General features: G+C 59.5%; 56 protein-coding genes and 1 pseudogene. 25 read left to right on the top strand and 32 right to left on the bottom strand.

What is annotated here, in order from left to right; genetic code table 11:
* Positions 1 to 15: 15 nt before the first annotated feature.
* Complete coding sequence (locus ACM110_RS24180; protein WP_338582446.1) at positions 16 to 405, bottom strand: transcriptional regulator; 390 nt, start codon at positions 403 to 405, stop codon at positions 16 to 18.
* Positions 406 to 578: 173 nt separating this feature from the next.
* On the opposite strand from ACM110_RS24180, the gene ACM110_RS24175 reads away from it, so the two are divergent.
* Together ACM110_RS24175 and ACM110_RS24170 are read left to right on the top strand one after the other, a co-directional pair.
* Positions 579 to 1,313, top strand: coding sequence for a DUF899 domain-containing protein (locus ACM110_RS24175; RefSeq protein WP_416129751.1), 735 nt, complete (start codon positions 579 to 581; stop codon positions 1,311 to 1,313).
* 189 nt (positions 1,314 to 1,502) lie between these two features.
* Positions 1,503 to 1,778 (top strand): hypothetical protein, encoded by a 276-nt coding sequence (locus ACM110_RS24170; RefSeq protein WP_416129750.1) that lies wholly within the window; start codon positions 1,503 to 1,505, stop codon positions 1,776 to 1,778.
* Positions 1,779 to 1,841: 63 nt separating this feature from the next.
* On the opposite strand, the gene ACM110_RS24165 is transcribed toward ACM110_RS24170, so the two are convergent.
* A complete protein-coding gene (locus tag ACM110_RS24165; RefSeq protein WP_416129749.1) occupies positions 1,842 to 3,182 on the bottom strand; it encodes a DEAD/DEAH box helicase in 1,341 nt (446 codons plus the stop codon).
* A 192-nt stretch (positions 3,183 to 3,374) separates the two neighbouring features.
* On the opposite strand from ACM110_RS24165, the gene ACM110_RS24160 reads away from it, so the two are divergent.
* Positions 3,375 to 4,673, top strand: a complete 1,299-nt coding sequence (locus tag ACM110_RS24160; protein WP_416129748.1) for a mechanosensitive ion channel family protein — start codon at positions 3,375 to 3,377, stop codon at positions 4,671 to 4,673.
* 82 nt (positions 4,674 to 4,755) lie between these two features.
* Here ACM110_RS24160 and ACM110_RS24155 read toward each other — a convergent pair whose 3' ends face one another.
* From ACM110_RS24155 to ACM110_RS24145, 3 genes are all read right to left on the bottom strand, one after another.
* Positions 4,756 to 5,622, bottom strand: coding sequence for a carboxylate/amino acid/amine transporter (locus tag ACM110_RS24155; protein ID WP_416129747.1), 867 nt, complete (start codon positions 5,620 to 5,622; stop codon positions 4,756 to 4,758).
* A gap of 342 nt (positions 5,623 to 5,964) precedes the next feature.
* Positions 5,965 to 6,564, bottom strand: a complete 600-nt coding sequence (locus tag ACM110_RS24150) for an FMN-dependent NADH-azoreductase (protein ID WP_416129746.1) — start codon at positions 6,562 to 6,564, stop codon at positions 5,965 to 5,967.
* Positions 6,565 to 6,714: 150 nt separating this feature from the next.
* On the bottom strand, positions 6,715 to 7,044 hold the full coding sequence (locus ACM110_RS24145) for a 3-phosphoglycerate kinase (RefSeq protein ID WP_416129745.1): 330 nt from the start codon (positions 7,042 to 7,044) through the stop codon (positions 6,715 to 6,717).
* A 50-nt stretch (positions 7,045 to 7,094) separates the two neighbouring features.
* Between ACM110_RS24145 and ACM110_RS24140 the strand changes: the two genes are divergently transcribed.
* From ACM110_RS24140 to ACM110_RS24125, 4 genes and pseudogenes are all read left to right on the top strand, one after another.
* Positions 7,095 to 8,018, top strand: a complete 924-nt coding sequence (locus ACM110_RS24140; RefSeq protein ID WP_416129744.1) for a LysR family transcriptional regulator — start codon at positions 7,095 to 7,097, stop codon at positions 8,016 to 8,018.
* A gap of 14 nt (positions 8,019 to 8,032) precedes the next feature.
* Positions 8,033 to 8,838: pseudogene (locus ACM110_RS24135) on the top strand (alpha/beta fold hydrolase).
* Positions 8,839 to 8,841: 3 nt separating this feature from the next.
* On the top strand, positions 8,842 to 9,399 hold the full coding sequence (locus ACM110_RS24130) for a peptidylprolyl isomerase (RefSeq protein WP_046816816.1): 558 nt from the start codon (positions 8,842 to 8,844) through the stop codon (positions 9,397 to 9,399).
* A gap of 93 nt (positions 9,400 to 9,492) precedes the next feature.
* Positions 9,493 to 11,325 (top strand): ABC transporter ATP-binding protein, encoded by a 1,833-nt coding sequence (locus tag ACM110_RS24125; protein ID WP_416129743.1) that lies wholly within the window; start codon positions 9,493 to 9,495, stop codon positions 11,323 to 11,325.
* A gap of 84 nt (positions 11,326 to 11,409) precedes the next feature.
* On the opposite strand, the gene ACM110_RS24120 is transcribed toward ACM110_RS24125, so the two are convergent.
* On the bottom strand, positions 11,410 to 12,534 hold the full coding sequence (locus ACM110_RS24120) for a GNAT family N-acetyltransferase (protein WP_416129742.1): 1,125 nt from the start codon (positions 12,532 to 12,534) through the stop codon (positions 11,410 to 11,412).
* A gap of 282 nt (positions 12,535 to 12,816) precedes the next feature.
* Between ACM110_RS24120 and ACM110_RS24115 the strand changes: the two genes are divergently transcribed.
* Positions 12,817 to 14,133: a putative porin gene (locus ACM110_RS24115; RefSeq protein ID WP_338582459.1), complete on the top strand. Its 1,317-nt coding sequence runs from the start codon at positions 12,817 to 12,819 to the stop codon at positions 14,131 to 14,133.
* Between the two features lie 138 nt (positions 14,134 to 14,271).
* Here the strand turns inward: ACM110_RS24115 and ACM110_RS24110 are convergent, their stop codons facing one another.
* From ACM110_RS24110 to ACM110_RS24065, 10 genes are all read right to left on the bottom strand, one after another.
* Positions 14,272 to 15,324, bottom strand: coding sequence for an AI-2E family transporter (locus ACM110_RS24110; protein ID WP_416129741.1), 1,053 nt, complete (start codon positions 15,322 to 15,324; stop codon positions 14,272 to 14,274).
* A 69-nt stretch (positions 15,325 to 15,393) separates the two neighbouring features.
* Positions 15,394 to 16,200, bottom strand: a complete 807-nt coding sequence (locus ACM110_RS24105) for a DUF4892 domain-containing protein (protein ID WP_416129740.1) — start codon at positions 16,198 to 16,200, stop codon at positions 15,394 to 15,396.
* A gap of 8 nt (positions 16,201 to 16,208) precedes the next feature.
* Complete coding sequence (locus tag ACM110_RS24100) at positions 16,209 to 16,868, bottom strand: glutathione S-transferase family protein (protein ID WP_416129739.1); 660 nt, start codon at positions 16,866 to 16,868, stop codon at positions 16,209 to 16,211.
* Between the two features lie 50 nt (positions 16,869 to 16,918).
* On the bottom strand, positions 16,919 to 17,773 hold the full coding sequence (locus ACM110_RS24095; protein WP_416129738.1) for an alpha/beta hydrolase: 855 nt from the start codon (positions 17,771 to 17,773) through the stop codon (positions 16,919 to 16,921).
* A complete protein-coding gene (locus tag ACM110_RS24090; RefSeq protein ID WP_416129737.1) occupies positions 17,770 to 18,573 on the bottom strand; it encodes an alpha/beta fold hydrolase in 804 nt (267 codons plus the stop codon). The genes ACM110_RS24095 and ACM110_RS24090 overlap by 4 nt, the downstream gene beginning before the upstream one ends.
* Before the next feature lie 113 nt (positions 18,574 to 18,686).
* Positions 18,687 to 19,130 carry a hotdog fold thioesterase gene (locus ACM110_RS24085; protein ID WP_103397693.1) on the bottom strand — a complete coding sequence of 148 codons (444 nt, stop codon included), beginning with the start codon at positions 19,128 to 19,130 and terminating at the stop codon, positions 18,687 to 18,689.
* A 32-nt stretch (positions 19,131 to 19,162) separates the two neighbouring features.
* The gene (locus ACM110_RS24080) at positions 19,163 to 20,818 is read right to left on the bottom strand and encodes an AMP-binding protein (protein WP_416129736.1); all 1,656 of its coding nucleotides are present in this window, start codon (positions 20,816 to 20,818) and stop codon (positions 19,163 to 19,165) included.
* Between the two features lie 168 nt (positions 20,819 to 20,986).
* On the bottom strand, positions 20,987 to 21,442 hold the full coding sequence (gene sixA, locus ACM110_RS24075) for a phosphohistidine phosphatase SixA (RefSeq protein WP_416129735.1): 456 nt from the start codon (positions 21,440 to 21,442) through the stop codon (positions 20,987 to 20,989).
* Positions 21,439 to 21,786, bottom strand: a complete 348-nt coding sequence (locus ACM110_RS24070; protein ID WP_150704360.1) for a DUF4389 domain-containing protein — start codon at positions 21,784 to 21,786, stop codon at positions 21,439 to 21,441. Before ACM110_RS24070 ends, sixA begins: the two co-directional genes overlap by 4 nt.
* A 30-nt stretch (positions 21,787 to 21,816) precedes the next feature.
* A complete protein-coding gene (locus ACM110_RS24065) occupies positions 21,817 to 22,842 on the bottom strand; it encodes an NAD(P)H-dependent glycerol-3-phosphate dehydrogenase (RefSeq protein WP_416129734.1) in 1,026 nt (341 codons plus the stop codon).
* A gap of 195 nt (positions 22,843 to 23,037) precedes the next feature.
* On the opposite strand from ACM110_RS24065, the gene ACM110_RS24060 reads away from it, so the two are divergent.
* The 7 genes from ACM110_RS24060 to ACM110_RS24030 all read left to right on the top strand — a co-directional run bounded on the left by ACM110_RS24060 (position 23,038) and on the right by ACM110_RS24030 (position 30,553).
* A complete protein-coding gene (locus ACM110_RS24060; protein ID WP_416129733.1) occupies positions 23,038 to 25,161 on the top strand; it encodes a TonB-dependent receptor plug domain-containing protein in 2,124 nt (707 codons plus the stop codon).
* Position 25,162: 1 nt separating this feature from the next.
* A complete protein-coding gene (locus ACM110_RS24055; RefSeq protein WP_416129732.1) occupies positions 25,163 to 26,095 on the top strand; it encodes an ABC transporter substrate-binding protein in 933 nt (310 codons plus the stop codon).
* A complete protein-coding gene (locus ACM110_RS24050; protein ID WP_416129731.1) occupies positions 26,092 to 27,993 on the top strand; it encodes an ATP-binding protein in 1,902 nt (633 codons plus the stop codon). The genes ACM110_RS24055 and ACM110_RS24050 overlap by 4 nt, the downstream gene beginning before the upstream one ends.
* A gap of 247 nt (positions 27,994 to 28,240) precedes the next feature.
* Positions 28,241 to 28,756, top strand: coding sequence for a 3-hydroxyacyl-[acyl-carrier-protein] dehydratase FabA (gene fabA, locus ACM110_RS24045; RefSeq protein ID WP_003227150.1), 516 nt, complete (start codon positions 28,241 to 28,243; stop codon positions 28,754 to 28,756).
* An 11-nt stretch (positions 28,757 to 28,767) separates the two neighbouring features.
* The gene (gene fabB / locus ACM110_RS24040; RefSeq protein WP_338582471.1) at positions 28,768 to 29,988 is read left to right on the top strand and encodes a beta-ketoacyl-ACP synthase I; all 1,221 of its coding nucleotides are present in this window, start codon (positions 28,768 to 28,770) and stop codon (positions 29,986 to 29,988) included.
* A gap of 21 nt (positions 29,989 to 30,009) precedes the next feature.
* Positions 30,010 to 30,294 (top strand): hypothetical protein, encoded by a 285-nt coding sequence (locus ACM110_RS24035; RefSeq protein ID WP_416129730.1) that lies wholly within the window; start codon positions 30,010 to 30,012, stop codon positions 30,292 to 30,294.
* Between the two features lie 70 nt (positions 30,295 to 30,364).
* The gene (locus tag ACM110_RS24030; protein ID WP_150704355.1) at positions 30,365 to 30,553 is read left to right on the top strand and encodes a hypothetical protein; all 189 of its coding nucleotides are present in this window, start codon (positions 30,365 to 30,367) and stop codon (positions 30,551 to 30,553) included.
* A gap of 53 nt (positions 30,554 to 30,606) precedes the next feature.
* Here the strand turns inward: ACM110_RS24030 and ACM110_RS24025 are convergent, their stop codons facing one another.
* The 9 genes from ACM110_RS24025 to ACM110_RS23985 all read right to left on the bottom strand — a co-directional run bounded on the left by ACM110_RS24025 (position 30,607) and on the right by ACM110_RS23985 (position 41,010).
* The gene (locus ACM110_RS24025) at positions 30,607 to 31,554 is read right to left on the bottom strand and encodes a hypothetical protein (RefSeq protein WP_416129729.1); all 948 of its coding nucleotides are present in this window, start codon (positions 31,552 to 31,554) and stop codon (positions 30,607 to 30,609) included.
* Between the two features lie 181 nt (positions 31,555 to 31,735).
* On the bottom strand, positions 31,736 to 32,278 hold the full coding sequence (locus ACM110_RS24020) for a DUF2058 domain-containing protein (protein ID WP_416129728.1): 543 nt from the start codon (positions 32,276 to 32,278) through the stop codon (positions 31,736 to 31,738).
* Positions 32,279 to 32,306: 28 nt separating this feature from the next.
* Positions 32,307 to 33,140 (bottom strand): nucleoside triphosphate pyrophosphohydrolase, encoded by an 834-nt coding sequence (gene mazG / locus ACM110_RS24015; RefSeq protein WP_416129810.1) that lies wholly within the window; start codon positions 33,138 to 33,140, stop codon positions 32,307 to 32,309.
* A gap of 130 nt (positions 33,141 to 33,270) precedes the next feature.
* The gene (gene relA / locus ACM110_RS24010) at positions 33,271 to 35,514 is read right to left on the bottom strand and encodes a GTP diphosphokinase (RefSeq protein ID WP_338582476.1); all 2,244 of its coding nucleotides are present in this window, start codon (positions 35,512 to 35,514) and stop codon (positions 33,271 to 33,273) included.
* A 121-nt stretch (positions 35,515 to 35,635) separates the two neighbouring features.
* The gene (gene rlmD, locus ACM110_RS24005; RefSeq protein ID WP_416129727.1) at positions 35,636 to 36,988 is read right to left on the bottom strand and encodes a 23S rRNA (uracil(1939)-C(5))-methyltransferase RlmD; all 1,353 of its coding nucleotides are present in this window, start codon (positions 36,986 to 36,988) and stop codon (positions 35,636 to 35,638) included.
* Entirely contained in the window at positions 36,988 to 37,890 is a 903-nt protein-coding gene (gene cysM / locus ACM110_RS24000; protein WP_416129726.1) for a cysteine synthase CysM, read from the bottom strand. Before cysM ends, rlmD begins: the two co-directional genes overlap by 1 nt.
* 108 nt (positions 37,891 to 37,998) lie before the next feature.
* The gene (locus ACM110_RS23995) at positions 37,999 to 38,697 is read right to left on the bottom strand and encodes a DUF1016 N-terminal domain-containing protein (protein ID WP_416129725.1); all 699 of its coding nucleotides are present in this window, start codon (positions 38,695 to 38,697) and stop codon (positions 37,999 to 38,001) included.
* Between the two features lie 182 nt (positions 38,698 to 38,879).
* On the bottom strand, positions 38,880 to 40,301 hold the full coding sequence (locus ACM110_RS23990; protein WP_416129724.1) for a histidine kinase sensor domain-containing protein: 1,422 nt from the start codon (positions 40,299 to 40,301) through the stop codon (positions 38,880 to 38,882).
* On the bottom strand, positions 40,291 to 41,010 hold the full coding sequence (locus tag ACM110_RS23985; protein WP_416129723.1) for a response regulator transcription factor: 720 nt from the start codon (positions 41,008 to 41,010) through the stop codon (positions 40,291 to 40,293). The genes ACM110_RS23990 and ACM110_RS23985 overlap by 11 nt, the downstream gene beginning before the upstream one ends.
* Positions 41,011 to 41,225: 215 nt before the next feature.
* On the opposite strand from ACM110_RS23985, the gene ACM110_RS23980 reads away from it, so the two are divergent.
* Complete coding sequence (locus ACM110_RS23980; RefSeq protein ID WP_416129722.1) at positions 41,226 to 43,979, top strand: response regulator; 2,754 nt, start codon at positions 41,226 to 41,228, stop codon at positions 43,977 to 43,979.
* A gap of 178 nt (positions 43,980 to 44,157) precedes the next feature.
* Positions 44,158 to 45,147 (top strand): 2-hydroxyacid dehydrogenase, encoded by a 990-nt coding sequence (locus tag ACM110_RS23975; protein ID WP_416129721.1) that lies wholly within the window; start codon positions 44,158 to 44,160, stop codon positions 45,145 to 45,147.
* A gap of 5 nt (positions 45,148 to 45,152) precedes the next feature.
* On the opposite strand, the gene ACM110_RS23970 is transcribed toward ACM110_RS23975, so the two are convergent.
* Positions 45,153 to 45,557, bottom strand: a complete 405-nt coding sequence (locus ACM110_RS23970) for a hypothetical protein (protein ID WP_416129720.1) — start codon at positions 45,555 to 45,557, stop codon at positions 45,153 to 45,155.
* A gap of 134 nt (positions 45,558 to 45,691) precedes the next feature.
* Between ACM110_RS23970 and ACM110_RS23965 the strand changes: the two genes are divergently transcribed.
* Both ACM110_RS23965 and ACM110_RS23960 read left to right on the top strand, forming a co-directional pair.
* Positions 45,692 to 46,126 carry a hypothetical protein gene (locus tag ACM110_RS23965; RefSeq protein WP_007988765.1) on the top strand — a complete coding sequence of 145 codons (435 nt, stop codon included), beginning with the start codon at positions 45,692 to 45,694 and terminating at the stop codon, positions 46,124 to 46,126.
* On the top strand, positions 46,126 to 46,530 hold the full coding sequence (locus ACM110_RS23960) for an META domain-containing protein (protein WP_338582487.1): 405 nt from the start codon (positions 46,126 to 46,128) through the stop codon (positions 46,528 to 46,530). Before ACM110_RS23965 ends, ACM110_RS23960 begins: the two co-directional genes overlap by 1 nt.
* 85 nt (positions 46,531 to 46,615) lie before the next feature.
* On the opposite strand, the gene ACM110_RS23955 is transcribed toward ACM110_RS23960, so the two are convergent.
* Positions 46,616 to 47,083, bottom strand: coding sequence for a TlpA disulfide reductase family protein (locus tag ACM110_RS23955; RefSeq protein ID WP_338582488.1), 468 nt, complete (start codon positions 47,081 to 47,083; stop codon positions 46,616 to 46,618).
* 114 nt (positions 47,084 to 47,197) lie between these two features.
* On the opposite strand from ACM110_RS23955, the gene arsC reads away from it, so the two are divergent.
* Genes arsC through ACM110_RS23940 form a run of 3 tightly spaced genes read left to right on the top strand, consistent with a single transcriptional unit; the run spans position 47,198 to position 48,572 of the window.
* Complete coding sequence (gene arsC, locus ACM110_RS23950; protein ID WP_416129719.1) at positions 47,198 to 47,551, top strand: arsenate reductase (glutaredoxin); 354 nt, start codon at positions 47,198 to 47,200, stop codon at positions 47,549 to 47,551.
* On the top strand, positions 47,548 to 48,144 hold the full coding sequence (gene wrbA / locus ACM110_RS23945) for an NAD(P)H:quinone oxidoreductase (RefSeq protein ID WP_338582490.1): 597 nt from the start codon (positions 47,548 to 47,550) through the stop codon (positions 48,142 to 48,144). The genes arsC and wrbA overlap by 4 nt, the downstream gene beginning before the upstream one ends.
* A 2-nt stretch (positions 48,145 to 48,146) precedes the next feature.
* Positions 48,147 to 48,572: a DUF2069 domain-containing protein gene (locus ACM110_RS23940; protein WP_416129718.1), complete on the top strand. Its 426-nt coding sequence runs from the start codon at positions 48,147 to 48,149 to the stop codon at positions 48,570 to 48,572.
* A 96-nt stretch (positions 48,573 to 48,668) separates the two neighbouring features.
* On the opposite strand, the gene ACM110_RS23935 is transcribed toward ACM110_RS23940, so the two are convergent.
* Together ACM110_RS23935 and ttcA are read right to left on the bottom strand one after the other, a co-directional pair.
* A complete protein-coding gene (locus tag ACM110_RS23935; RefSeq protein WP_416129717.1) occupies positions 48,669 to 49,343 on the bottom strand; it encodes a DNA-3-methyladenine glycosylase I in 675 nt (224 codons plus the stop codon).
* Between the two features lie 129 nt (positions 49,344 to 49,472).
* The gene (ttcA, locus tag ACM110_RS23930) at positions 49,473 to 50,297 is read right to left on the bottom strand and encodes a tRNA 2-thiocytidine(32) synthetase TtcA (RefSeq protein WP_217873618.1); all 825 of its coding nucleotides are present in this window, start codon (positions 50,295 to 50,297) and stop codon (positions 49,473 to 49,475) included.
* Between the two features lie 356 nt (positions 50,298 to 50,653).
* Between ttcA and ACM110_RS23925 the strand changes: the two genes are divergently transcribed.
* Both ACM110_RS23925 and ACM110_RS23920 read left to right on the top strand, forming a co-directional pair.
* A complete protein-coding gene (locus ACM110_RS23925) occupies positions 50,654 to 51,256 on the top strand; it encodes a Yip1 family protein (protein WP_338582493.1) in 603 nt (200 codons plus the stop codon).
* Between the two features lie 154 nt (positions 51,257 to 51,410).
* The gene (locus tag ACM110_RS23920) at positions 51,411 to 51,905 is read left to right on the top strand and encodes a SprT family zinc-dependent metalloprotease (RefSeq protein WP_338582494.1); all 495 of its coding nucleotides are present in this window, start codon (positions 51,411 to 51,413) and stop codon (positions 51,903 to 51,905) included.
* Positions 51,906 to 52,040: 135 nt separating this feature from the next.
* On the opposite strand, the gene ACM110_RS23915 is transcribed toward ACM110_RS23920, so the two are convergent.
* The 3 genes from ACM110_RS23915 to ACM110_RS23905 all read right to left on the bottom strand — a co-directional run bounded on the left by ACM110_RS23915 (position 52,041) and on the right by ACM110_RS23905 (position 54,989).
* A complete protein-coding gene (locus tag ACM110_RS23915; RefSeq protein WP_416129716.1) occupies positions 52,041 to 53,222 on the bottom strand; it encodes a CaiB/BaiF CoA transferase family protein in 1,182 nt (393 codons plus the stop codon).
* 145 nt (positions 53,223 to 53,367) lie between these two features.
* Positions 53,368 to 54,702, bottom strand: a complete 1,335-nt coding sequence (locus ACM110_RS23910) for a dicarboxylate/amino acid:cation symporter (protein ID WP_416129715.1) — start codon at positions 54,700 to 54,702, stop codon at positions 53,368 to 53,370.
* 116 nt (positions 54,703 to 54,818) lie between these two features.
* Positions 54,819 to 54,989 (bottom strand): hypothetical protein, encoded by a 171-nt coding sequence (locus ACM110_RS23905; RefSeq protein WP_416129714.1) that lies wholly within the window; start codon positions 54,987 to 54,989, stop codon positions 54,819 to 54,821.
* Positions 54,990 to 55,040: 51 nt separating this feature from the next.
* Between ACM110_RS23905 and ACM110_RS23900 the strand changes: the two genes are divergently transcribed.
* On the top strand, positions 55,041 to 56,039 hold the full coding sequence (locus tag ACM110_RS23900) for an AraC family transcriptional regulator (protein ID WP_416129713.1): 999 nt from the start codon (positions 55,041 to 55,043) through the stop codon (positions 56,037 to 56,039).
* Positions 56,040 to 56,087 lie beyond the last annotated feature (48 nt).

Raw genomic sequence — 56,087 nt, 5'->3', positions numbered from 1 at the left:
GAATCAACTGACCTGTCAGGCAATCTGCGCCTTCGACGCCACCTCTTCGAACGTCACTTCATCCAGCGCATCTTCCTGCTCATCAAGCACTTGCCGCGGATGATCATTACCCGGAATGCTGCTGTCGATCAGGCTCAATAAACTGGAACCCCGAGGCGTCAAAATGTAATTGGACCCGGTGCCTCCCTGCTCCTCCGGCCGAGGCTCGATGTAACCCCGCTCCAGCAGTAATTTCTCGTACTCACCCGCCACCGCTTTCAGATGGTCAAGGTTCTCAGTCTGCTCACCTTCCGACGCTTTTTCCGCCGCGTACTGTTCGGCATAAGGTCGTGGCGTGAAGCTGGCTTCGCCGTGCTGCACTTCATGCAGCAGGCGCTCGATCAAATCCCAGTTATAAGTCGTCATCCTGCAACCTCCGGTGCCCGTGAGTGAGGGGCTACATAGGTTGTGACCGGCGTGGACTACAGCCGTTCAGCCCGGTTTTTTGCCACTACCGACCGGCGGTATGTCGAATTCCCGGCGAGCCAAACGACTAGGCTGTGTAAGTCACCTCCCAGCCCCACGCAGGAGAAATCACCATGAACATTCAGAATCATCCCGTCGTGTCCCGGGAAGAATGGCTCGCCGCCCGTAAACAGCACCTGGCGCACGAAAAAGCCTTCACCAAGGAACGAGACAAACTCAGCGCAGAACGCCGTGCCTTGCCCTGGGTGAAAATCGACAAGGACTACCACTTCCAGGGCCCCAACGGCGAACTGAAACTCGCCGACCTGTTTGGCGGCCGCAGCCAACTGGTCATCTACCACTTTATGTTTGCCGACGGCTGGGACGAAGGCTGCCCCGGTTGCTCGTTCCTCTCCGACCACATCGACGGCGCCAATCAGCACCTGGCACACCATGACGTGGCCGTGGTGGCGGTGTCCCACGCACCGTTCGCCGAGTTCCAGGCGTTCAAGCGGCGTATGGGCTGGAAGTTTGACTGGGTATCGTCAGAAGGCTGCGATTTCAACTACGACTTTGGCGTCTCGGCCCGAGCCGAAGATGTCGCCGCCGGCAAGGCAACCTACAACTACGAAAAAACCGACGGCTCCGAGGAGGAACTTCCCGGCCTGAGCGTATTTTATCGCAACGAGGGTGGCGAAATTTTTCACACCTATTCGACTTATGCCCGGGGCCTGGACATGTTGGTCGGCGCCTACAACTACCTCGATTTGACGCCCAAAGGCAGAAATGAAGAGGAAATCATGGAGTGGGTGAAACACCACGACAAGTACGATGACAAGACCTCGGCAAGTTGCTGTCACGGTGGGTAAGCCCCGCAAAATGCTTTTGTAGGAGTGAGCCTGCTCGCGATAACGAAATACCTTCAACATTGATGTCGGCTGACACGCCCTCATCGCGAGCAGGCTCACTCCTACATGGGCTGGCGGTGATTCTGAACTTTTCACGCCCTTCAGGCCTCAACCGGTTAACCCGCCTTAACCGGAACTGAGGCCTGACTCATGAAAACCCTGCTCAAGCTTACCCTCGCCGCCACGCTCGCCTGCGCCCTGCCCGCCTGGGCCTGCACCCCCGAGGAAGCCACCCAAAAACGCGAACAACTGGCCAAGGAAGTTACCAAACTCACCGAACAGAACCCGGCCAAGGCCAAAGAGATCAACGATGAGTTGCAGAAGATGGACCTGGGTACTGCCGCGAAAGATCTGCCAGACAAGTGCCAGTTGATCGATCAGCGTTTAAAAGAGTTGGGAACAGCAGAGAAGAAAACCGAGAGTTGAAAAACGCCGCCCATAAAAAAACCGGACATCTGTCCGGTTTTTTATGTCCACTGCCTAAAGCATTTACTCAGCAGCCGGTGCTTCCGGCTTGCGGCGCTTGAGCGGGGCCATGCCGTCCTTGCTCACCAGCGAATCGCTTTTCGGGCGATTGACGCTCTTGCGCTTGGTCGGGGTCTTGGCGGCGGTCTTTTTCTTGTCGCCCTTGGCGTCGGTCTTTTTCTTCTTCACACCGACAGCCTTGCCCGAGGCCTTGACCTTTTTCGGTCCGCCGTAGACGCCTTTGACTTCCTTGATGGTGCGGCGCTCGAAGCTCTGCTTGAGGTAGCGCTCGATGCTCGACATCAGGTTCCAGTCGCCGTGGCAGATCAGCGAGATGGCCAGGCCATCATTGCCGGCGCGGCCGGTACGACCGATGCGGTGCACGTACTCGTCGCCGCTGCGCGGCATGTCGAAGTTGATCACCAGGTCCAGGCCGTCCACGTCCAGGCCGCGAGCGGCGACGTCGGTCGCGACGAGGATTTTCACCCCACCCTGCTTCAGACGGTCGATCGCCAGTTTGCGATCCTTCTGGTCCTTGTCGCCGTGCAGCACGAACGCCTTGTATTCCTGCGCCACCAGACGACCGTAAATGCGATCAGCCATGGCCCGGGTGTTGGTGAACACGATGGCCTTCTGGTAAGTCTCGTTGGCCAGCAGCCAGTTCACAATCTGTTCTTTGTGCTGGTTGTGGTCAGCGGTGATGATTTGCTGACGGGTGGTTTCGTTCAGCTGGCTGACCGCGTTGAGTTGCAGGTGCTCAGGGTTGTTCAACACCTTGGCGACCATCTCGCGCAGGCCCGAACCACCGGTGGTGGCGGAGAACAGCATGGTCTGCTGACGGTTGGTGCACTCGTCCACCAGGCGCTGGACGTCTTCGGCAAAACCCATGTCGAGCATGCGGTCGGCTTCGTCGAGTACCAGCACTTCGACTTCTTTCAGGTCGAGGTTGCCGGCGTTCAGTTGCTCGATCATCCGGCCCGGCGTACCGATCAGGATGTCTGGCACCTTGCGCAGCATGGCGGCCTGGACCTTGAAGTCTTCGCCGCCAGTGATCAGGCCGGACTTGATGAAGGTGAACTGCGAAAAGCGTTCAACTTCTTTCAGCGTCTGCTGAGCCAACTCGCGGGTCGGCAGCAGGATCAGGGTCTTGATGCTGACGCGGATCTTGGCCGGGCCGATCAGGCGATTGAGGATCGGCAAAACGAATGCAGCGGTCTTGCCGCTACCGGTTTGCGCTGTCACCCGCAGATCACGCCCTTGGAGCGCCAGCGGAATGGCCGCTGCTTGCACAGGCGTTGGCTCGACAAATTTCAGCTCGGCCACGGCTTTGAGCAGGCGTTCGTTCAGGGCGAATTGGGAAAACACGGGTGCTACCTCGAAGAAATGCAAAAAAACAGCTGCATAGGGTACCGGTTTCGAGCGCCGAGGCCGAGTTTCTTTATGCAAACGACAGTAAACAGTGGCTTTTTTGTTGCCTGATTTGTCCCCGAACGTAATACAAAGCATCTTAAATGCTCTAATCGCCTCTCGCGTCTTACAGAAGAATCGTTTTTGACCATGGATATCAAACAGCTCTGGATCAACATCCTGGACCTTTGGGGTGCCCTCGATCAGCATCCGCTCGTGCACTCCAGCCTGTCGCTGTTGCTGCTGCTGGCGATTGCGCTGGTCCTCGGACGGGTGGCGCGCTATCTCATACTGCATGCGGCCAAGATGCTCGGCCGCCAGCCGGCGTTGCACTGGATCAACGACTTTCTGCAGAACAAGGTGTTTCATCGCCTGGCGCAGATAACCCCCTCGCTGGTGATCCAGTTCGGCCTCAACCTGGTGCCGGACCTGAGCAAAACCAGCCTGAATTTTCTCGGCAATGTCGCGCTGGCCTTCACCTTCCTGTTTCTGCTGCTGGCGGTCAGCGCCCTGCTCAATGCGTTGCTGGACATCTACGCCCGCACCGAACACGCCCGCACCCGCTCGATCAAAGGCTACGTGCAACTGACGAAAATGGTCTTGTACGTGTTTGGCGCGATCATCATTGTCGCCACGCTGATCGACCGTTCGCCGCTATTGCTGCTGTCGGGTCTGGGCGCCATGTCGGCGGTGATTCTGTTGGTCTACAAGGACACCCTGCTGTCGTTCGTCGCCAGCGTACAGTTGACCAGCAACGACATGCTGCGGGTTGGCGACTGGATCGAGATGCCGCAAGTCGGTGCCGATGGCGACGTGGTGGATATCACGCTGCATACAGTCAAGGTGCAGAATTTCGACAAGACCATCGTGTCGATCCCGACCTGGCGCCTGATGTCCGAGTCATTCAAGAACTGGCGCGGCATGCAGGCTTCCGGTGGTCGCCGGATCAAGCGCAGCCTGTTCATCGACGCCAGCGGCGTGCGTTTTCTGCGCGATGAAGAAGAGCTGAAGCTGTCGCAGGTTCATTTGCTGACCGACTACATGTCCCGCAAACAGGCCGAACTCAAGGCGTGGAACGAGGCCCAGGGTAATGTCGCGGCCATGTCGGCCAATCGCCGACGCATGACCAATCTCGGCACGTTCCGCGCCTATGCGCTGGCGTACTTGAAGAGCCACCCGGAAATCCAGCCGAACATGACCTGCATGGTTCGGCAGATGCAGACCACCGCACAGGGTATTCCGCTGGAAATCTATTGCTTCACCCGCACCACAGCGTGGGCTGATTACGAACGGATTCAAGGGGATATTTTCGATTACTTGCTGGCGGTGCTGCCGGAGTTTGGCTTGAGCCTGTACCAGCAGCCGAGTGGTACGGATTTACGGGCCGGGTTACTGCCGGCGGTGCTGGGTGCGAGCCATATTCCTGCGCCCGAAAAACACGTGATGTAACCCCGAAATTCCTCTGTAGGAGCTGCCGAAGGCTGCGATCCTTTGATTTTCAAGATCAAAAGATCGCAGGCTGCGCCAGCTCCTACACGATGCTCGTCTCTCGCCTGATGCCCAACCGACTGATCCACACCGCCGCCAGAATCACACTCCCGCCAAGGAATAACCGCCCCAGTTCCTCATGCTGATTCCAGATCAGCAGATTGATCAGCAACCCCACCGGCACATGCAAGTTGTTCATCACCGCCAGTGTCCCGCCATTGACCAGGCACGCGCCTTTGTTCCACCAGTACAGCCCCAACGCGGTCGAGACCAGGCCGAGGAAAAACAGAACGCCCCATTGCAGCGGCGCTTCGGGCAGGAAGTTTTGTTTGCCGAACAGCAGGAACGCCGGCAACGCCACTGCCAATGCGCCCAGATAGAAATAGCCGAACCGCCGATAATGCGGCAGGTCGCTCGGATGTCGCGCGACCAGATGCTTGTAGAGCACCTGCCCGGCGGCATAGGTGAAGTTGGCCAGTTGCAGCAGCAGGAACCCCATGAAAAAGTCGGGATTGATCCGGTCATAGCGAATCACTGCCGCGCCCACCACCGCCACCAATGCCGCGATCAAGGCCCAGGGATTGAAGCGACGGTTCAGCGCATCTTCGATCAGGGTCACGTGCAGCGGCGTCAGGATGGTGAACAACAGCACCTCCGGCACCGTCAGCACGCGAAAGCTCAGGTACAGGCAAACGTAGGTCACGCCGAACTGCAGCGCACCGATCAGCAACATGCCGCGCATGAACGCCGGCTCCACGGAACGCCAGCGCGTCAACGGAATGAACACCAGCCCCGCCAGCAGCACACGCACCAGCACCGCGAAGTAGCTGTCGACATGACCGGCCAGGTATTCGCCGATCAAACTGAAGGAAAACGCCTGGATCAGCGTGACAAAAAGTAGATAGCCCATGCTCGCCTCGTTTTGAATGGCGGCGACGATAGCGGGTTTTGCCCCTTATCGCTAACCATCGACCAACACAAAACCTTGTAGGAGCTGAGCTTGCTCGCGATGACGGAGTGTCAGTCAACATCAATGAAACTGATCCAGCGCCATCGCGAGCAAGCTCGGCTCCTACAGGTTCTGCGTTGTTCACAAAATCGCAGGCAAAAAAAAGCCCGATCTCGCTAAAGCGTTCAATCGGGCGGCAGCACTCAGGAGCAATAAGTGCAAAGGGAGGTTCGATGCGCGTACAGGCTTGAAGGGTTGCGCCAGGTCACTAGACCATCCGGTGATTATCTGGCGATTAACGGGTCAGGCCACTTGGGAAAGCTTGGCGTTCGCCTGGTTCAGGCCCTTCTCCTGGAAGTCGCCGCCCAGGTTCATGCCTTCGGCGTGAATGAACGTCACGTCGTGGATGCCGATGAAGCCCATGACCTGACGCAGGTACGGTTCCTGGTGATCCGCGGTGCTGCCGGCGTAGATCCCGCCGCGAGCCGTCAGCACGTAGGCGCGCTTGCCGCTGAGCAGACCTTGAGGACCGGTTTCGGTGTACTTGAAGGTCACGCCGGCACGCAGCACATGGTCGAGCCAGGCTTTGAGCGTGCTTGGAATCGCGAAGTTGTACATCGGCGCGGCCATCACCAGTGCGTCGGCAGCCAGTAGTTCATCAGTCAACTGATTGGAGCGCTCCAGGGAAAGCTGTTCGATGTCGCTGCGCTGCTCGGCAGGTTTCATCCAGCCGCCCAGCAAGTTGATGTCCAGGTGCGGCACCGGGTTGACGGCCAGGTCACGCACTGTGATTTGATCTTGCGGATGGGCGGCCTTCCACTGGTTGATGAAGGTCTGGGTCAGTTGACGGGAAACCGAGTCTTGCTGACGGGCACTGCTTTCGATGATCAGAACGCGGGACATGGGATGTAGGCTCCATCTGAGAATGCTGTAAGTCGATGGAGTGAAGGTTAAACCGTGTCATATCGATGAAAAAGCGCAAATAACTGCTATAACCGATCAAGAATTTCGTTTATAAGCGGAGCATGCCCGTCAGGTTTGCTCCGTTGGGTTTTATTTCGGGGTGCAGCTCAGCTCGATGCGCAGCTTGATGATGTTGCGGCTGAACTTGGCAGTGGTGGTTTTGTGTTTGCCGGCCGGAACATCGAGCTTGCGCGTGCGAGGTGCTTCCGGGCCGTTGCTGAAAATCGCTTTGCAGCTCGCATCGACATCGCCGTAGTTGGCCACACGAATGGAGCCGATATCGCTATCGGTGTCGAAGGTTTCGTAATCGATTTTCATACCGTTGAGGTCTTTTTTCACATCGATCGGGTAAGCCGACGCGGTAAGCGGCAACAGGGCCAGCAGGATGCAAGCCGACACCAAACTACACATTTTTTTCATTCAGCAGTCTCCAATAAGAACTGCGCAGCTTAGGACAACAGGAGCTCATCATGAAAGCGCCCCGCGTGACCCTTGATCAATGGCGAACGCTTCAGGCCGTGGTCGACCACGGTGGTTTCGCCCAGGCCGCCGAGGCGCTGCACCGCTCGCAATCGTCGGTCAGCTACACCGTGGCGCGCATGCAGGACCAACTCGGCGTGCCATTGCTGCGCATCGACGGCCGTAAAGCGGTGCTCACCGAAGCCGGTGGCGTGCTGCTGCGCCGGTCACGGCAATTGGTGAAACAGGCCAGTCAGCTGGAAGACCTGGCTCACCACATGGAACAAGGCTGGGAAGCCGAAGTGCGCCTGGTGGTCGACGCCGCTTACCCAAATGCCCGTCTCGTTCGCGCCCTGACCGCGTTCATGCCGCAAAGCCGTGGCTGCCGGGTGCGTCTGCGCGAAGAGGTGTTGTCGGGCGTGGAAGAAGTACTGCTCGAAGGCGTCGCCGACCTCGCTATCAGTGGTTTCAGCATTCCCGGTTACCTGGGGGCGGAATTGAGCGACGTCGAGTTTGTCGCCGTCGCTCACCCGGAACATCCCCTGCATCGCCTCAATCGCGAACTGAATTTCCAGGATCTGGAAAGCCAGCTGCAAGTGGTCATCCGCGACTCCGGGCGCCAGCAGCCACGGGACGTGGGCTGGCTCGGCGCCGAACAGCGCTGGACCGTCGGCAGCCTGGCCACCGCCGCGACTTTCGTCGGCAGCGGTCTGGGGTTCGCCTGGTTGCCAAGGCACATGATCGAACGGGAACTCAAGGAAGGCACGCTCAAGCTGCTACCTTTGGATCAGGGCGGCAGCCGTAACCCGAGTTTTTACCTGTATTCGAACAAGGACAAACCGCTCGGCCCGGCGACGCAGATTCTCGTCGAGTTGCTGCGCACCTTCGACACCGCACCGCTGGACGCACCGTTCGCCGCCCCTGAACAAGCCTGACACGGAGTGTATGCATGGCCTATTTCGAACACGAAGGTTGCAACCTGCACTATGAGGAATATGGCCACGGCGCGCCGTTGCTGCTGGTTCACGGCCTGGGTTCAAGCACCTTGGACTGGGAAAAACAGATCCCCGCGCTGGCTGCGCGCTATCGGGTAATCGTCCCTGATGTGCGCGGCCACGGCCGCTCCGACAAGCCCCGTGAGCGATACAGCATCGCCGGATTCAGCGCTGATCTGGTGGCGCTGATGGAGCATCTGAACCTTGGCCCGACACATTATGTGGGACTGTCCATGGGCGGCATGATCGGTTTTCAACTCGGCGTGGATCAGCCACAACTGCTTAAAAGCCTGTGCATCGTCAACAGCGCGCCGGAGGTCAAACTACGCAGCCGCGACGACTATTGGCAATGGTTCAAACGCTGGAGCCTGATGCGCGCGCTCAGCCTTCGCACCATCGGCAAAGCCCTGGGCGGCAAATTGTTTCCCAAACCCGAACAGGCAGAATTGCGACAAAAAATGGCCGAACGCTGGGCAAAAAACGACAAACATGCTTATCTCGCCAGCTTCGATGCCATTGTCGGTTGGGGTGTACAGGAACGACTTTCGAAGGTCACCTGTCCAACCCTCATCGTCAGCGCCGACCGTGACTACACACCGGTTTCGCTGAAGGAAAATTACGTAAGACTGCTGCCAAACGCGCGGCTGGAAGTGATCGCCGATTCGCGTCACGCCACCCCGCTGGACCAGCCCGATCAATTCAACCAGACACTGCTCGAGTTTCTCACCGCAGTCGACACCAACACACTCAGGATCACTGACCCATGCTGAAAAAAATCGCCCTCGCCGCTGGCTCCGTACTGTTTGCCGCTAACCTGATGGCGGCAACGCCTGCCAAGGCGCCGCATGTTCTGCTGGAAACCACCAATGGCCAGATCGAAATCGAACTGGACCCGGTCAAGGCCCCGATCAGCACCAAGAACTTCCTTGAGTACGTGGACAGCGGCTTCTACAACAACACGATTTTCCACCGCGTGATTCCGGGCTTCATGGTCCAGGGCGGCGGCTTCACTCAACAAATGCAGCAAAAAGAAACCAAGGCGCCGATCAAGAACGAGCACAAGAACGGTCTGGTCAACGTCCGTGGCACCTTGTCCATGGCCCGCACCTCGGTACCTGACTCGGCCACCAGCCAGTTCTTCATCAACGTCAAGGACAACGATTTCCTCGACCAGGGTGACGGCTACGCTGTGTTCGGCAAAGTGGTCAAAGGCATGGACGTGGTCGACATCATCGTCAATTCGCCAACCACCGTTCGCAGCGGCATGAAGGATGTACCGGCTGATCCGGTGTTCATCAAGTCGGCCAAGCGCATCGACTGAGACTAAGCTGGACAAGGATGTCCGGGCGGTTGCCGGTGCTGCCGGCAACGCTCAAACCGTTTAAAGGAGAGCCCGTGCGCGGGCGAGAAACCGATGCTTTATCGCCGTTTTGAAAAACTGATCGACATCTTCCGCGACGCCCCGACAGCCGCTCCACCGGACCGCGTCCTGCCCTTCTACACCTATTACCTCAAGCAGGTCTGGCCGAGTTTCGTCGCCCTGCTGATCGTCGGCCTGTTCGGCGCATTGATCGAAGTGGCGCTGTTCAGCTACCTGAGCCGCATCATCGACCTGGCCCAAGGCACCCCCAACGCCGATTTCTTCAAAGAGCACGGCATCGAACTGGCCTGGATGGTGGTGGTCGCGCTGATCCTGCGCCCGGTGTTCGTCGGCCTGCACGACCTGCTGGTGCACCAGACCCTGAGCCCGAGCATGACCAGCCTGATTCGCTGGCAAAACCACAGCTACGTGCTCAAGCAGAGCCTGAATTTTTTCCAGAACGACTTCGCCGGGCGCATTGCCCAACGCATCATGCAAACCGGCAACTCCCTGCGCGATTCCGCCGTGCAAGCGGTGGATGCGTTGTGGCATGTGTTGATCTACGCGATCAGTTCGCTGGTGCTGTTCGCCGAAGCCGACTGGCGCCTGATGATTCCGCTGCTGACCTGGATCGTCGCCTTCATCAGCGCCCTCTATTACTTCGTACCACGGGTCAAGGATCGTTCGGTTGTCGCCTCCGATGCACGCTCAAAACTCATGGGGCGGATCGTCGATGGCTACACCAACATCACCACCCTGAAGCTGTTCGCCCACACCAATTTTGAGCAGCAATACGCCCGCGAAGCGATCAAGGAACAAACCGAAAAAGCCCAACTGGCCGGCCGTGTCGTCACCAGCATGGACGTGGTCATCACCAGCATGAACGGCTTGCTGATCGTCGGCACCACCGGCCTGGCGCTGTGGTTGTGGACGCAATCGCTGATCAGCGTGGGCGCCATTGCGCTGGCCACCGGGCTGGTGATCCGCATCGTCAACATGTCCGGCTGGATCATGTGGGTGGTCACCGGCATCTTCGAAAACATCGGCATGGTGCAGGACGGTTTGCAGAGCATCTCGCAGCCGGTCAGCGTGACCGACCGCGACCAGGCCAAACCGTTGACCGTGGCCCGTGGCGAGGTGCGTTTCGAGAACGTGGACTTCCACTACGGCAAGCGCAGCGGGATCATCGGCGGGCTCAACTTGACGATAAAACCCGGTGAGAAGATCGGCTTGATCGGCCCGTCCGGCGCCGGCAAATCAACCTTGGTCAATCTGCTGCTGCGCCTCTACGACGTGGAAGGCGGGAAGATTCTCATCGACGGCCAGAACATTGCCGACGTCAGCCAGGAAAGCCTGCGCGAACGCATCGGCATGATCACCCAGGACACGTCCCTGCTGCATCGCTCGATCCGCGACAACCTGCTTTACGGCAAACCCGATGCCACCGATACCGAACTCTGGGAAGCGGTGCATAAGGCTCGGGCCGACGGATTCATTCCAACGCTTTCGGATGCTGAAGGTCGCGTCGGTTTCGATGCCCACGTCGGGGAGCGCGGGGTGAAACTTTCTGGTGGCCAGCGTCAGCGGATCGCCATCGCCCGGGTGTTGCTCAAGGATGCGCCGATCCTGATCATGGACGAGGCCACGTCGGCACTGGATTCGGAAGTCGAAGCGGCGATTCAGGAAAGCCTGGAAACCCTGATGCAGGGCAAAACCGTGATCGCCATCGCCCACCGACTCTCGACCATCGCCCGGATGGACCGGCTGGTGGTGCTGGAGAACGGCAAGATCGCCGAAACCGGTAGTCATGCCGAACTGTTGGCCCACGGCGGCTTGTACGCACGGTTGTGGCAGCATCAGACGGGTGGTTTTGTCGGGATCGATTGAACCGCGAAAATCAAAAGATCGCAGCCTTCGGCAGCTCTACAGGTGTTACCTCTGTAGGAGCTGCCGAAGGCTGCGATCTTTGCTTTATTGCTGGCGGTAGGGCAACACCGTCCGCGCTTCCTCGGCATACGCCAGCACACCCAGCCGTTCCTGCTGAAGGAAGTCCTTGACCGCCGCCTTCAACCCCGGATGGCGCAGGTAATGCCAGGAATGGGTGATCACTGGTTCGAACCCGCGAATCAACTTGTGCTCACCTTGGGCACCGGCATCGAAACGCTGGAAGCCGTTGGCAATCGCATAGTCCATCCCCTGGTAGAAACAGGTCTCGAAATGCAGGCGATCGAACTCGGCCAGACAGCCCCAATAACGCCCGTAGAAGCTGTCGCCCCCCACCAGGCTGAAGGCCATAGCCACTGGGCATGAGCCTTGTTTGGCCAAGACCACGCGAATCGATTGCGGCATGCGCTCGGCCAGCAGGCTGAAAAATTCGCGCGTCAGATAAGGCGTTTGCCTACGCACGGCGTACGTATTGGCGTAGCAGGCATAGACAAAATCCCACTGCGCCTCTGTCAGATCCCGCCCTTCCAGCCACTCGAACTCGAAGCCCTGACCCACCACCTGTTCGCGCTCCTTACGCATCTGTTTACGCTTGCGCGAACTCAGCACATCGAGGAAATCCTGAAAGTCGCGGTAGCCGCGATTTTGCCAGTGATACTGACAACCGATGCGTTGCAACCAGCCCGGTTGCTCGGCCAATGCGGCATCGGTGAACGGGTCGGTGAAGTTGATGTGGGCACTGGAGAGTTGTTCGATTTCCAGATAACCCGGCAGACTTTTCAGTAGCTCGAAACCATCCTCGACACTGGCTGCCAGCAGCCGCGGGCCGCTGACCGGACTGAACGGTACGGCGGTTAAAAGCTTGGGGTAGTAATCGATTCCGGCACGTTCGCAGGCATCGGCCCAGGCGTGGTCGAACACGTATTCGCCGTAGGAATGCCACTTGCGATAGCTGGGCAATGCGGCAATCAAACGATCCCCTTCGACGTGCAGCAAATGCTCGGGTTGCCAGCCGGAATGTGGCCCGACACTGCCGCTGTCTTCCAGTGCGCTCAGAAATGCGTGACTCAAAAACGGCTGATTCTCGGGCACCAGCGCATCCCACGTTTGCGGGGCGATTTCAGACAGACTTTGCAGGCGTTGCAACGGCATCACCATCCTCACTCTTCTTGGCGTGAAAGCCCCGCGAGTATCGCCGATCGCTCCCGGATGCACACGATCAATTCGACGACAGCGCTCTAACTCAATAGTTCGCGACGACTTTGTATCGTCACCGACATGCCATCACATTGCCACTGCACTGTCATAAACCGTCGCGATACTGGCGCCTGTTTTTAGAGCGTCGGGTTCTAACCCGGCCACTGTTTTCCGTCCATCACTGGTCGGTTGTGCCCTGGATGGCTCAGCCATCCACTCTCATCTTCGGAGATTGATATGCGTCTTGCTTCCACGAAAACTGCGGCGGCCCTGTGTGGTGGCCTGCTGCTGGCCATGAGTGTTCCAGCCAGCGCCGCAGTCGACGCCAAACTGCTCGACATGCTCAAAGCTAACGGCTCGATTACCAACGCGCAGTACAGCGAACTGCAAGCCGAGTTGGCCAGGGATCAGAAAGACCAGCAAATTGCCCGTCAGGCTCAACAAGAGACCAACGAGCAAATCGCCGCAACTGCGAAGAAAACCAACGAACTGAGCACCTTCGACCAGAAACTGGCGTGGGCTGCCAAGACCCAGTTCAAGGGCGACGTGCGCTTCCGTCAGGAAAATGTCCACAACGATGGCGTTTCGAACAACAAAGACCAGGATCGTCAGCGCATTCGTGCCCGCCTGGGTGCCTATACCGAAATCAACCCGCAGGTCGACACCGGTATCCGTATCGCCACCGGCAACAACGATGACCCGCGTTCCACCAACCAGAGCCTGGACAACTACTTCGACAAGAAGCAGATCTGGCTGGACCAGGGTTACGTCGACTACCACCCCGACGCCATCAAGAACCTGCACATCGTTGGCGGCAAGATGCCACAGCAATGGGTGAGCATGGGCGACGTGATCTGGGATAGCGACATCAGCCCTGAAGGTCTGTCCCTGTCGTACAAGTACCCGCTGAGCGGCAGCACCGAGCTGTTCGGTAGCGCCGGTCACTACACCCTCAAGGACAACGTTGACGGCGACGGCGTGCAGTTCAAGCACGACCTGCGTCTGTACGCTGGCCAGTTGGGCGCGCGCTTTGGCATCACCGACAACCTGAAACTGACCCTGGGCGGCAGCGTCTACGGTTATGACAACGACGACGACATCACCCCGGGCGGTACTTCCATTCCGGCCGCACTGGCCATCAACGGCAACAGCCCGAACGAACAATTCAAACTGTTCGAAGGCTTTGGTCAGCTCGACATCGGTGGCCTGCCATTGCCACTTTCGCTGTACGGTCAGTACGTCAACAACGACGATGCCAGCAACGATCAGGACACTGCCTGGCTGGCCGGTGTGAAGACCAAGGTCTACGGTTTTGCCATCGACTACAACTACCGCGACGTGCAGCGTAACTCCGTGGTTGGCGCTTTCACCGACTCCGACTTCGCCAACGGTTTCACCGGTTCGCGCGGCAGCAAGTTGAAAGTGAGCTACGAGCTGGACAAGAACTTCAACCTCGGCGCGACGTACTTCATGGCTAACTCTGACTACACCAACGCCACCCTCAAGGACTCCGACATCAACACCCTGCAACTGGATGCTGAAGCGAAGTTCTGATTCAGCCCGCTACACGCCCCGGACAAGGAAGCCCGGGACGCTTTTACAGCCTGGCTGTTGGTCTGACGGTCCCCATCATCCGTCCGCCGGATCAACGCGAGCCTGTTTTCCAGCTTTACCGCATGATCCCCTCTACATTCAGCGACGGTCTTCGACCCGCGCCTGACTCTTGCTCCAGTCGGTCAACAGGCTGTACGCCACCGCCAGTAACGTCGGACCGATGAACAGGCCGATGAAGCCGAACGCAATCAACCCGCCGAATACCCCAAGCAGCACGATGACCAACGGCAAGTTGCCGCCGCGACTGATCAGGTACGGTTTGAGCACGTTGTCGACGCCACTGATGATGAAGGTGCCCCAGATGCCGAGGAAGATCGCCATCCCGTACTCACCTTTCCAGGCCAGCCAGGCCGTGGCCGGAACCCACACCAGCGGCGGCCCCATGGGGATCAGGCTGAGCAGAAACGTCACGATGCCAAGTACCAACGCCCCCGGCACACCGGCAATCAGGAACCCGATCAGCGCCAGCACGGCCTGAGCCGCCGCCGTGCCGATCACCCCGTTCACCACTCGCTGCACCGTGCCCGCCACCAGTTCGATGTAGTACCCGGCACGCTTGCCGATCAGGCGCTCGAGCAAGCCATGGACAAACGCCGCCAGCCGTGGCCCGTCACGATAGAAAAAGAATACGAAGACGATGCTCAACGTCAGTTCGAGAATGCCGCCGCCAATCTGCGCACTGCGCGCCAGCAACCAGTTGCCGACCTGGCCGAAATAAGGCTTGAGCGACACCATCATCGCCGCACCCTGCTGATCGATGCTGTTCCAGATCCCCACCAGACGACCGCCCACCAATGGAATGCCACCCAGCCAGGCCGGTGCCTCCGGCAGGCCATCGACCTGCACATCCTTGATGAACGCGGTGGCATCACGTACATGGTCCGCCAGGTTGAACCCCAGCCACACCAGCGGCGCCGCCACCAACAGCATCCAGCCCATGGTCAACAGGGCTGCTGCCAGCGATTCGCGACCATTAAGCCAACGGGTCAGCAGGCGCATCAACGGCCAACTGGCGAACGCCAGCACCGCGCCCCAGAACAACGCCGACCAGAACGGCGCCATCACCCAAAAGCTCGCGCCAAACAGCACCAGGAGCAGGATCTGCACCAACAGCCGATCGTTATTGATCATCCAAGGTCTCGAAAAAATCAGTCGTCAAAAGAATAGGCGAACGCAACGCGCACGTTCGCCAGATACAGCCTAGCGCAACAGCTCGATGTGCAGGCCAGAGCCTTCGACGCTACCGGTTTCGATCCGCGCCGCACGCACACCCTGGTCGATCAACGCTTGACGCCAGGCTTCGGCATTCGGCCCGGAAACACTGACCCGCAACGTGGTATCCAGATTCAGACCACGGGATATCAAGCGCAGCCAGGTGTCATCCGGCGTCTCCGTCAATTTGGGAAAGTCGAGCTCGCCAGTGCTTTTGAGTTCGCGCAGCAAGGTCGCGGAGGTCGGCAGCAAATCGCCCAGCGGTGCGGCCGCCTCGAACTGTTCGACGTGCAGGTAGGCTTTGCGATTGCCGCGGGTGATGCTGTAAAGCGCCACCAGCGTGTTGTCTTTCGGTGCCGCCAGGCGCAACAGCAGGTACGCCTGCTCATTGTCGGAGCCGTAGAGTTTGGCGTTGCCGAACACTTCGTTGGCCCACAGGCTGCTTTCGCCACAATCCCGGGCCTGGCACCAGAACAGCAATTGCGCGTCCTGCTTTTGCAAGGCTTCGCGGGCAGCGGTGAACGCTTGGGTCGCCGAATGCTCCGGCGGCAGTTCGTACGTCACAGACGTTGCAGTGCCACGCGCACTGACCTGGCCATCGAAGCGCAGCTGACCGCTGATCTTGCGGATCGAACCGAGCGGATAAATCCGCTCAAGATCGACCGCCGGGCGATAGTCGACGATCTGCGCATCGACCATGCGCGGCACGATCGGCAGGTCCTGGCTGCCTGGAACATCAGCGGCGAACAACAAGGGACTGAAACTGCACAGCGCCAGCAGACTGAGGGATCGCATCGATAGACTCATCGGATCAGCATGGCCTGGGCACCCTTGATGACACTGGCTTCATCGGCGCGTTGCGGCACCAGTAAACCACGCTGCACAGCGGGCCGGGCCTCGATGGTCGCCATCCAGCGTTGCAACGCCGTCAAGCCGTCCACCGAGACACCGGACCACTCATATCCACGTACCCACGGGAAGGTCGCGATGTCGGCGATGCTGTACTCGCCGGCAAGAAACTCGACGGTTTGCAGACGCGTGTCCAGTACTTCGTAGAGGCGGCGGGTTTCATGCTGATAGCGGTCGATGGCGCCCTGGAGTTTTTCCGGAAAATAACGGAAAAACACGTTGGCCTGGCCCTGCATCGGGCCTATTCCGCCCATCTGGAACATCAACCACTGCAAGACCACCGAACGCCCCTTGGGGTCGGTTGGCATCAACTTGCCGGTCATTTCAGCGAGATAAATCAGGATGGCGCCGGACTCGAACACGGCGAAATCGCCGTTGGCGCGATCAACAATCGCCGGAATCCGGCCATTGGGGTTGATCTTGAGGAAGTCCTCGGACTTCTGTTCCTTATTGTCGAAACTCAAGGCATGCACCGTGTAGGGCAGGCCGAGTTCCTCGAGCACGATAGAGACCTTGTGGCCATTCGGGGTCGCAGCGGTGTACAGATCTATCATGGTTGTCTCCCATTTCAACCCGCCCAGCCTCGACAGTTGCCCGGTGCAAGTCAAGGAATGGCGAAAAACCGATTGAAACAGTCTGCGACAAGGTCGGCACCGGGCTCGTCATTCAGGTGCAAATGATGGCCGCCTGGCAGCTGTTCACGGCTAAAGGGTAGACGCTCCAGCAATTCAGGATGTTTGGCGAGCATGCCGTCGGCGGCAACCACCAGTTTTGCCGGACAACTGATGCGTTGGACGAAAGCCATCGCCTGTTCGGTGGTAAGACGCAGCGGCGATGGCAGTGTCAGGCGATTGTCGGTGCGCCAGGTGTAACCGCCCGGCACCGGCATCAAGCCTCGCTGGGCCAGCAGTTCGGCGGCTTCGCGACTGACTGCCACCAAGCCTTTCATGCGCGCTTCGATGGCCCGGTCGAGGGTGTCGTAGACCGGTTTGCGTTTTTCCCGCAGATCCAGCTGTGCCTGAAGGGCCATGCCCATTCGCTCGGCAGCATTTTCGCCTTTGTCTGTAGGAGGAATCACACCGTCGATCAACGCCAGATGGGTGACACGCTCCGGCAGCGAGCCCGCGATGATCAGCGAAGCGATCGCGCCCATGGAGTGCCCCAACAGCGCAAATCGCTGCAAGCCAAGCTGTTCGGCGACTTGCAGCACATCGTGAGCATAGTCCCACATCGCGTAGCCCGCGCCGGGCGGGCGATGCCCGGAATGACCGTGCCCGGCCATGTCCAGCGCAATGATGCGCAAACCTTTGAGCTTCGGCGCCAGCCGGGCGAAGCTGTTGGCGTTGTCGAGCCAGCCATGCAGGGCAATCACCGGCAAACCGTCTTCGGGACCAAACAGATGCGCGGCCAACTCAATGTGCGGCAGGCTCAGGCGTACTTCTTCGACGACGTTGCTCATGCGCAATCCTGTTGACGACCGTCCCAGCGGCTGAACAGGTTTTTCAGCATTGCGGCAGTGTCCTGCGGACGTTCGAGGGGAAACATGTGGCCACCGGGCATGGTCAGGACTTCACCCTGCGGCAGGCGTCCGACCGAACTGACGTGATGGCGCATCACCACCCGGCTTTTGTGCCCGCGCACCACCGCCAGCGGCACTTTCAGCTGCCGTGTGCTGCCAGGGCTGGTGTGTGGCACTCCACGGAAGATGCTGATTTCCGTCGCAGGGTCGAAACGCAGGCGCAGTTTGTTACCGACCTTGTGCAAACCGTGCTGTAGATAGGCGTCAAAACATTCGGCGTCGAAACCGCGAAACAGGGTTTTGCCGGCAAAATAGTGGCGGGCGCTTTCGAGATCGGCGAACTCTTCCCGCCGTCCCAAGGTGCGGCCAGCAGGCGTCAACCTATCGATGAAACCGAAACGCTTGGCTGCGCGGATCACCCATTGATCGGTGCGGGTCAGCACCGGCGAATCGAGCATGACCACCCCACGATACAGCTCGGGGCAACGCAATGCTGCGTGCAGGTGCAAGACGCCGCCGAAGGAATGGCCGACGCCCCACACCGGTTCAGGTTGCTGCCGGAGATGATGGATCAGCTCGTCCACCAGGTTGTGCCAGTTGTCGTCCGCCGGGAAACGCGGGTCATGAGCGTGTTGCTCCAGATGCGTCACCTGATACTCGGGCGCCAGCGCCGCGAACAATTTGCCGTAGGTGCCCGAAGGGAAACCATTGGCGTGGGCGAAAAATATCTGTTGCGACATACCGGCAAATCCATGAGCGAGAACAGGCGTTGATTGTCCGTAAGACCGCGTCCTACAGCAATGACCGTAAACGACAGGAATGATGACAGTCCGGTCAAAGCTATGGATCGCCGTCAACGTGCCGGCGGCTTCTCACCCAGCGGCACCACCGCCATGGTCAGCCGCGATACGCAACTGGCCTTGCCTTCATCGCTGGTCAGGCGGATGTCCCAGACATGGGTGGTGCGCCCGATGTGAATCGGCTTGGCCACGGCCGTCACCCGGCCGCTGCGCAGGCCGCGCAAGTGGTTGGCGTTGATTTCCAGCCCCACGCAGTAAAACTTGCTGGCATCGATGCACAGGTAACTGGCCATGGAGCCGACGCTTTCGGCCAGCACCACCGACGCACCGCCATGCAGCAAGCCGTAAGGCTGATGAGTGCGGTGATCGATGACCATGCTCGCGGTCAGGGATTCTTCATCGAAAGCTTCGAAGCGAATATCCAGCACTTCGCCGATGGTGTTTTTCTGGATTGCGTTCAACTGCTCGATGTTAGGAGTGGTGCGCCACAGACTCATCGCAGATTTCCCTTGTTGGTTTTATTCGTGCCTCAATCCTGCCACAGCACCGCTTCGTTGCGCTCGCTCCATTCTTCGAAGCGGGCGCCGTAAGCCGCTTCGATCACGTTGCGCTTGATCTTCAGGGTTGGCGTGAGGAAGCCGTTTTCCACGGCCCAGCTGTCCTTGACCACCACCAGACGCCGCAGCCGCTCGTGCTTGTCGAGGGCGTTATTGACCTCCTCCAGCAGCTTTTCCAGGCTGGAATGCAACCCCGCCCGCGCCTCTTGTTGCCCGACGGCAGACAGTACGCACAAGCCCAGCGGCGCACTCAAGCCATCGCCGACCACGCACACCTGTTCGATACGCGAATGCACCGCCAGGCGATTTTCAATCGGCGCCGGCGCCACATATTTTCCTTTGCTGGTCTTGAAGATTTCCTTCAGGCGCCCGGTCAGGCGCAGGTTGCCTTCGGCGTCTTCTTCGCCCTTGTCGCCGGTGCGCAGGAAACCGTCCTCGGTGATGGTGTCAGCGGTTTTCTGCGGTTCCTTGAAATAGCCGAGCATGGTCGCGCCGCTGCGCACCATGACCTCGCCCGTCTCATCGATGCGGACCTCGACTTCCGGGCAAGGCTTGCCGATCCACCCGGGTTTGTTCTGCCCCGGCAGGCAAATGTGCGAATAACCGCAACTTTCGGTCATGCCGTAGACCTCCAGCACATCCAGCCCGAGCTTGCGATACCACAGCAGCAAGCTCAGCGGCACCGGCGCGGCACCGGACAGCGCCACGCGCAGGGCATCGAGCCCCAGCCCGGCGAGGACTTTTTGCCCGACCCGCTTGCCGATGATCGGCAGGCCCAGCAGGAAGTCGAGGCGTTTTGCCGGGATCTTGCCGTACACGCCCATCTGGAACTTGGTCCAGATACGCGGCACGCCAAACAGCGCGGTCGGCCGGGCCCGCCGCAGATCGGCCAGGAAGGTGTCGAGGCTTTCGGCAAAGAACACGGTTTGCCCGGTATAGATCGACGCCAGTTCAACGAACATCCGTTCCGCCACATGACACAGCGGCAGATACGACAGCAGTCGATCCGACTCATTGAGACCGAACAACTGCGTGCCGCGCGTGGTGGCGAAACCCAGATTGCCGAAGCTGTGCATCACGCCTTTGGGCATGCCGGTGGTGCCGGAGGTGTAGATGATGGTCGCCAGTTGATCGGCGCCGGGTTTGGGGTCGTCCTGGATCGGCGAACTGCGTTGCAGATCGTCCCAACTGAAATTGAAGGTGCCCGGCGGATGCAGTGGCAGGCTGATGGTCGGCAGATCGGGATTGACTCCGCGAGACATGCCGGGCCAATCGTCCAGCTTGCCGATAAAGGCCAGCGCCGCTTCCGAGTGCTCCAGCACCTGGGCCACGGATTCGGCCGTGAGATTGGGGTAGAGCGGCACCGAAACATGCCCGGCCATCCAGATCGCCAGGTCGGCGATGATCCAGTGCGCGCAGTTTTTCGAGATGAGGGCGATGTGACTGCCTTGGGGCAACTCCCGCGCCCGCAACCAATGCGCGGCGCAGCGAGCCTGATGACCGACGTCGGCCCAGGTCAGGGTCTCGACTTGCCCACCGCCGATGGGCTGAACCAAAAAGCGCTGTCGCGGATGGCGGGCCTCACGCTCGTAGAAAACGTCCAGCGGCAAACGAAAAGCGGCAGACATGCGACTCGCTCCTTTGGTTTTGGTCTGGAGCAAGCGTAGCTAACCAAGCAAGTGCTTGGTTGAAATTTTGTAAGAAAAAAACAGATCAAAAGATCGCAGCATTCGGCAGCTCCTACAGGGTGCACACCATCCCGATGTAGGAGCTGCCGAAGGCTGCGATCTTTGCTTTTATGGGTGCTTGATACTGTCGAGCTTCATTGACCCGACCAGCAGTTCATCTCCCTTGAGCTCCGCCAGCCCGGCCGTGCTGACCCTCTCCGGTGGATGCCCGGCGCCATGTTGCAGGTAGCTCAGCAGATTCCCCACCAGCGGGTTGTGGCTGACCAGCAGAACATCGCTCACCGCCACCATCTGCTCGGCTACCTTGTCCGGTTCGGTGTCCGGAGTCAGCCATTCAACGGTGCGGATTTCCGGTTTGAAACCCAATGCCTCGTGCACCAGCTGCGCGGTTTGCTGCGCTCGCAGGTACGGACTTGCATAAATCGCCGTCAGCGGCTGCCCAATCAAAAACGCGGCGCTGCGCAGCACTTCTTCACGACCGTGGTCCGTCAGTTCCCGCTCCGAATCGCTGGAGCGGGAGCCGTGTGGCACCGCTTCACCATGACGCAATACCCAGATTTTCATAGCTTGGGTTCCTCATCTCGGGCCGGATGAGGCGCTGGCGCCACGACGTGCGGCGCTTCACCTTCCGGCGTACGCGGCGTTGGCCAATCGGCAAACGGCCAAGGTTTCTGGTCGCTGTGAAAACTGCCGAAACGACCGATCTGCGCCAGAAACTGACTCAGACTGTCGCCGAAGTTCATCAGGCTGGCGCTCGGAGCGCCATAAATCAAACGATAGATCAACTGCACCAGCACCACGGCGCCCAGGATGAATTGCGCCACTTGCCAGACCAGCACAAAGACGATCATCCACAGCACTCGCAGCAAAATGGATTCGTACTTGGCTTCTACTTTCTGATCGTTCATGTCTCGCTCCGTTCCGGTTAAGTAGTGGGCTCAGTTGAAACCGCTGGTGGAAATAAAGTCGACGTCGGTCTTCGGCTCGCCGCGCATCAGCAGGCCGATCACCTGTTCAAGCGTGCGCCCTTCAAACAGGATCGCGTGCAGCCCGGCGACCAGCGGCATGTACACGCCGACCTCTTGGGATTTGGCTTTGAGTACCTTGAGAGTGTTCACGCCTTCGGCCACTTCGCCCAGACGATTGACCGCCTCTTCCAGGCTCAAGCCCTGGCCGAGGGCAAACCCGACCTGATAGTTGCGACTTTTCGGCGAAGAGCAGGTCACGATCAAATCGCCCACGCCCGCCAGGCCCAGAAAGGTCATCGGGTTGGCGCCCTGATTCACCGCAAAGCGGGTCATCTCCGCCAGCGCCCGGGTGATCAGCATGCTCTTGGTGTTCTCGCCCATGTCCAGCGCCACCGCCATGCCGGCAATGATCGCGTAGACATTTTTCAACGCCCCGCCCAGTTCCACGCCGAAACGGTCGGCGCTGGCATAAACGCGAAAGGTGCGGCCATGCAGAACCGCCTGGACACGCTCGCAGAGTTCTTCGTCTTCACTGGCGACCACCGTGGCGGTCAGCGCGTGTTCGGCGATCTCACGGGCCAGGTTCGGCCCGGACAGCACGCCGATGCGCGCTTGCGGGGCGATCTCTTCAAGGATCTGGCTCATCAGTTTGAAGGTCTGGGCTTCGATGCCCTTGGTCAGGCTCACCAGCATTTTGCCGCGCAGCAATTCGGCGTGCGGGGCCAACACTGAACGCAACGCGCTGGACGGCAGCGCGACGAAACTCAGGTCGCAGGCTTCCAGGGTCGCTTGCAGGTCGGTGACCGGGGTTACGCCGGGCAGAATCTTGATGCCTTTGAGGTAACGCGGGTTTTCGCGATTGACCCGAATGGCCTCGGCCTGTTCGGGATCACGCATCCACTGCAGGACCTGATGGCCGTTCTCGGCCAGCAGATTTGCCACGGCGGTACCAAAACTTCCGCCTCCCAGGACCGCAATCGGGCGCTGTTCAGTCATATGCAATCCGTTAATCCATACCAGTGGCGATGTCGGCATTATACGGAGCGCCCCAGTCGCGGCCAGCCCCCGCGTCAATTACCCGCGCAGATGGAAACAAGTCCGATAAAACCGCGGAAAATGCTGACATCGTGACTGGAAAAGTCATCGGGCTCGGTTAACATGCGCGCCAACAATAATTAACAAGGATGTGTTGTGTCGCTGGGCTCTCCATCTCCCCACTCGCCGTTGGTGCTGGCGCTGGTTTTCAGCTCGCCATTGCTGGCTGACGATTTGTTCCTCGACAGCGATCCGCTGCCGCAAGTGCTCACGGCCACGCGCCTGAAGCAGTCGCCGGCCGCCGTGCCGGGGAGCATGACGGTGATCGACAATGCGCTGATCACCGCCAGCGGCGCGCGGGACATCAGTGAAGTGCTGCGGCTGGTGCCGGGCATGATGGTCGGCAACATCAGCGGCAATCAGGCCACCGTGAACTACCACGGCACCAGCGCCGGCGAAGCGCGACGCATGCAGGTATTGATCGACGGTCGCTCGGTGTACCGCGCGGGCCTGGCCACGGTGGACTGGAGCGACATCCCGGTGGCCATGGAAGACATCGAGCGCATCGAGGTTTTTCGTGGTCCGAACACCGTCAGCTATGGCGCCAACGCGCTGATGGCGGTGGTCAACATCATCACCCGCAACCCGGCCGACAGCCACGGCACGCGGATGAAAGTCACCCGCGGCCAGCGTGGTATCAACGACTTCTATGCCAGCCAGGGCGTGGGCTGGGAGGATGGCGACTTTCGTTTGTCGCTCTCCGGTCAGCAGGACGATGGCTTCGACAGCGATCGTCGGGGCGCCGATTATCACGACAGTCGCCGCTTGAATCGCTTCAACCTGGCGGTCAGCCAGACGCTCAACGAGCAACAAAGCATCGATTGGCAATTGAACGCCAAAGAAGGCAGCAACCAGCGCCCCTATACCTACCGCCCCGTGTTCTCGGGGATTACCCGCGCCGGGGACGACTCCGACGTCACGGCCAAGGACTACGCCGGCTCGCTGCGCTGGAATCTCGACATCAATCCCGATCACAGCCTGTATATCCAGGGTTCGGCCCAGCACTGGGATCGCCAGCAAACCTGGCGCGCCTGTGATGCCGAGGTGTCGTTCAGCCCGCAACTGACCGAACTCTGGCAACTCAACCCGAACTACACCGAGCGCCTGGCCCGTAACATCACGCGCTTCACCGGTCCCGGTGCACCGGCAGGTACGCCTGCCGAGCAGGTACTGGCCAATCAGGTCCTCGATCAATGGCGCAACGGCGCCAGTCAGACCGTTTGCGGCGACATCGACCAAAGCGCCCGGGAAACGCGCTACGATCTTGAGTTGCAGGACACCCTGAGCCTGTCTGATAGCCTGCGGCTGGTCAGCGGCGTGAACTATCGTTACGACCGGGCAGATTCCGAGACCTACTTCAATGGCACCCTCGATGACACGACGTGGCGGGCCTTCGGCCAACTTGAGTGGCGCGCCAGTGAACACTGGTTGTTGCAGGGCGGCGCGATGTTCGAAGACACGCGGTTGATCGGCAGTTCGCTGACCCCGCGGGTGGCGGTCAATTACCTGATCAACCCGCGCCATGGGTTGCGTGCGGTGTATTCCGAAGCCATTCGCTCACCGGACATGTTCGAGAACAGTGTCAATTGGAGTTACCGCGTCACCAACATCCAGCCCGGGGCCTACGGCCAGTCCAGCGCCCGTTACTTCGTCAGGACACGCGGCCCCGGCGACCTCGATCAGGAACACATGCGCTCCCGGGAACTGGGCTACAACGGCTACTTTGCCGACTGGGGGCTGGCGGTCGATGTGAAGCTGTTCTACGACGAAATCACCGGCATGATCAGCGAGCCGCTACGCAATAACCAATACATTGCCAGCAACTCCAACACGGCACGTTTTTCGGGAACCGAAACCCAACTCGACTGGAGAGTCGACACTGCCGACCGACTGCGCCTGACCTACGCCTACGTCGATTCCGATGCGAGCAACCCGCAGGATGCGCTACAGACCGCACGCAACAGCGGTTCCGTCGGCTGGCTGCGCGATTGGGGCCAGGGCTGGAACAGCGCACTCTTCTACTATGGCGACGATGCGCTAAACGGCTACCGCTTCGAGCGGGTCGACACGCGCATCGCCAGGCAGATTCGCCTCGGCAAAGCCAATCTGGAACTGGCCGGCGTGCTCCAGCAACGCCTCGACAATCAACCCACCACTTTCGTCGACAACAACTACGACGAACGCCGAGTGCTGTATTTCAGCGCGGAGCTGGCGTTTTAAGATGGCGCATTGTCCGCCACGCAAGTCGCCAGGTGTGGGGCACCTGTTGGCCATGCTGTGCCTGGTGATCGCTGGCTGGCTGAGCAGCCTGTCGGCCAACGCCGCGGACATTCTGTTGACCGGCACCGAGGACAGCCCCGGCGTGCAATCTTTCATTCAGGCCCTGCGTGAATTGCGCCCTGGCGATCAGGTGCGCTTCCAGCCGCTGGCCGATCTGCCGGCACCAGAAAAACTGGGCGACGACACGCGTTTGATTCTGCTCGACCTGCCGAGCCTCGACTGGCGCCTGCAAGACTCGGAAGGCCCGGCGACGCTGGTGATGCGCATCAGCCGCCTGCAAGCGCGCCAACACTTGGGTGACCGCCTGCCGCCGTACCTCAGCCTGCTCTGGAGCGATCCACCGCTGGACCGCCAATTGCGCCTGACCCGGCTGCTGTTGCCCCAGGTCAAACGGGTCGGCGTGCTGTATGACGATCACAGCGAGTTTCTGTTGAAGGAACTGCGTCGGGCCGCTTACACCCTTGGGCTTGAGGTGGTCACCGAACGCTGGGACAACACCCACGACAGTCGTCCATTGCAAACTTTGCTGAACAACAGTGATGTGCTGCTCGGCCTCGATGACCCCGATCTGTTCAACCAGAAAACCGCAAAAAACCTTCTGCTCAGCAGTTATTCGCGACAACTGGCGCTGATCGGCCCCAACGCAGGGTTCGTCAGGGCCGGAAGCCTTGCCAGCACTTACACCGATCAGGGTGACTGGCTGGTGATACTCGATCAATTGCTCGATCAGCCACCCGCGACGTGGCCGCGCACGCTCTACCCGCTTCGCTTCAAAGTCTCAAGCAACCCGCAGGTGGCTCGTTCATTAGGTATGGAACAGATAAACGAAGCGTCTGTCGCAACACTGTTGGCCGAAAGAGAACGCCGCCCATGACCTTCCGTCGCCGTTGGGACATCAACACCCGAACCCAGCTCATCAGCCTCGGCCCTGCCCTGTTGCTGACCTTGTTGTTGATCAGTTTCTTTACCTTCGTGCGGATCCAGGACCTGCGCCAGGAACTCAATCACACCGGCCAACTCATCGCTAATCAGCTGGCCCCGGCCACGGAATACGGGGTGATTTCCGGCAACAACGAGGTGCTGGAGAGCCTGCTCAAGGCCACGCTGGCCACGCCCAACGTGCGTTTCCTGGAAGTGCAGGACAGCGCCAACCGGATTCTGGTGTATGTCGAGCAACCGTCGGCCGACCACACCCGCCCGCATCAGGTCGAAGTGTTCCAGGCACCGGTGCGTCTGCAACGGGTGCCGCTGCACAATGATTTTTTCCAGAACACCAAAGTCGCCAGCAATGCGCCCGCCGAAGATTATCTGGGTCGGGTGATCGTCGGTCTGTCCAACGATGCATTCAGTCAACGCCAGCAGGAGATCCTGCTCAAGGCTGCGATTCTGGCGCTGTTCGCCTTGCTGTTTACCTTCGTGCTCGCTCGCCGCTTGGCGGGGAGCCTGTCGCAACCGATCCGCGACATCGGCAACGCGGTCAAGGCGATCCAGGACGGTGACTACAAGACGCCTCTGCCCATCGTCGACGACGCCGAACTGGGCGCCCTGTCGCAACACATCAACAACCTTGCCAGCGGGCTCGAACAGGCCAGCCGTGAACAGCATCAAGCCATGGCGCAACTGATCCAGACGCGCGAGGAAGCGGAAAAGGCCAACAACGCCAAGTCCGATTTCCTCGCGATGATGAGCCATGAACTGCGCACGCCGATGAATGGCGTGCTGGGCATGCTGCAGTTGCTGGAAACCACGCAGATGACTGACGAACAGGTCGAATACGCGGCGCTGGCTTCGGAGTCCACCGAACACCTGCTCAAGGTCATCAACGACATTCTGGATTTCTCGCGCATCGAACGCTCGGAACTGGAGCTGGAACACATTCCGTTCAACCTCGCCGACCTGATCGGCAGCTGCGCCCAGGCGTTCCAGCACAGCGCCGCACAACGCGGGCTCGATCTGCAATTGCAGGTTCCAGAGGACATGCGGGCGCTTCAGGTTCAGGGCGATCCGACGCGAATCCGGCAGATTCTGGTCAACCTGATCGGCAACGCGCTGAAGTTCACCGAGCAGGGTCGCGTGTCCATCGAACCGCAGTGGCAGTCCCTGGATCACGAACTGCTGTGGTTCACCTGCACGGTGCGCGACAGCGGGATCGGCATCGCGGCCGAGAGCCTGGAATTGATGTTCAACGCGTTTCAGCAGGCCGACAGTTCTATTTCAAGACGTTACGGCGGCACCGGGCTGGGCCTGCCGATTGCGCGCACGCTCGCCGAACGCATGGGCGGCACCTTGCGCGCCCAGAGCGAAGAAGGTCGCGGCTCGGTGTTCACCCTGGAAATCCCGCTGGCGTTGTATCAACAGCCTTTGCCGGTACTGGCACCGCGGGCGCCCACAGGCAAAGGCGACGGTGAAGGGCGCAATGTGTTGCTGGTTGAGGACAATCCAGTCAACCAGACAGTCATCGAAGCCATGTTGCGCAGTCTGGGCTTCACGGTCAGTGTCGCCGCCGATGGCGCGCAGGCGGTGCGCAGTGCCGAGAGCCTGATTTTCGAAGCGATCCTGATGGACTGCCGGTTGCCCATCCTCGACGGCTATGAAGCCACCCGACAGATTCGCCAACTGCCCGGTTGCACCGACTTGCCGATCATCGCCCTGACCGCCAATGCCTTGCAGGGCGATCGAGAAGCCTGTTTGTCGGCGGGGATGAACGATTATCTGGCCAAGCCCTTCAAACGTACTGATCTTCAGCAAATTCTGCAGCGCTGGGTGCAGTAGTACAGGCCTTTCGAGCATCTGCGACTGGCGTGAAAGGCGAAAGTGCGGCAGTCTTAGGCACCCGAACAGGCCCGAAAAGGGGCTTGAATAAAAATTTCAGTGCACAAGTGTACATTCATGTCCTTGGTGCTGTGACTTTCACCACAACGCAATAGTCTATGAGTAGGCTGCCGGTTCGAGGCATGAACGCTTCGATCGGCCGGGAAGATTTGCCCCACCTGCCGCATGGGACTATTGAGGAGCTCGCATGACCAAACAAAACGCCTTTACCCGGGAAGACCTGCTGCGCTGCAGTCGCGGTGAGCTGTTCGGCCCAGGTAACGCGCAACTGCCCGCCCCGAACATGCTGATGGTTGATCGCATCACCCTGATCAGCGAAGAAGGTGGCAAGTACGGCAAAGGTGAATTGGTCGCCGAGCTGGATATCAATCCGGACCTCTGGTTCTTCGCCTGCCACTTCGAAGGCGATCCGGTGATGCCGGGCTGCCTGGGCCTCGACGCCATGTGGCAACTGGTCGGATTCTTCCTCGGCTGGCAAGGCCTGCCGGGCCGCGGTCGCGCCCTGGGTTCGGGCGAAGTGAAATTCTTCGGCCAGGTCCTGCCGACCGCCAAGAAAGTCACCTATAACATTCATATCAAGCGCGTCCTCAAGGGCAAGCTGAACCTGGCCATCGCCGACGGTTCGGTCACTGTCGACGGTCGCGAAATCTACACCGCCGAAGGCCTCCGGGTCGGCGTGTTCACCTCCACTGACAACTTCTAAGGGTTATCCGCATGCGCCGCGTCGTTATCACTGGTCTGGGCATCGTTTCTTGCCTGGGCAATGACAAAGAGACCGTCTCCGCTAACCTGCGTGCAAGCCGCCCTGGCATCCGGTTCAATCCGGAATATGCCGAAATGGGTCTGCGTAGCCAGGTTTCCGGCTCCATCGACCTCAACCTTGAAGAGCTGATCGATCGCAAGATCTATCGCTTCGTCGGCCACGCGGCGGCTTACGCCTACCTGGCCATGAAAGACGCCATCACCGACTCCGGCCTGACCGAAGAGCAGGTGTCCAACCCGCGTACCGGCCTGATCGCCGGTTCCGGTGGCGCATCGACCCTGAACCAGATGGAAGCGCTGGACATCCTGCGCGAGAAAGGCGTCAAGCGCGTCGGCCCATACCGTGTAACGCGGACCATGAGCAGCACCGTTTCCGCTTGCCTGGCCACTCCGTTCAAGATCAAGGGCCTGAACTACTCCATCGCTTCTGCCTGCGCCACCAGTGCTCACTGCATCGGTACCGCCATGGAACAGATCCAGATGGGCAAGCAGGACATCGTGTTCGCCGGCGGCGGTGAAGAAGAGCACTGGAGCCAGTCGTTCCTGTTCGACGCCATGGGCGCCCTGTCCAGCAAACGTAACGACACGCCGGAACAAGCTTCCCGTGCCTACGATGCCGACCGTGACGGTTTCGTCATCGCTGGCGGTGGCGGCATGGTCGTGGTTGAAGAGCTGGAACACGCTCTGGCCCGTGGCGCGAAGATCTACGCGGAAATCGTTGGCTACGGCGCGACTTCCGACGGCTACGACATGGTTGCCCCGAGCGGCGAAGGCGCGATCCGCTGCATGCAGCAGGCGCTGTCCACCGTCGACACCCCGATCGACTACCTGAACACCCACGGCACTTCGACTCCGGTCGGCGACGTCGCGGAAATGAAAGGTGTGCGTGAAGTGTTCGGCGACAAGGCTCCGGCCATCAGCTCCACCAAGAGCCTGTCGGGTCACTCCCTGGGCGCCGCCGGCGTTCACGAAGCGATCTACTGCATGCTGATGATGGAAGGCAACTTCATTGCCGGCTCCGCCAACATCGACGAGCTGGACCCTGCAGTAGCCGATCTGCCGGTGCTGACCAAGACCCGCGAAAACGCCACCATCAACACCGTGATGAGCAACAGCTTCGGTTTCGGCGGCACCAACGCCACGCTGGTGCTGAAGCGCTGGGAAGGCAAGTAATTCCCCGCTGCTGAGCCGCACATGAAAACGCCCCGACTGGTTCGGGGCGTTTTTTTTGCCTTTAGAAAAAACCTCAAGACATACACAAATCCTGTAGGAGCTGCCGAAGGCTACGATCTTTTGACTTCAAGGCAGATCAAAAAATCGCAGCCTTCGGCAGCTCCTACAGGGGCATTTGCCGTTTCTGAAAATGAAGCATTTGTCATGAAACTCAACGGCCTGCGACTGAATGTCGCGTATTTCAAGGCCTGCGGGATTTTCTCCGATTCTGCAACAGTCCCTTTCCAAACTCAGTCGTTTACTTAGCAAGCTACCAAACCCTATAACAGAGTCCTGCACACGCCTTGCTGCAGATAACAGAGATTGGAGCTAGCAGATGACTGTAAAAGTGACTGAACGCGACGATTCACACAAATCCCACGAAGGCGTAGCCGCCGGTATCCGCATCTGGGATGTGCATCAACAAGGTTTGCTGGTCGGGATGTTCCACAACGAGATCGACGCCCACAACTACAAGGCTGAACTGGAAACGCTGGAGCATAAGCGCGAACTCGCTACCGGTTGAACACAGAACCTGATAACGCTGCAGCCTGATGGGCTGCAGCGCACTCCCCCACTTCAGGCGATATGAATAGATGCTAAATGGATACTTTCATCGATCACCATTGAGGGGACAATGCTGACGATCTGCCCCGCTTCAAGTTTAACTACCTCACATTCTCCATCAGCCATACCGTCATTCCTGATCGCATACTGGATCGATGCCGGGTGACGTTTGGCATAATCGAAGCGCATACCGCAGGCGATCAGAAAGTCGATTTTGGCGTTTGTCAGTTCAATCTCCTCATCGCGCTCACCGTCCTTGAGCACGGCATAGTCGAGACAAAGGTTAATACCAAACGGGCAACCGGGAACAAGACTGTTCACAAACTTCCCTTCATAACCACCAAAATAACTGTGTTCGGCCTGCACGTTACTGACATCTTTCACTCTTACAACAACGTCACCGAAAAGACTAAAATACCAGTAACCATTTTCACTCCCTACATGCTTACCAAAATCGATACCTGATACAGAGCGCTTCGGCCACATCGACATAAGCGGAACATCCATTTCATATTCTTTATTGGTGATGGCAAGCAAATAGTTAATCACATCATAATAACTGTACTCACCCTCTCCAACCTTGATAAGGGTTGCGCAACTTCCTCCCAGCAAAACGATCTTGCCATAGAGTGCGACTGGCAGATCTTGCATCAACAACACCACTGACTCTGATATCTTTTCCAGATAGGCGGAGTTCAGCTCGTGCAGTTCCTCTTCACTTCGAATCAAGTGCCAGGGAATATTCCAGAAAAACTCCGGTAAGGTGAAGAAAAGACAATCGGCATCGTCATGATGCTCTCGAGCGGCCGTTGCTGCGGCTTTTATTTTCCAACGCAGCAAATCAACCCGCGCATCCAGTTCACTTGCCAGGTAATCGGTAATGGATTGATAGGAGGACCGCAGCATTGAAAACTGCGACTTGTAGGTGGGTTGACGCAAAGAAGCGATACTGACGAGCATGGGTTCATCCTTAAACATTCAAGTTCATTCCATTTATTTTCTCCAGACAGAAACACTCATATAACAGAGTTTATTTTTGGCAAAAGAAAACCCGAAGGATCGTATCGACACAATCTTTCGGGCTCAATGTATAAATGCAAAGTACTAGCAAACATTTAAGTCCGCTAGAACATTGAATCGATTACCACATCAGATCATCCGGAATCTGATAGGCCGCGTACGGGTCGTCCTCAACGCTGACCTCTTCAGTCTTGACGTTCATCTGCACGATGCGCTGCGGATCGCGCTCCTGGATTTTCAGCGCCGCTTCACGCGGGATCACTTCATAGCCACCGGCATGATGGACGATGGCCAGCGAACCATTGCTGAGCTTGTTGCGCATCAGCGCGTTGACCGAGAGGCGCTTGACCTTCTTGTCGTCGACGAAGTTGTAGTAGTCCTCGGTCGTCAGCTTCGGCAGGCGCGTGGCTTCGATCAATTGCTTGATCTGAGCGACACGGGCCTTGGCCTCGGCTTTTTCTTTCTGCTGGCGATTGAGCTCCTGATCGCGCTTGACCTTCTCGGCCATGGCTTCCTGAGCCGCACGCTGCTGGGAGTCATCGAGTTCGACCTGGCCTTTGTGAGCCAGGCGTTGCTGCTTCTGCTTGTCTTTGCTGACCTGCTTGGCCTGCTTCTGGTTGACCAGCCCTGCTTTGAGCAACTGGTCGCGAAGGGAAATGCTCATGGTGCTTATTACTCACTTAGGCAACTGCTCAACCGCAGCTGGGCAAATTCTTTTCCTGACGTTTGGCCTCGCCCCATAGGGCGTCCAACTCTTCGAGGGTGCAATCTTCCATGGGACGGTGGGTGTCGCGCAATGCCTGTTCGATAAAACGGAAGCGTCGTTCGAACTTGCTGTTGGCACCACGCAGCGCGGTTTCCGGATCAACCTTGAGATGGCGCGCCAGATTGACCACGGAAAACAGCAGGTCACCGATCTCGTCGGCTACGGCTTCGGGATCGTTTTCCGACATGGCTTCGAGGACTTCATCAAGCTCTTCACGGACTTTATCGAGCACCGGCAAAGCGTCCGGCCAGTCGAAACCGAACTGCCCTGCGCGTTTCTGCAACTTCGCCGAGCGTGACAGTGCCGGCAACGCGCCAGGCACATCATCGAGCAACGACAACTGTTCAGGCGCCGAGGATTTCTCCGCACGCTCTTCAGCCTTGATCTCTTCCCAGCGCTGCTTGACCTGGTCTTCATTCAGGCGCGGCACGTCCAGCGGCGCGTACAAGTCGCCGGTAGGAAATACGTGAGGATGACGACGGATCAGCTTGCGGGTGATGCTGTCGACCACGCCGGCAAATTCGAAGCGTCCTTCTTCCCGGGCCAGCTGACTGTAATAAACCACCTGGAACAGCAAATCGCCCAACTCACCCTGCAAGTGATCGAAGTCCCCGCGCTCGATGGCATCGGCGACTTCGTAAGCTTCTTCAAGGGTGTGCGGGACGATGGTGGCGTAGGTTTGCTTGATATCCCACGGGCAACCGAACTGCGGATCGCGCAGGCGGTTCATGAGGTGAAGCAGGTCTTCAAGGCTGTACATCATTTTTCTGTCTCACCACAAAACCCTGTGGGAGCTGGCTTGCCAGCGATGGCATCACCTCGATGCTCCAGAGAGACCGAGTTGTCTGCATCGCTGGCAAGCCAGCTCCCACATTCGATCGAAGTCATCCTCACGGCGTACGGTTACGCCGGGTTTCGATGATGTTCGGCAACTGCGAAATCCGCCCCAACAACCGTCCCAACGCGTCCAGCCCCGGAATCTCGATGGTCAGGGACATCAGCGCGGTGTTGTCCTCCTTGTTCGAGCGGGTATTGACCGCCAGCACGTTGATGCGCTCGTTGAGCAGCACTTGCGAGACATCACGCAGCAGACCGGAACGGTCGTAGGCGCGGATGACGATGTCCACCGGATAAGTGAGCACCGGCACCGGCCCCCAGCTGACCTGGATGATCCGCTCCGGCTCGCGCCCGCCCAGTTGCAGCACCGAGGCGCAGTCCTGGCGGTGAATGCTCACGCCGCGGCCCTGGGTGATGTAACCGACAATGGCATCCCCCGGCAACGGCTGGCAGCAGCCGGCCATCTGGGTCATCAGGTTGCCGACGCCCTGGATCTGGATATCGCCGCGCTTGCCCGGCTTGTAGCCGGTGGCCTTGCGCGGAATCAGCTCCAGCTGTTCGTTGCCGCGCTCCGGCTCGACCAGTTGCTGCGCCAGGTTGACCAGTTGCGCCAGGCGCAAATCGCCGGCACCGAGGGCGGCGAACAGGTCTTCGGCGGTTTTCATGTTGGCCTTGTCGGCCAGCTTGTCGAAATCCACCGCAGGCAGACCGAGGCGATTGAGCTCGCGCTCAAGCAGGGTTTTACCGGCCGCGACGTTCTGGTCACGGGCCTGCAACTTGAACCAGTGAACGATCTTCGCCCGCGCCCGCGAGGTGGTGACGTAACCCAGGTTCGGATTCAGCCAGTCGCGGCTCGGAGTGCCGTGCTTGCTGGTGATGATCTCGACCTGTTCACCGGTTTGCAGGCTGTAGTTGAGCGGCACGATGCGCCCGTTGATCTTGGCGCCGCGGCAGTTGTGACCGATCTCGGTGTGCACGCGGTAAGCGAAGTCCAGCGGCGTCGCGCCCTTCGGCAAGTCAATGGCGTGACCGTCCGGGGTGAAGATGTAGACGCGGTCAGGTTCGATATCGACCCGCAGCTGTTCCGCCAGACCGCCAATGTCGCCCAGTTCCTCATGCCACTCGAGCACCTGACGCAGCCAGGAGATTTTCTCTTCGTAGTGATTGGAGCCGGATTTGACGTCGGTGCCTTTGTACTTCCAGTGCGCGCAAACCCCCAGTTCTGCCTCTTCGTGCATGGCGTGGGTGCGGATCTGCACTTCCAGCACCTTGCCCTCGGGCCCGATTACCGCCGTGTGCAGCGAGCGGTAGCCGTTCTCTTTCGGGTTGGCGATGTAGTCGTCGAACTCTTTCGGGATGTGCCGCCACAGGGTGTGGACGATGCCGAGCGCGGTGTAGCAATCGCGCATTTCCGGCACCAGCACGCGAACGGCGCGCACGTCGTAGATCTGGCTGAACTCCAGACCCTTGCGCTGCATTTTGCGCCAGATCGAATAGATGTGTTTGGCCCGACCGCTGATGTCGGCATCGACGCCGGTGGCCTGCAATTCGTTTTTCAGCTGGCTCATCACGTCGCTGATGAAACGCTCGCGATCCAGTCGCCGCTCATGGAGCAACTTGGCGATCTGCTTGTACTGATCGGGCTCAAGGTAACGGAAGGACAAGTCCTCCAGTTCCCACTTGATATGACCGATACCCAGGCGATGGGCAAGCGGCGCGTAGATGTCGAAGACTTCACGGGCGACGCGGTTGCGCTTTTCGTCGTCGGCGGTTTTTACCGCACGGATCGCGCAGGTGCGCTCGGCCAGTTTGATCAGGGCGACGCGAACGTCGTCGACCATGGCCACCAGCATCTTGCGCAGGTTTTCAACCTGGCCCTGAGTGCCGAGCACCAGGGATTTACGAGGGCTCAAACTGTCGCTGATCGCCGCCATGCGCTGCACGCCGTCGATGAGCTTGGCCACTACAGGACCGAAACGCTGGCTGATCGCCGGAAGCTGGATCTGGCCTTCGCGCACGCCACGGTACAGGACCGCGGCGACCAGCGAATCCTGATCGAGTTTGAGGTCGGCGAGAATCTCGGCGATCTCAAGGCCGGTGCGGAAACTCGAGTTTCCTTCCGACCACAGATTCTTGGCCGCATTGGCCTGTTGCTCAGACTCGCGAGCGAACTCGCAGGCCTCCTTCAAGGCTTCGCGATCCAGTGCCAGATCGACACTGACCGCATGATCGAGCCAAGCCTCGAGATTGATACTGCCGTCGGTGTTGATCGGCTGGTGTGCTCTCACCTGTACCATCTTGCTTACCTTCCCTACGACGCAGATTCAATGCGTCAAATCGCTGACCTTCGTTGCCGGTGCGCCCACATCGGGCTGGTGCGCGGCTGCACGGGCGGGCCAGTCGGACCAGACGAGCATCCTAGCTCGCTTCAAATAACGCCATGGCCTCGACATGTGCCGTCTGAGGAAACATATCGAGAATCCCGGCACGTTTTAACCGGTAGCCCTGCTTGATCAATTCGACCGTATCGCGCGCCAGAGTTGCAGGGTTGCACGACACATACACCAACCGTTCGGCACCCAGGGTCTTGAGCTTGCGCACGACCTCGAAAGCACCGTCACGCGGTGGGTCCAAGAGTACCGCACAAAAGCCTTCGCGCGCCCATTCGGCGTCGGTCAAAGGCTGGGATAAATCGGCCTGAAAAAACTTCGCGTTATGCAGATTATTGCTAGCGGCGTTCGCGGCTGCCCGCTCGACCATCACCTGCACACCTTCCACCGCCACCACTTCGCGAACGGTCTGGGCCAGCGGCAAGGCAAAATTGCCCAGGCCGCAGAACAGATCGAGCACGCGCTCATCCGCGGTCGGTTTCAACCAGTCCAGCGCCTGGGCAACCATTGCTTCGTTGACCGCGGCGTTGACCTGCACGAAATCTCCAGGCCGGTAAGCCAGTTCCAGATTCCACTGTTCCAGACGATAGCCTAACGATTGATCGGCCTCGACCGGTTGCGGCTCGCCTTCACCATGTAGCCACAATTGGGCTTTGTGGAACGCGCAGAAATCCTTGAGGATCGTCAGGTCGGCTTCAGACAACGGCGTCATGTGTCGCAGCAAAACTGCCAGCGATGAACCACTGAACAGTTCCACATGCCCGAGCGCCTGAGGCTTGCTTAAGCGTCGGAGCATCTCCGGCAAACGGGTCATGATCGGTTGCAAGGGCTGTACCAGCACCGGGCACTCATTGATACCGACAATGTCCTGGCTACCAGCGGCACGGAAACCGACTTCAAGTTTCTTGGCCTTCATGTCCCAACGCACGGCGACGCGGGCACGGCGACGGTAGCCAAATTCCGGACCGCTCAAAGGCGCCGCCCATTCTTCGGGTTCGACGCCGGCGACCTTGGACAATTGCTCGGCGAGCATGCGCTGTTTCAGGGCGAGCTGTTCGTTATGAGGCAGATGCTGCACGCTGCAACCGCCGCAGCGGCCGGCATGGGCGCACGGTGCCGGGCGACGCAATTCGCTGGCCTTGAATACCCGTTCGGTACGCGCCTCGACCACTTTGCCGTGGGCACCGAGTACGCGCGCCTCGATCTCTTCTCCGGCCAAAGCACCGATGACGAACCAGGTGCGGCCTTCGAAAAACGCGATACCGCGACCGTCATTGGCAAGGCGCTCGATGATCAGGCGCTGCTTTTTGCCGGTCGGGATTTGCGGGGCCTTGCTGCCGCCGGTGGGCTGGAAGCGCAGGCCTCTCTCATGCTTGGCCATCAGTTGGGCGCGTCGAAAATGCCGGTCGACAGATAACGGTCGCCACGGTCGCAGATGATCGCGACGATCACCGAGTTTTCAACTTCTTTGGATAAACGCAGCATCGCTGCCACGGCACCACCCGAAGAGACGCCGCAGAAGATGCCTTCTTCGCGGGCCAGTCGACGAGTCACGTCTTCGGCTTCGCTTTGCGCCATGTCGACGATCCGGTCCACGCGATCGGCCTGGTAAATCTTCGGCAAGTATTCCTGGGGCCAGCGACGGATGCCCGGGATCGCCGAACCTTCCATCGGTTGCAGACCGATGATCTCGACGTTTTCGTTCTGCTCTTTCAAGTAGCGCGAAACGCCCATGATGGTACCGGTGGTGCCCATGGAGCTGACGAAGTGAGTGATGGAGCCCTCAGTCTGACGCCAGATTTCCGGGCCGGTGGTGGTGTAGTGCGCTTGCGGGTTGTCACCGTTGGCGAACTGATCCAGCACTTTGCCACGGCCTTCGGCTTCCATCTTCTGCGCGAGGTCGCGGGCGCCTTCCATGCCTTGCTCCTGGCTGACCAGAATCAGCTCGGCGCCATAGGCGGTCATGGCAGCCTTGCGTTCGGCACTGGAGTTGTCCGGCATGATCAGGATCATCTTGTAACCCTTGATCGCAGCGGCCATGGCCAACGCGATACCGGTATTACCCGAGGTCGCTTCGATCAGCGTATCGCCGGCGTGGATCTGCCCACGCAATTCGGCGCGGGTGATCATCGACAGCGCCGGACGGTCCTTGACCGAACCCGCCGGGTTGTTCCCTTCGAGCTTGAGCAAAAGGGTATTGCTGGTGGCGCCGGGCAGGCGCTGCAAACGAACCAGCGGAGTGTTGCCGACGCAATCGGCGATGGTTGGGTACTGCAAGGTCATGGCGTATTCGCAATCCAGACTGCGGGGGCGCCTATCATACCGGCAAACCTCGGAAGGCCATATCACGCAAAGTGTGGTGCTTATGGTTTATGGGAATAAGGCGCTGGATCAGTGTTCGTCTGCGTGCGCAACGTTCAGCGCATAGAACTCATGCAGCTTGGCTTGCAACAAGTATTTGTCGGGAAGCTGAACCTGATACTCGGCGATCAGCGCTGGCGACAGACTGCGGTTAAGGGCGTACTCGACAACCTCGTCATCCTTGCTGGCATAGGCGTCGCGGAATATCTCCAGCGCTGCTGGGTGAGTTTGTTTCAGAGCGGCCGAGACTTTTGCCGGCTGAGTCACGCTGCGCTCGAACAGCGCAGCTTTGAACTGGCGCTCCAGTTCACGCTTCGACCACTTCTCCTGAACCGCCATACGCAAGTAAAACTCCCGTTCTTCCGGGTGTTTACTCTGGCTGAAGATGACCAGGTTATGGGTCCAAGGTAATTGTCTCACCAGTGGTGAGACTTTCTCGTCGCTCCGGTAAGTTTCGTAAAACTGGCGCATGCGAAACAGATTAGGCCGGGCAAAACCGCGCAACCCCGGTTGAGTCTTAGCCAGATGCGCGGCCAACTGCCCGACTACGGCATCACCCCATTCAGCGTTTTCCAGCTTTCGACTGATGTGAGCGCCGACCTGCCAGTACAACTCGATCAGTTGGGTATTGACCGCTTGAATGGCCTTTTGTCTGGAACTGTGAATCAGCGCAAGGACTTCATCGAAACGGTGATCACTTGTGCTAACGGGAACGCTGGGTGCATTCATGCCCGACTCCTTGAGGATGAGTAAAAGCCAGAGCTTAAACGGTCAAGGAAGCCTCAAAATGCCGGTGATACCCTTTCGGAAATTTCGTACAACAACTCGGGAACGCTCCGGCATGATGAGCCTGATGGTGGTTCGAAGGGCCTCTTCGAAAGCAGTTCCGCTCCCACAAGATACCGGGAAACTCACACATTTCGCGGCTCAAACACGGTCACTGTAGGAGCGAGCCTGCTCGCGATGGTGTCCTCAGACGCACTATCAACATCCGCCAACAACCGCATATTCATCCGCAACCCGCTCCCGGTGTTCTGCGCCCAAAGCTTTCCGCCCTGACGCTTCACCGCGTTCCTGGCGATGCTCAAGCCCAGACCAAAGCCGCCATTGCCCGGCCGCGAGCCATCCAGGCGCGTGAACGGCAGGAAGATCCGCTCAAGATCCGCTTCGTCGACACCGCCACCCTGATCCTCCAGCCACAGATGCCAGAACTTGCCCTCACGTCGGCCACCGAGGGCGACGATGCCACCGGCCGGCGAGTGTCGGATGGCGTTGCGCAACATGTTTTCCAGCGCCTGGGCCAGAGTGTTGAGGTTACCGCGCACCCAGCAGGAAGCATCGACTTCGCAGCGCAATTGGGCGGGCGACCAGCAGCTTTCATAGCAGGCGTTTTCGGTGAGCATTTCCCACAAAGCCTGGACCTGGATCGCTTCATCGGGCAATCGCGTGCGTTCGGTGTCGAGCCAGGCCAGTTGCAATGTGTCTTCCACCAGCCGTTGCATGCCATCGACTTCGCGGCCAATACGCTCGCGCAGGGCTTCCAGCCCTTGTTCACTTTCGCTGGCCACCCGCAGGCGACTCAGCGGCGTGCGCAGTTCGTGGGACAGGTCGCGCAGCAATTGCTGTTGCAGCGCCACGGTAGTTTGCAGGCGTTCGGACATGTGATTGAACGCCCTGCCCAGTTCACCCAACTCATCGGAGCGATTGGTGGTCCGGCTCGACAACCGTACATTCAACTGATCGGCACGCCAGGCATTGGCCTGTGCGCGAAGGTGATTGAGCGGCACCACCAGCAAACGGTACAGCCCGACGCACAGCAGCAAGGTGAACAGTCCCGGAATCACGCCGTTGGTGATCACGCGCCAGAATACCCGGTATTGCCCGGGCACGAAGCGTTGGGGCAATTCGATCACCAGGCTGCCGGCGGAGGGATCGCCGGGAAACGGCACGCGCATCCATGGCCGACCTTTTTTGTGGATCGGCCAATCGAGGCCGCGCAAATAGGTCAGGCGCTCGATTTGCTTGTCCGTCAGCGACTGGTTGCTCAATGATTGCAAATCACCGCCGATCACACCGACCCAGCTTTTTTCCCGCTGATACATGCCTTGCAGCCAGTCATCGACGCCGGTGCTCTGGCGCAATTGCCACGCTTGTTCGGCTTCGGCGGCGTAACGCGTCAGAGTGCGGCGGGCCTCATCGGAGAGGAACTGGTTTCGCTGCTCCATGTAGCGGCCCCAGGACCAGCTCAACCAGATCATCAGCAGGCAGAACGCCACCAGTAAAAAGGCGAGTTTCCAGAACAGCGAGTGCCGCCCCGGCACATTACATCTCATCGCTGGCGCTCAGGATGTAGCCCTTGCCCCAGACCGTGCGCACTTCACGCTCGGTATAACCGATGGCCTTGAGCTTGCGGCGGATCTGGCTGATATGCATGTCCAGGCTGCGGTCATGGGCCGCGTAACCGCGTTGCAGCACATGTTGATAAAGGAAGGCTTTGCTCAACACTTCATCGCCGTTGCGATTGAGGGTTTCCAGCAGCCTGTATTCGCTACGGGTCAGGCCGGCCGCCTGCCCGCCGTAGAAAACCTCGAACAGTTCGTCGTCGAAACGCAGGTTGTCTGCCGCCGGGGCAATCGCCGCGGTTGTTGGTCGGCGATCAAGCGCAACCCGGCGCAGAATCGCTTCGATGCGCACGCGCAACTCGACCATGCTGAAGGGCTTGGGCAGGTAGTCGTCGGCGCCCAGGCGGAAGCCGCTGATGCGATCCGCCTCGGCACCGAGCGCCGACATCAACAATACCGGCGTGGAATGGCTCTGGCGCAATTGCGTCAGCACCGACAGTCCATCCAGGCCCGGCAGCAAAATATCCATCAGCACCACATCGAAGGCTTGATCGCGGGCAGCGTCCAGACCTTCCTGGCCATTCTGGCACCAGGTCACCTGAAAGCCGCTACGGCCCAGATGCTCGTGGACATAGGCACCGAGCACGAGGTCGTCTTCGATGGAAAGGATACGGGGATGGCCGGCAGCAATGGGAGTCATGAGTATCTGCAAATAATTCTCAGTTGACAATTATTCAAGATTGCGTCGCACAGGGCAACCCACGGGTTCGTCCAGCCTGTAAAAGTGTCGAGCCAACCGACGAATGACGACATCAATTTTACGAAGATTGCCCGCCGGCAAATCGCTACACTGCGCAGGTGACGCGTGCCGGACGCATGCGCAGGTCTATCGATAGCTGGATGCAGGAGAGATGCGTGCTCAAGAAACTGGGAATTAAAGGCCGCGTGCTGTTGCTGACCCTGTTGCCGACCAGCCTGATGGCGTTGGTCCTGGGCGGCTATTTTACCTGGATGCAGCAATCGGACCTGCAAACCCAACTGATGCAGCGCGGTGAAATGATCGCAGAGCAACTGGCGCCACTGGTGGCACCAGCCATGGGTCATCACAACAATGAGCTGCTGGAACGCATCGCCACGCAATCCCTGGAACAACCGGACGTGCGTGCCGTGACCTTTCTCGCGCCGGACCGCACGCTCCTGGCCCACGCCGGACCGACCATGCTCAATCAGGCGCCCCTAGGCGACGGCTCGCAGATGCTGCGCCGCAGCGGCAATGACGCGACCCGTTATTTGCTGCCGGTGTTCGGCAAACACCGCAACCTGGCCGGCGACGTGATTCCCGATGAAGCCGACCGCCTGCTGGGCTGGGTCGAGCTCGAACTGTCCCACAACGGCATGCTGCTGCGCGGTTACCGCAGCCTGTTTGCCAGCCTGATGATGATCGCCGCCGGTCTTTGCGGGGCGGCGCTGCTGGCATTGCGCATGGGGCGCACGATCAATGGCCCGTTAAGCCAGATCAAGCAAGCCGTGGCCCAACTCAAGGACGGTCATCTGGAAACCCGCCTGCCGCCCCTCGGCAGTCAGGAGCTGGATGAACTGGCGTCCGGCATCAACCGCATGGCCGGCACCCTGCAAAATGCCCAGGAAGAATTGCAGCACAGCATCGACCAAGCCACCGAAGACGTGCGCCAGAATCTCGAAACCATCGAAATCCAGAACATCGAGCTCGACCTGGCGCGCAAGGAAGCCCTGGAAGCGAGCCGGATCAAGTCCGAGTTCCTGGCCAACATGAGCCACGAAATCCGCACGCCGCTCAACGGCATTCTCGGTTTCACGCACCTGCTGCAAAAAAGCGAGCTGACCCCGCGCCAGCTCGACTACCTGGGCACCATCGAAAAATCCGCCGACAGCCTGCTGGGGATCATCAACGAGATCCTCGACTTCTCGAAGATCGAGGCCGGCAAACTGGTGCTCGACCATATTCCGTTCAACCTGCGCGACTTGCTGCAGGACACCCTGACCATCCTCGCCCCGGCCGCCCACGCCAAGCAGCTGGAACTGGTGAGTCTGGTTTACCGCGACACGCCGTTGTCGCTGGTGGGTGATCCGCTGCGACTCAAGCAGATCCTCACCAACCTGGTCAGCAACGCGATCAAGTTCACCCGCGAAGGCACCATCGTTGCCCGCGCCATGCTTGAAGAAGAACACGAAGATAGCGTGCAACTGCGCATCAGCATCCAGGACACCGGCATCGGCCTGTCGAACCAGGATGTGCGCGCGCTGTTCCAGGCGTTCAGTCAGGCGGACAACTCGCTGTCGCGACAACCCGGCGGCACCGGGTTGGGACTGGTGATTTCCAAGCGCCTGATCGAACAGATGGGCGGCGAGATCGGCGTCGACAGCACACCGGGCGAAGGTTCGGAGTTCTGGATCAGCCTGAGCCTGCCGAAAACCCGCGACGACGCCGAAGACCTGCCCGGTCCGCCGCTACTCGGCCGGCGTGTGGCGGTACTGGAAAATCATGAACTGGCCCGTCAGGCATTGCAGCACCAACTGGAGGATTGCGGCCTCGCCGTCACCCCGTTCAATACCCTGGAAAGCCTGACCAATGGCGTAACCGGCGCGCATCAGACTGATCAGGCGATTGATCTGGCGGTGCTGGGCGTCACCAGTAACGACATGCCACCCGAGCGCCTCAACCAGCACATCTGGGACCTCGAACACCTGGGCTGCAAAGTGCTGGTGCTGTGCCCGACCACGGAGCAGACGCTGTTCCACCTCTCGGTGCCCAACCCTCACAGCCAGCTCCAGGCCAAACCGGCCTGTACCCGCAAACTGCGGCGTGCGCTGTCCGATCTGGTCAACCCGCGCTTGCCCCGCAGCGAACCCGGTGAACCGGTTTCCAGCCGCGCGCCGAAAGTGCTTTGTGTCGACGACAACCCGGCGAACCTGTTGTTGGTGCAAACCCTGCTCGAAGACATGGGCGCCAAAGTACTGGCCGTGGAGAGCGGTTACGCCGCCATCAAAGCGGTGCAGAGCGAGACCTTCGATCTGGTGCTGATGGACGTGCAGATGCCCGGCATGGACGGACGCCAGAGCACCGAAGCGATCCGCCAGTGGGAAAGCGAACGGCATTGCACGCCGCTGCCGATCGTCGCCCTCACCGCCCACGCCATGGCCAACGAAAAACGTGCATTGCTGCAAAGCGGCATGGACGACTACCTGACCAAACCGATCAGCGAACGGCAGCTGGCACAGGTGGTGTTGAAGTGGAGTGGTCTGGCGCTGCGCAATCAGGTCCCGGAACGCTCCGCAGACAGCCATGGCAGCGCTTATGAATTATTGGTGCTGGATCACGAAGAAGGTTTGCGCCTGGCCGCCGGCAAGGCCGATCTGGCGGCAGACATGCTGGCAATGCTGCTGGCCTCGCTGGAAGCCGACCGCGAAGCGATTCGCCAGGCACAGGCAAGCCACGATCACAACGCCTTGATCGAACGGGTCCATCGCCTGCACGGCGCCACTCGTTATTGCGGCGTACCGCAACTGCGCGCCGCCTGCCAACGCAGCGAAACCCTGCTCAAGCAACAAGACCCTAAAGCCTTCGGCGCACTCGAAGAACTCGACCGGGCGATCAATCGTCTGGCCGCCCAGGCACGGATCAATGCTTGATTCAGCGCAACGTGGTCGAACAGTGGAAGGGCTAATAATGTAGGAGCTGCCGAAGGCTGCGATCTTTTGATTTTGGGCGGCTTCGTGATCGCCAAAAATCAAGGTCAAAAGATCGCAGCCTTCGGCAGCTCCTACGGATGCGTGAGAGCGCCAGGACATCAGTGTTCAAGAGGACAGCATGCGCACGATTCTTTTCAGCAGCCAGACCTACGACCGCGACAGTTTTCTTGCCGCCGACTTGCCGTCCGGCATCGAATTGCACTTTCAAGCAGCACGACTAAGCCTCGATACGGCAGCGTTGGCCGAGCATCACGAAGTGGTCTGCGCCTTCATTAACGACGACCTCGGCGCCCCGGTGCTTGAACGCCTGGCCGCCGGCGGCACACGCTTGATCGCCCTGCGCTCGGCCGGTTACAACCATGTCGACCTGGCAGCGGCCAAACGCCTGGGATTGGCGATCGTGCGCGTTCCGGCCTACTCGCCCCATGCCGTGGCCGAACACGCGGTGGCGCTGATCCTGGCACTCAACCGCCGTTTGCACCGCGCCTACAACCGCACCCGCGAAGGTGACTTCAGCCTGCACGGGCTGACCGGTTTCGATCTGGTGGGCAAGACCGTAGGCGTGGTCGGCACCGGGCAGATCGGCGCGACCTTCGCCAAAATCATGAACGGCTTCGGCTGCCATTTGCTGGCCTATGACCCATACCCCAACCCTCAGGTCGAAGCGCTGGGCGCCCGTTATCTGAGCTTGCCGCAATTGCTGGCCGAATCGCAGATCATCAGCCTGCACTGCCCGCTCGATGAACAGAGCAAACATTTGATCAACCGCGAATCACTGGCGCACATGCAACCGGGGGCGATGCTGATCAATACCGGTCGCGGCGGTCTGGTGGACACACCGGCGCTGATCGACGCGTTGAAGAACGGCCAGTTGGGCTATCTGGGGCTGGATGTGTATGAGGAGGAGGCGCAGCTGTTTTTCGAGGACCGCTCCGACCTGCCCTTGCAGGACGATGTCCTGGCGCGACTGCTGACATTCCCCAACGTGATCGTCACCGCGCACCAGGCCTTCCTGACACGCGAAGCCCTGGGCGCGATTGCCGCGACCACCTTGCAGAACATCTCGACGTGGGCGACCGGTACGCTACAGAATCAAGTCGAGGGCTGATCGGCTCAGGCCTTCGACAAAAGAATCATCAGCCCCAGCCAACCAAAGCCGATCAAACGCGCCAGCCAGCTATGCCCGGGGCGCAGCAGGAACCAGACAAAAAACGGCGGCAGCAAAAACACCATGATCTTCAGCCAGAGTTCTACCGGGCGCGGTCCTGCGGGCGCTGCAGCCGGGGCCTGGATTTGAGGTTCAGGTTCAGCTTCGGGTTTGCGTCGACGCCCAAACGCCGCCGGCGTCACCCGCGGCACACTTTCATTGGTGGGTAACCGCCCGAACGAAATCACTGCTTCTTGCGCTGAGGCTGCGGCTGCGGCTTGCCCCGCCTCTGCTGGCGCACCGCAATGAATGCAAGCAGGCGCCGTTGAACTGATGCGTTGCTTGCATTCAAAACACTCGATTAACGCCATGTCCATTCCTTAGGGATGCAAAAGCGGCAGTGTGCCATGACTCGACCGTTAAATTGAACCTGATCGAAGGTCATATGCCCACGCCATCCTGCGCGCAAGCCCGTGCTAGCATACCGCGCATATTTGGAGGACCCATGGTCGAACACGATTTCCGCTACAGCCTGATGAACCCGCAACACACCCTCACCGAATGCCGCGCCCTGGTGCCGGGTCGTTATCAAGTCACCGGCAACGGCGGCTCGATTCGTAATAACGACGTGTTGGTAGTGACCCTCAAAGGTGCCAAGGACTTGTCCATGCGCCTGACCGTCGAAACGGTTCGCCACTTGATCAACCCGCCCGGTCAATGGGTCGCGGTGGCCAGCGGTCCGGTGTTCGGCGAGTTGGCGATTCACACCTGGCAAGTGAACTGCGACAGCTGCGCCAAAGAGTTGAGCTTCGAGTTCGCGGTCGACGCCAAACTGGGCAACAAGGCCGAAAAGCCTGCCGCCACTGCGCGGATTGCCGAGTTGGGCTGGACCACCGTCGGCGAAAAACACCTGTGCCCGAAATGTCAGGAGCCCGCGTGATGAAACGCCTCGCCCTGGCCGGTATGGTCGGTGCAAGCCTGCTGGGTTGTGCCGCCGAGCCTGTGCAATTGCAACAAAACCGCAGCTACATTCTGGAGTGGATCGGCGAGCGGCCGTTGATGGATTACAGCCACCTGACCATCACCCTCGGTGAAGACGGTCGCGCCTACGGCAACGGTGGCTGCAACCATTGGTTCGCGCCGTACACCCTGGAAGGCAACAAGCTGAGCTTCGGCAAGATCGGCAGCACCCGCAAACTTTGCGCGCCAGCGCTGATGGAGCAGGAAAAACGCTTCCTTCAGGCGCTGGAAGGCGTGCAACGCTGGGACGTCTCGTCGATCGAGCAGATGCGCTTCTGGCCGGCCGAAGGCAAGCCGCTGCGCTGGTGGCTTGAAGAGGGTTGATCCCGAAAAGATCGCAGCCTGCGGCAGCTCCTACATGGATTGTCGTACGCCCTGTAGGAGCTGCCGAAGGCTGCGATCTTTTGCTTTAATTCTTAGCCTGCAACGCCTCCAGCTTCGCCATCACCCCCGCCGCCGTCTGTTCGCCCATCAACTGCTCGCGCACCTTGCCCTTGTTATCGATGATGTAGGTCACCGGTAGCGCTTCACTGCGCGGCAACTCGAATACCTCGGAAGGGTCCTGCGCCAGCACAGTGAATTTGATACCCAGTTTTTCACTGGCGCCTTTCAGTTCTTCGCCCTGCACATTGTCGAAGTTGACCCCAAACACACCAATCTTCTTGTCCTTGAGCTGCTCGGCCAAGGTGTTCAACTCTGGAATCTCGGTACGGCACGGACCGCACCATTCAGCCCAGTAATTGAGCACCAGCCATTTACCGTCCAGACGTTCGGCGGCGACCTTCTGCCCGTTCTGATCGATCCCGTAGTCGTTACCGCAGCCCCCCAGCATCAACGCCCCGATGATCGTCAATGCCGCTGCCAGTCGCCTTGTCATGTCGTGTTCCTTGTCAAAAATTGAATGCGCCTGCGACCCATCGCCTCTCGCGGTTCTGGAATGCGCGCTGCACGGTTAGAATAGCCGCCACCTTACGCAAGATGCGACCCGCACATGACCGATCTGACGCTTTATCACAACCCGCGCTGCTCGAAATCCCGCGGAGCGCTCGAATTGCTGGAAGCCCGTGGGCTGACCCCCACCGTGGTCCGCTACCTTGAAACCCCGCTGGACGCCGCGCAGATCCAGAGTCTGCTAGGCAAACTCGGCATCAGCGCCCGGCAATTGCTGCGCACCGGCGAGGACGAGTACAAAACCCTCAACCTCGCCGACAGCAATCTGAGCGAGGCGCAATTGATCGCCGCCATCGCCGCCCACCCGAAACTCATGGAGCGACCGATTCTCGAAGTTGGCGACAAAGCCGTCATCGGCCGTCCGCCGGAGCAGATCCTGGAATTATTGCCATGAGTGCGCCGTACATTCTGGTGCTGTATTACAGCCGCAGCGGCTCGACCAACGAAATGGCCCGGCAGATTGCCCGTGGCGTGGAACAGGCCGGTCTTGAAGCGCGGTTGCGCACGGTGCCGGCGATTTCCACCGAGTGCGAGGCCGTAGCGCCGGATATTCCGGACGAAGGTGCGCTCTATGCCAGCCTCGACGACCTGAAAAACTGCGCAGGCCTGGCCCTGGGCAGTCCGACCCGCTTCGGCAACATGGCGGCGCCGCTCAAATACTTCCTCGACGGCACCAGCAACCTGTGGCTGACCGGCGCGCTGGTGGGCAAACCAGCCGGCGTGTTCACTTCCACGGCGAGCCTGCACGGCGGCCAGGAAACCACCCTGCTGTCGATGATGCTGCCGTTGCTACACCACGGCATGCTGATCACCGGCCTGCCCTACAGCGAATCGGCATTGCTGGAAACCCAGGGTGGAGGTACGCCCTACGGCGCCAGCCACCACGCCGGGGCCGATGGCAAAAGCGGTCTGGATTCACATGAAGTGGCGCTGTGCCGCGCGCTGGGCATGCGCCTGGCCAAGACTGCACAGAAACTGGAGGGCTGAGAGTGGCCAAGAAGCCGAAAATCCTGCCCACCATCGATTGGCTCGAACCCCGTGTCCGGGCCATGCGCGTGATCAGTCTGTTGTGTTTTTTGGGTCTGGTGGGGCTGCTGTGCGTTTACTACCTGCTGGTCGCCGATCTGCACGGCGCGCGGCCATGGGTGATTTTGCTGATCGAACTGGTGCCGCTGCTGATACTGGCGCCGGGGATGATTATCGGCAGCCCGCGCGGGCATTCATGGATGTGCTTTGTGGTGAACCTGTATTTCATCAAGGGCGCATTGGCCGCGTATGACCCGAATCGGCAGATTTTCGGTTTGCTGGAGATGGGTGCGAGCCTGGCGGTGTTCTGTTCGGCGCTGTTGTATGTGCGGTGGCGGTATCAATTGAACCGCAAATTGGCTGGCGAGGGCCAAGTCTCCGTCGCCTGAATAAAAAAGATCGCAGCCTTCGGCAGCTCCTACAGGTGTATTCCGATCCATGTAGGAGCTGCCGAAGGCTGCGATCTTTTGATCCTTACCCATTTATCAATGATTGACGGTATAAGCCAGCATCATCGAAATCTGGCTCATCGGTCGCCCGCCACTTTCTTCGTACCACTGGTTGAACACATCCTGCACCAACGCCAGGTCACGCAGGCTGCTCGGCACTTTGTCGATGATGTTCTGCGCGTTCAACGCCGCCACCACGTCATAGCTCGGCACAAAGGTGTCCTTGCCAACCATGCGCAAAAAACGCGGCGCCGACAAACCGCCCAACTGATGGCCACGCTTTTTCAGGAAGGTCCAGAGGCCGACGATATCGATCACCGGCCATTCGGCGATCATCGCCCCGAAGCTGCCCTTCTCGCGGGCGACATCCAGCACAAACTGCGCATTGCGCGGCACGCTCTTGAGCTTGCCCAGGTGGCGGATGATCCGCGCGTCCTGCATCAAACGCTCGAGATGTTCGGCGCTCATCAGCACGACTTTTTCCGGGTCGAACTTGAAGAACACTTCTTCGAAGGCCGGCCACTTGGCATCCACCAGGCTGTGCTTGAGCCCGGCGCGGAACACACGCAACGCCATGGTCGAGAGGTAACGATCGTCGGTGATATCGCGCAGTTGCGCCGGGGTTTTGGGAACGGGCAGATGGGCTTCCAGTTCAGCTGCCGAACCGAAACGGTTCAAGCAGTATTCATTCAGCCACTTGTAGTCGCGCATGCCCTCTCCTGGAGGTTGAAACAAAAAACAAATGTAGGAGTGAGCCTGCTCGCGATCGCGGTGGGTCATTCAACATTGATGTCGACTGAAACTACGCCATCGCGAGCAGGCTCGCTCCTACAGTTTTAATCAGAGGTTAACCACATTGACGAAGCGCGAAGCCGCCGTCTCGTCGATCTTGAGGTTGGTGAAGTCGAACAGGTTGCGGTCCGCCAGTTGCGACGGGATCACGTTCTGCAGGCTGCGGAAAATGCTCTCGGTGCGGCCCGGCGTCTTGCGGTCCCACTCCTGGAGCATGTCCTTGACCACCTGACGTTGCAGGTTTTCCTGGGAACCGCAGAGGTTGCACGGGATGATCGGGAATTGCTTGAGGTCCGAGTAGGCCTGGATGTCTTTTTCGTTGCAGTAGGCCAACGGGCGGATCACCACGTTGCGCCCGTCATCGGCCCGCAGTTTCGGCGGCATGGCCTTGAGCGAACCGTTGAAGAACATGTTCAGGAAGAACGTCTCGACGATGTCGTCGCGATGATGACCGAGGGCCATTTTGGTCGCGCCGATTTCGTCGGCGAAGGTGTACAGCGTGCCGCGACGCAGGCGCGAGCACAGCGAGCACGTGGTTTTGCCCTCAGGAATCAGCTCCTTGACCACCGAGTAAGTGTCTTTCTCGACGATGTGGTACTCGATGCCCAACTCTTTCAGGTAGGCCGGCAGCACATGCTCCGGGAAGCCCGGCTGCTTCTGGTCCATGTTCACGGCCACGATCTCGAACTTGATCGGCGCGACCTTCTGCAAGTGCATCAGCACATCGAGCATGGTGTAGCTGTCCTTGCCACCGGACAGGCAGACCATGACCTTGTCGCCGTCTTCAATCATGTTGAAGTCGGCAACCGCCTCACCGGCCTGACGGCGAAGGCGCTTTTGCAGTTTGTTCTGGTTGACCGTAAGAGTGCCCATGACGCGAAATCCGTGAGGTGTGACGAAAGGCGGGCATTTTACGCAAAAACTCTCCATGGGCGAAGCGTCCTGACGGAGCGCCTACCGTAGGAGCTGCCGCAGGCTGCGATCTTTTGACTTTAAACCGCTGAAGGTCAAAAGATCGCAGCCTTCGGCAGCTCCTACAGATGCAACTGCGATTAAGCCGTGGGTTTACAGCGCAATTTGCTCTAAGCCCCTGCTCCTTGTGCGGTTAAGACCTTCCTATACTGCGACATAAGGTCGCATTCGAATTCCAGACCTATTACTTACTTGGCCGCATTGGCTCGTAGGCGCTCCACTGGGGGGCGACGGTAAAAACAAGAGGAGTGACTGGCATGATCCATCACGTAGTGGGGCTCTTCACCCACCCTGACCAAGAATGGAAAGAAATCCGTGGCGACCAGGAGGAAAGCATCAGCCACATGTACCTGACTCACACACTGATTCTGGCGGCGATCCCTGCTGTGTCGGCGTTCATCGGCACCACGCAGGTCGGTTGGGTCATCGGCAATCGCGCGCCGGTGATGCTGACGATGGAAAGTGCGCTATGGATGTCGGTCATGTCGTACCTGGCGATGCTCGGCGGCGTTGCAGTGATGGGGGCATTCATTCACTGGATGGCCCGCACCTACGATGCCAACCCGAGCCTGGCCCGTTGCGTGGCGTTCGCGACCTATACCGCGACTCCGCTGTTCATTGGCGGCGTGGCGGCACTGTATCCACACTTGTGGCTGGGGATGATCATCGGAACAGCGGCGATCTGCTACACCGTCTACCTGCTGTATGTCGGGCTACCGACCTTCATGAACATTCCATCTGACGAGGGATTCCTGTTTTCCAGCTCGGTGCTCGCCGTAGGCCTGGTGGTGCTGGTGGCCATCATGGCGTTCACCGTGATTGTCTGGGGACTCGGCGTGGGGCCGGTCTATACGAACTGACTGCACAGAATAACTAGAGTCTGCCGACACAGGCCGCCGCAAGGCGGCCTTTTACTGCTTGAGCAACAGAAACGGTCGCGACCATTCGGCGTCTTGGCGATTCGCAAGGCCCCGGGGTTGCGGCATACTCGACGTCTCTGGAGATCCATCAAGCATGCCCGAGCAACTCAATACCCGCGTCGAAGACTGTTTCCAACAAGCCGAATCCTTTTTCAAACGACCTTTCAAACGTCCCGTGGTGAGCCTCAAGCTGCGCGGACAAAAAGCCGGTGTCGCACATTTGCACGAGAACCTGCTGCGCTTCAACCCGCAGCTGTACCGGGAAAACACCGAAGACTTCCTCAAGCAGACCGTGGCCCACGAAGTCGCGCACCTGATCGCCCATCAATTGTTCGGCGACCGCATCCAGCCCCATGGCGAAGAGTGGCAACTGATCATGCGCGGCGTGTACGAACTGCCGCCCAATCGCTGCCACACCTACGATGTCAAACGCCGCAGCGTGACCCGCTACATCTACAAATGCCCGTGCCCCGACAGTGATTTTCCGTTTTCGTCACAGCGTCATGGTCTGGTGCGGCAAGGGCGGCGGTATTTGTGTCGGCGGTGTCGCAGTACCTTGGTGTTTAGCGGGGAGATGCGGGTCGAGTAGTTGGATTTTTTGTGCCCAAACCGGCCTCATCGCGGGCAAGCCCGCTCCCACAGGTATTGGTTTTGTGCATAAAATTTGTGAACGACCGCAACCACTGTGGGAGCCGGCTTGCCCGCGATGAGGCCGGCACGGGCACTAGAGAACCACCTTGGCCCGCCGCAACTCTTCAATCCGCTGCGCACTAAACCCCAACTCCCCCAACACCTGATCCGTATGCTCCCCCAACGCCGCACCAATATGCCGAGGCTGCGGCAAGCCATCCGAAAACTTCAGCGGGCACGCCATCTGCGCCTGACTCGAACCATCCCCACGCGGCACTTGCGTCACCAGCTCCCGCGCCCGCAACTGCGGATGCTTTAAGGCTTCGCCGAGACTCAACACCGGCTCGACACAGGCATCCAGCTCGGCAAACAGCGCGCTGAGTTCAGCGAAGTCATGCTTCTCGAATTCGACTTTCAGCGCATCCTTGAGCTTCTTCTGCTGCGCCGGTTGTGGCGACAGGCCCAGGCTCGCCAGTTCTTCGAGCCCCAACGCCACGCACAACTGCTTCATGAATGCCGGCTCCAGGCTGCCCACCGACAGCCAGCGTCCATCCCTTGAACGGTAGTAGTCGTAGAAACTGCCGCCATTGAGTATCTGGTCTTCGCGACCCGGCTCGACGCCACAGGCCAGATACCCGGCGCCGGCCATGGCGTTCAGGCTGAAGGCGCAGTCGGTCATGCTCACATCCAGATGCTGCCCCTGCCCGGTTTGCTGGCGGGCGATCACCGCCGCCAACAGGCCGATCACCCCGTGCAGCGAACCACCGGCAACATCCGCCACCTGCGCGCCCAAGGGCAGCGGTCCGCTGTCGGCGCGGCCGGTGTAGCTCGCCTGCCCGGCCAACGCCAGGTAATTGATGTCATGGCCGGCGCGGTCCTTGTAGGGACCGGTCTGGCCGTAGCCGGTGATCGACACATAAATCAGCTTCGGATTGATCGCCTTCAAAGCTTCATAACCCAGGCCCAGACGCTCCATGACGCCGGGGCGGAACTGTTCCAGCACAATGTCGTAGTCCTGCAACAGCTGCTTGATCACCTCCAGTGCTTCGGGCTGCTTGAGGTCCAGCGCCAGGCTGCGTTTATTGCGATTGAGATAGGCGTGACTGGCCGATACGCCCTGGTCGTGGGGCGGCAGTACACGCACAAGATCCATGCGCGTCGGTGATTCGATGCGCAGCACTTCGGCGCCCATGTCCGCCAGCAGTAACGAGGCGAACGGCCCCGGCAGCAGTGTCGAGAAATCCAGAACCTTGAGTGATGCCAGTGGACCGAGCATGAATGTTCCCCCTGAATGATGCCTCCAGACTAGGCAGCCGGACGCTCAGGGGCAATCACCTTATGTGCCAGTGACGCTGACCGTTGTGCTCAGGTCGCAGGCAGAAAAAAACCCGCCGAAGCGGGTTTTTTCATGACGACAAGGCTTACTTGGCGTTAGTCGGGGTTGCCCCTTCGACATGGCCCAGAACATCGTCTTTAGGCTCGTCGGCAATGCCGCGACCGCCCGAGGCCAGCTCGGATTGCAGCACGTCGGTGTCCAGTTCCTTGACCCACTTGGCCACGACGATGGTCGCCACTGCGTTACCGACCAGGTTGGTCAGGGCACGGGCTTCGGACATGAAGCGGTCGATACCGAGGATCAGCGCCAAACCGGCAACCGGCAGGTGGCCAACGGCGGACAGGGTCGCAGCCAGCACGATGAAGCCCGAACCGGTCACACCGGCAGCGCCTTTGGAAGACAGCAGCAACACCACCAACAGGGTGATCTGGTGCGTGATGTCCATGTGGGTGTCAGTTGCCTGGGCAATGAACACGGCCGCCATGGTCAGGTAGATCGCAGTACCGTCGAGGTTGAACGAGTAACCGGTCGGGATCACCAGACCCACGACGGATTTCTGTGCACCCAGACGCTCCATCTTGACCAGCATGCGTGGCAGTACCGATTCCGAAGAGGAAGTACCCAGCACGATCAGCAGTTCTTCACGGATGTAGCGGATCATTTTCAGAACGCTGAAGCCGTGAGCGCGAGCGATGCCGCCCAGCACGATCAGGATGAACAGCAGGCAAGTGATGTAGAAGCAGATCATCAGTTGACCCAGCTGCACCAGCGAGCCGACACCGTAGGCACCGATGGTGAAGGCCATCGCACCGAAGGCACCGATTGGCGCGAGCTTCATGATCATGTTGATGATGTTGAACATCACGTGGGCGAAGCGATCGATGAAGTCCAGCAGCGGCTTGCCGTAGGCACCCAGGCGATGCAGGGCGAAACCGAAGATCACCGAGAACATCAGCACTTGCAGGATGTCACCCGTGGCGAACGCGCCGACGATGGTGCTCGGGATCACGTTGAGCAGGAAGCCGATGACGCTTTGATCAGCACCGGCCGCAACGTAAGTGGCGACTTTGGAAGCATCCAGGGTGCTGACGTCGATGTGCATGCCAGCGCCTGGCTGCACGATGTTGACCACGACCAGGCCAACCAGCAGAGCGATGGTCGAAACGATTTCGAAGTAGAGCAGCGCGTAACCGCCGGTCTTGCCGACCGATTTCATGTCCTGCATGCCGGCGATACCGCTGACAACGGTACAGAAGATGATTGGGGCGATGATCATTTTGATCAGCTTGATGAACCCGTCACCCAGTGGCTTAACGGCCACACCGATCTGGGGATAGAAATGACCGAGCAAAATACCGATGACAATTGCAACGATCACCTGGAAATACAGGGATTTGTACAGTGGCTGACGAGTCGTCATTGCAAAGTTCCTCAAGAGTGCGCGCTACAACATCCATCTGTTGCTGGCGACACCTGAATTGCGAACCCTCCTGCACTGGAGGGATTTGTTTTTTCGAGCCGCGCGACGGCAGGCATCTACCGGTTGTATCGCAAAGCCCGTGCCACCTTCGGCAAAACCCCAGCAAGCCTTTTGATATCAAGGGCTGCAGGTTTTTCTTTGTCTTCTGACGGTGAATAGGCAGTGGCGGATTTCCGCCCTTCGGCCAAATCGCCTCCTGCAATTTGGCGGATATCCGCCTTGTTCATCGATTGGAACCGCGGCTACCATCCGTCGCTCAATGCATGGATTTGCCTGTTATGCGCGAACGCACCATCGCCAGTCATTTCGCCCGCGCCGTGCTCGGTGGTGCGCAGCGGCGTGGCTTCGACTATTCCAGTCTGTTGCAGCAAATGGGGATCAGCCCCGAGCTGCTCGACGAGCCACGGGCGCGCATCGCCCCGGAGCAGTTCACCCGACTGATCCAGGCGCTGTGGCTGGCGCTGGACGACGAATACCTGGGTTTCGGGCACGGTCCCAGCAAGCCGGGCAGCTTCGCGATGATGTGCCATGCGGTCATCCATTGCCGGAACCTGGATAAGGCGCTCAACCGGGGCTTATTGTTTTATAGCCTATTCCCCGACGCCCCGCGCCTGACCCTGACGCGTGAAGACGAAATGATCCGCCTGAGCCTGGACGATTCGCAGCTCTGGGACCCGGACCATTTCCTCAGCGAAAGCCTGTTGGTGATCTGGCACCGTTTCGGCAGTTGGCTGATCGGCCAGCGGATTCGCCTGGAGCAGGCCACGTTCAGTTATCCGCGGCCGGAACACGGTGCCGAGTACGACTTGCTGTTTTCTTGTCCTCTGACGTTTTCCACTTCCCAGAGCAGCCTGCTGTTTCACAGCCGCTACCTGAACATGCCGCTGTTGCAGGACGATCGCACCCTCAAGCATTTTCTCGAACACTCACCGGCCAATCTGTTGTCGCGCCCGGATGACGGCAACAGCCTGAGCAGTCAGTTACGGCGCTTGCTCAGCAGCGACAGTTCACGCTGGCCGGACCTGGAAGCCGTCGCCGCGCACCTGCATATCAGTCCGCAGACGCTGCGCCGGCATCTGCGCGAGGAAGGCACCAGTTTTCAGGAATTGAAGGATCAGTTGCGCCGCGACATTGCGATTTATCACCTGAGCCGCAACGATCTGCCCTTGCAGCAGATCGCCGAACAGCTGGGATTCTCCGAGCCTTCGGCGTTTCACCGGGCGTTCAAGAAGTGGACGGGGCTGACACCGGGGGCGTATCGGGCGCAGGAGAATTGAGCGCATAACCTGTAGGAGCACGGCTTGCCGGCGATGGCGGTTTCAAGG

Source organism: Pseudomonas sp. NFX98 (genome assembly GCF_047784845.1).
Taxonomy (GTDB): domain Bacteria; phylum Pseudomonadota; class Gammaproteobacteria; order Pseudomonadales; family Pseudomonadaceae; genus Aquipseudomonas.
The sequence above is the reverse complement of the archived record's forward strand: the minus strand, read 5'-3'. Positions and strand labels throughout refer to the sequence as shown.

Coding starts and splice junctions, on each gene's coding strand:
- ACM110_RS24180 (WP_338582446.1), bottom strand. CDS start 405: ATGACGACTTATAACTGGGATTTGATCGAGCGCCTGCTGCATGAAGTG.
- ACM110_RS24175 (WP_416129751.1), top strand. CDS start 579: ATGAACATTCAGAATCATCCCGTCGTGTCCCGGGAAGAATGGCTCGCC.
- ACM110_RS24170 (WP_416129750.1), top strand. CDS start 1,503: ATGAAAACCCTGCTCAAGCTTACCCTCGCCGCCACGCTCGCCTGCGCC.
- ACM110_RS24160 (WP_416129748.1), top strand. CDS start 3,375: ATGGATATCAAACAGCTCTGGATCAACATCCTGGACCTTTGGGGTGCC.
- ACM110_RS24155 (WP_416129747.1), bottom strand. CDS start 5,622: ATGGGCTATCTACTTTTTGTCACGCTGATCCAGGCGTTTTCCTTCAGT.
- ACM110_RS24150 (WP_416129746.1), bottom strand. CDS start 6,564: ATGTCCCGCGTTCTGATCATCGAAAGCAGTGCCCGTCAGCAAGACTCG.
- ACM110_RS24145 (WP_416129745.1), bottom strand. CDS start 7,044: ATGAAAAAAATGTGTAGTTTGGTGTCGGCTTGCATCCTGCTGGCCCTG.
- ACM110_RS24140 (WP_416129744.1), top strand. CDS start 7,095: ATGAAAGCGCCCCGCGTGACCCTTGATCAATGGCGAACGCTTCAGGCC.
- ACM110_RS24130 (WP_046816816.1), top strand. CDS start 8,842: ATGCTGAAAAAAATCGCCCTCGCCGCTGGCTCCGTACTGTTTGCCGCT.
- ACM110_RS24125 (WP_416129743.1), top strand. CDS start 9,493: ATGCTTTATCGCCGTTTTGAAAAACTGATCGACATCTTCCGCGACGCC.
- ACM110_RS24120 (WP_416129742.1), bottom strand. CDS start 12,534: ATGCCGTTGCAACGCCTGCAAAGTCTGTCTGAAATCGCCCCGCAAACG.
- ACM110_RS24115 (WP_338582459.1), top strand. CDS start 12,817: ATGCGTCTTGCTTCCACGAAAACTGCGGCGGCCCTGTGTGGTGGCCTG.
- ACM110_RS24110 (WP_416129741.1), bottom strand. CDS start 15,324: ATGATCAATAACGATCGGCTGTTGGTGCAGATCCTGCTCCTGGTGCTG.
- ACM110_RS24105 (WP_416129740.1), bottom strand. CDS start 16,200: ATGCGATCCCTCAGTCTGCTGGCGCTGTGCAGTTTCAGTCCCTTGTTG.
- ACM110_RS24100 (WP_416129739.1), bottom strand. CDS start 16,868: ATGATAGATCTGTACACCGCTGCGACCCCGAATGGCCACAAGGTCTCT.
- ACM110_RS24095 (WP_416129738.1), bottom strand. CDS start 17,773: ATGAGCAACGTCGTCGAAGAAGTACGCCTGAGCCTGCCGCACATTGAG.
- ACM110_RS24090 (WP_416129737.1), bottom strand. CDS start 18,573: ATGTCGCAACAGATATTTTTCGCCCACGCCAATGGTTTCCCTTCGGGC.
- ACM110_RS24085 (WP_103397693.1), bottom strand. CDS start 19,130: ATGAGTCTGTGGCGCACCACTCCTAACATCGAGCAGTTGAACGCAATC.
- ACM110_RS24080 (WP_416129736.1), bottom strand. CDS start 20,818: ATGTCTGCCGCTTTTCGTTTGCCGCTGGACGTTTTCTACGAGCGTGAG.
- sixA (WP_416129735.1), bottom strand. CDS start 21,442: ATGAAAATCTGGGTATTGCGTCATGGTGAAGCGGTGCCACACGGCTCC.
- ACM110_RS24070 (WP_150704360.1), bottom strand. CDS start 21,786: ATGAACGATCAGAAAGTAGAAGCCAAGTACGAATCCATTTTGCTGCGA.
- ACM110_RS24065 (WP_416129734.1), bottom strand. CDS start 22,842: ATGACTGAACAGCGCCCGATTGCGGTCCTGGGAGGCGGAAGTTTTGGT.
- ACM110_RS24055 (WP_416129732.1), top strand. CDS start 25,163: ATGGCGCATTGTCCGCCACGCAAGTCGCCAGGTGTGGGGCACCTGTTG.
- ACM110_RS24050 (WP_416129731.1), top strand. CDS start 26,092: ATGACCTTCCGTCGCCGTTGGGACATCAACACCCGAACCCAGCTCATC.
- fabA (WP_003227150.1), top strand. CDS start 28,241: ATGACCAAACAAAACGCCTTTACCCGGGAAGACCTGCTGCGCTGCAGT.
- fabB (WP_338582471.1), top strand. CDS start 28,768: ATGCGCCGCGTCGTTATCACTGGTCTGGGCATCGTTTCTTGCCTGGGC.
- ACM110_RS24035 (WP_416129730.1), top strand. CDS start 30,010: ATGAAAACGCCCCGACTGGTTCGGGGCGTTTTTTTTGCCTTTAGAAAA.
- ACM110_RS24030 (WP_150704355.1), top strand. CDS start 30,365: ATGACTGTAAAAGTGACTGAACGCGACGATTCACACAAATCCCACGAA.
- ACM110_RS24025 (WP_416129729.1), bottom strand. CDS start 31,554: ATGCTCGTCAGTATCGCTTCTTTGCGTCAACCCACCTACAAGTCGCAG.
- ACM110_RS24020 (WP_416129728.1), bottom strand. CDS start 32,278: ATGAGCATTTCCCTTCGCGACCAGTTGCTCAAAGCAGGGCTGGTCAAC.
- mazG (WP_416129810.1), bottom strand. CDS start 33,140: ATGTACAGCCTTGAAGACCTGCTTCACCTCATGAACCGCCTGCGCGAT.
- relA (WP_338582476.1), bottom strand. CDS start 35,514: ATGGTACAGGTGAGAGCACACCAGCCGATCAACACCGACGGCAGTATC.
- rlmD (WP_416129727.1), bottom strand. CDS start 36,988: ATGGCCAAGCATGAGAGAGGCCTGCGCTTCCAGCCCACCGGCGGCAGC.
- cysM (WP_416129726.1), bottom strand. CDS start 37,890: ATGACCTTGCAGTACCCAACCATCGCCGATTGCGTCGGCAACACTCCG.
- ACM110_RS23995 (WP_416129725.1), bottom strand. CDS start 38,697: ATGAATGCACCCAGCGTTCCCGTTAGCACAAGTGATCACCGTTTCGAT.
- ACM110_RS23990 (WP_416129724.1), bottom strand. CDS start 40,301: ATGAGATGTAATGTGCCGGGGCGGCACTCGCTGTTCTGGAAACTCGCC.
- ACM110_RS23985 (WP_416129723.1), bottom strand. CDS start 41,010: ATGACTCCCATTGCTGCCGGCCATCCCCGTATCCTTTCCATCGAAGAC.
- ACM110_RS23975 (WP_416129721.1), top strand. CDS start 44,158: ATGCGCACGATTCTTTTCAGCAGCCAGACCTACGACCGCGACAGTTTT.
- ACM110_RS23970 (WP_416129720.1), bottom strand. CDS start 45,557: ATGGCGTTAATCGAGTGTTTTGAATGCAAGCAACGCATCAGTTCAACG.
- ACM110_RS23965 (WP_007988765.1), top strand. CDS start 45,692: ATGGTCGAACACGATTTCCGCTACAGCCTGATGAACCCGCAACACACC.
- ACM110_RS23960 (WP_338582487.1), top strand. CDS start 46,126: ATGAAACGCCTCGCCCTGGCCGGTATGGTCGGTGCAAGCCTGCTGGGT.
- ACM110_RS23955 (WP_338582488.1), bottom strand. CDS start 47,083: ATGACAAGGCGACTGGCAGCGGCATTGACGATCATCGGGGCGTTGATG.
- arsC (WP_416129719.1), top strand. CDS start 47,198: ATGACCGATCTGACGCTTTATCACAACCCGCGCTGCTCGAAATCCCGC.
- wrbA (WP_338582490.1), top strand. CDS start 47,548: ATGAGTGCGCCGTACATTCTGGTGCTGTATTACAGCCGCAGCGGCTCG.
- ACM110_RS23935 (WP_416129717.1), bottom strand. CDS start 49,343: ATGCGCGACTACAAGTGGCTGAATGAATACTGCTTGAACCGTTTCGGT.
- ttcA (WP_217873618.1), bottom strand. CDS start 50,297: ATGGGCACTCTTACGGTCAACCAGAACAAACTGCAAAAGCGCCTTCGC.
- ACM110_RS23925 (WP_338582493.1), top strand. CDS start 50,654: ATGATCCATCACGTAGTGGGGCTCTTCACCCACCCTGACCAAGAATGG.
- ACM110_RS23920 (WP_338582494.1), top strand. CDS start 51,411: ATGCCCGAGCAACTCAATACCCGCGTCGAAGACTGTTTCCAACAAGCC.
- ACM110_RS23915 (WP_416129716.1), bottom strand. CDS start 53,222: ATGCTCGGTCCACTGGCATCACTCAAGGTTCTGGATTTCTCGACACTG.
- ACM110_RS23910 (WP_416129715.1), bottom strand. CDS start 54,702: ATGACGACTCGTCAGCCACTGTACAAATCCCTGTATTTCCAGGTGATC.
- ACM110_RS23905 (WP_416129714.1), bottom strand. CDS start 54,989: ATGAACAAGGCGGATATCCGCCAAATTGCAGGAGGCGATTTGGCCGAA.
- ACM110_RS23900 (WP_416129713.1), top strand. CDS start 55,041: ATGCGCGAACGCACCATCGCCAGTCATTTCGCCCGCGCCGTGCTCGGT.